The sequence below is a fragment of the Paracoccus stylophorae genome (assembly GCF_028553765.1).
GTDB lineage: Bacteria > Pseudomonadota > Alphaproteobacteria > Rhodobacterales > Rhodobacteraceae > Paracoccus > Paracoccus stylophorae.
Map to the genome: position 1 here is coordinate 3,588,627 of NZ_CP067134.1, position 46,134 is coordinate 3,634,760.

Annotated in this window: 36 protein-coding genes and 1 pseudogene (1 of these 37 cut by a window edge); 13 read left to right on the plus strand and 24 right to left on the minus strand. The window is 67.4% G+C overall.

What is annotated here, in order from left to right; genetic code table 11:
- A protein-coding gene (locus JHW45_RS17680) for a superoxide dismutase family protein (protein WP_272858900.1) crosses the window boundary here: on the plus strand, positions 1–596 show its 3' portion. Its footprint begins 34 nt before the window's first position; 596 of the gene's 630 nt are visible here — the last part of the coding sequence; the start codon falls outside the window, past its left edge; its stop codon occupies positions 594–596.
- 598 nt (positions 597–1,194) lie between these two features.
- Here the strand turns inward: JHW45_RS17680 and JHW45_RS17685 are convergent.
- Genes JHW45_RS17685 through JHW45_RS17730 form a run of 10 tightly spaced genes read right to left on the minus strand, consistent with a single transcriptional unit; the run spans position 1,195 to position 10,941 of the window.
- Complete coding sequence (locus JHW45_RS17685) at positions 1,195–1,467, minus strand: hypothetical protein (RefSeq protein WP_272858901.1); 273 nt, start codon at positions 1,465–1,467, stop codon at positions 1,195–1,197.
- Between the two features lie 23 nt (positions 1,468–1,490).
- On the minus strand, positions 1,491–2,234 hold the full coding sequence (locus tag JHW45_RS17690) for a TIGR04290 family methyltransferase (RefSeq protein ID WP_272858902.1): 744 nt from the start codon (positions 2,232–2,234) through the stop codon (positions 1,491–1,493).
- Positions 2,234–3,250 (minus strand): UDP-glucuronic acid decarboxylase family protein, encoded by a 1,017-nt coding sequence (locus JHW45_RS17695; protein WP_272858903.1) that lies wholly within the window; start codon positions 3,248–3,250, stop codon positions 2,234–2,236. The genes JHW45_RS17690 and JHW45_RS17695 overlap by 1 nt, the downstream gene beginning before the upstream one ends.
- Positions 3,251–3,268: 18 nt before the next feature.
- A complete protein-coding gene (locus JHW45_RS17700) occupies positions 3,269–4,360 on the minus strand; it encodes a CgeB family protein (protein ID WP_272858904.1) in 1,092 nt (363 codons plus the stop codon).
- A complete protein-coding gene (locus JHW45_RS17705) occupies positions 4,357–5,448 on the minus strand; it encodes a CgeB family protein (protein ID WP_272858905.1) in 1,092 nt (363 codons plus the stop codon). Before JHW45_RS17705 ends, JHW45_RS17700 begins: the two co-directional genes overlap by 4 nt.
- On the minus strand, positions 5,445–6,554 hold the full coding sequence (locus JHW45_RS17710) for a CgeB family protein (protein WP_272858906.1): 1,110 nt from the start codon (positions 6,552–6,554) through the stop codon (positions 5,445–5,447). The genes JHW45_RS17705 and JHW45_RS17710 overlap by 4 nt, the downstream gene beginning before the upstream one ends.
- 1 nt (position 6,555) lies before the next feature.
- Positions 6,556–7,644: a glycosyltransferase family 4 protein gene (locus tag JHW45_RS17715; RefSeq protein WP_272858907.1), complete on the minus strand. Its 1,089-nt coding sequence runs from the start codon at positions 7,642–7,644 to the stop codon at positions 6,556–6,558.
- Positions 7,641–9,647, minus strand: a complete 2,007-nt coding sequence (locus JHW45_RS17720; protein WP_272858908.1) for an SDR family NAD(P)-dependent oxidoreductase — start codon at positions 9,645–9,647, stop codon at positions 7,641–7,643. The genes JHW45_RS17715 and JHW45_RS17720 overlap by 4 nt, the downstream gene beginning before the upstream one ends.
- Positions 9,644–10,747 (minus strand): NAD-dependent epimerase/dehydratase family protein, encoded by a 1,104-nt coding sequence (locus JHW45_RS17725; protein WP_272858909.1) that lies wholly within the window; start codon positions 10,745–10,747, stop codon positions 9,644–9,646. Before JHW45_RS17725 ends, JHW45_RS17720 begins: the two co-directional genes overlap by 4 nt.
- Positions 10,744–10,941, minus strand: a complete 198-nt coding sequence (locus JHW45_RS17730) for a hypothetical protein (RefSeq protein ID WP_272858910.1) — start codon at positions 10,939–10,941, stop codon at positions 10,744–10,746. Before JHW45_RS17730 ends, JHW45_RS17725 begins: the two co-directional genes overlap by 4 nt.
- Here JHW45_RS17730 and JHW45_RS17735 point away from each other — a divergent pair.
- Genes JHW45_RS17735 through JHW45_RS17745 form a run of 3 tightly spaced genes read left to right on the plus strand, consistent with a single transcriptional unit; the run spans position 10,940 to position 13,724 of the window.
- Positions 10,940–11,941 carry an MDR/zinc-dependent alcohol dehydrogenase-like family protein gene (locus JHW45_RS17735; protein ID WP_272858911.1) on the plus strand — a complete coding sequence of 334 codons (1,002 nt, stop codon included), beginning with the start codon at positions 10,940–10,942 and terminating at the stop codon, positions 11,939–11,941. The genes JHW45_RS17730 and JHW45_RS17735 overlap by 2 nt on opposite strands.
- Positions 11,932–12,960, plus strand: a complete 1,029-nt coding sequence (locus JHW45_RS17740; RefSeq protein ID WP_272858912.1) for a Gfo/Idh/MocA family protein — start codon at positions 11,932–11,934, stop codon at positions 12,958–12,960. Before JHW45_RS17735 ends, JHW45_RS17740 begins: the two co-directional genes overlap by 10 nt.
- On the plus strand, positions 12,951–13,724 hold the full coding sequence (locus JHW45_RS17745; RefSeq protein WP_272858913.1) for a hypothetical protein: 774 nt from the start codon (positions 12,951–12,953) through the stop codon (positions 13,722–13,724). The genes JHW45_RS17740 and JHW45_RS17745 overlap by 10 nt, the downstream gene beginning before the upstream one ends.
- 161 nt (positions 13,725–13,885) lie before the next feature.
- Here JHW45_RS17745 and treS read toward each other — a convergent pair whose 3' ends face one another.
- The 3 genes and pseudogenes from treS to treY form a co-directional block, all read right to left on the minus strand.
- Entirely contained in the window at positions 13,886–15,994 is a 2,109-nt protein-coding gene (treS, locus tag JHW45_RS17750; RefSeq protein WP_272858914.1) for a maltose alpha-D-glucosyltransferase, read from the minus strand.
- Positions 15,995–16,119: 125 nt separating this feature from the next.
- Positions 16,120–17,343, minus strand: a pseudogene (locus JHW45_RS17755) (sugar phosphate nucleotidyltransferase); the annotation flags it as partial.
- Between the two features lie 127 nt (positions 17,344–17,470).
- Positions 17,471–19,822 carry a malto-oligosyltrehalose synthase gene (gene treY / locus JHW45_RS17760; RefSeq protein ID WP_272858916.1) on the minus strand — a complete coding sequence of 784 codons (2,352 nt, stop codon included), beginning with the start codon at positions 19,820–19,822 and terminating at the stop codon, positions 17,471–17,473.
- Between the two features lie 122 nt (positions 19,823–19,944).
- Here treY and glgA point away from each other — a divergent pair, with 122 nt between their 5' ends.
- Positions 19,945–21,453 (plus strand): glycogen synthase GlgA, encoded by a 1,509-nt coding sequence (gene glgA / locus JHW45_RS17765; protein WP_272858917.1) that lies wholly within the window; start codon positions 19,945–19,947, stop codon positions 21,451–21,453.
- Here the strand turns inward: glgA and malQ are convergent.
- From malQ to JHW45_RS17810, 9 genes are all read right to left on the minus strand, one after another.
- Positions 21,381–23,222: a 4-alpha-glucanotransferase gene (malQ, locus tag JHW45_RS17770; RefSeq protein ID WP_272858918.1), complete on the minus strand. Its 1,842-nt coding sequence runs from the start codon at positions 23,220–23,222 to the stop codon at positions 21,381–21,383. The genes glgA and malQ overlap by 73 nt on opposite strands.
- Positions 23,219–24,997: a malto-oligosyltrehalose trehalohydrolase gene (treZ, locus tag JHW45_RS17775; protein WP_272858919.1), complete on the minus strand. Its 1,779-nt coding sequence runs from the start codon at positions 24,995–24,997 to the stop codon at positions 23,219–23,221. Before treZ ends, malQ begins: the two co-directional genes overlap by 4 nt.
- Positions 24,994–27,078: a glycogen debranching protein GlgX gene (glgX, locus tag JHW45_RS17780; protein ID WP_272858920.1), complete on the minus strand. Its 2,085-nt coding sequence runs from the start codon at positions 27,076–27,078 to the stop codon at positions 24,994–24,996. Before glgX ends, treZ begins: the two co-directional genes overlap by 4 nt.
- Position 27,079: 1 nt before the next feature.
- Positions 27,080–29,290 carry a 1,4-alpha-glucan branching protein GlgB gene (glgB, locus tag JHW45_RS17785; RefSeq protein ID WP_272858921.1) on the minus strand — a complete coding sequence of 737 codons (2,211 nt, stop codon included), beginning with the start codon at positions 29,288–29,290 and terminating at the stop codon, positions 27,080–27,082.
- A complete protein-coding gene (locus JHW45_RS17790; RefSeq protein WP_272858922.1) occupies positions 29,287–30,792 on the minus strand; it encodes a maltokinase N-terminal cap-like domain-containing protein in 1,506 nt (501 codons plus the stop codon). Before JHW45_RS17790 ends, glgB begins: the two co-directional genes overlap by 4 nt.
- A complete protein-coding gene (locus JHW45_RS17795) occupies positions 30,789–32,798 on the minus strand; it encodes an alpha-1,4-glucan--maltose-1-phosphate maltosyltransferase (RefSeq protein ID WP_419181818.1) in 2,010 nt (669 codons plus the stop codon). Before JHW45_RS17795 ends, JHW45_RS17790 begins: the two co-directional genes overlap by 4 nt.
- Positions 32,799–32,960: 162 nt before the next feature.
- Positions 32,961–34,202 carry a glycosyltransferase gene (locus JHW45_RS17800; protein WP_272858924.1) on the minus strand — a complete coding sequence of 414 codons (1,242 nt, stop codon included), beginning with the start codon at positions 34,200–34,202 and terminating at the stop codon, positions 32,961–32,963.
- 198 nt (positions 34,203–34,400) lie between these two features.
- Positions 34,401–35,672 carry a PQQ-dependent sugar dehydrogenase gene (locus tag JHW45_RS17805; protein WP_272858925.1) on the minus strand — a complete coding sequence of 424 codons (1,272 nt, stop codon included), beginning with the start codon at positions 35,670–35,672 and terminating at the stop codon, positions 34,401–34,403.
- Between the two features lie 188 nt (positions 35,673–35,860).
- Complete coding sequence (locus JHW45_RS17810; protein WP_272858926.1) at positions 35,861–36,226, minus strand: c-type cytochrome; 366 nt, start codon at positions 36,224–36,226, stop codon at positions 35,861–35,863.
- Between the two features lie 556 nt (positions 36,227–36,782).
- On the opposite strand from JHW45_RS17810, the gene JHW45_RS17815 reads away from it, so the two are divergent.
- The 5 genes from JHW45_RS17815 (at position 36,783) to JHW45_RS17835 (ending at position 41,039) form a co-directional block, all read left to right on the plus strand.
- A complete protein-coding gene (locus JHW45_RS17815; RefSeq protein WP_272858927.1) occupies positions 36,783–37,484 on the plus strand; it encodes a response regulator transcription factor in 702 nt (233 codons plus the stop codon).
- Positions 37,484–38,671, plus strand: a complete 1,188-nt coding sequence (locus JHW45_RS17820) for an FIST N-terminal domain-containing protein (RefSeq protein ID WP_272858928.1) — start codon at positions 37,484–37,486, stop codon at positions 38,669–38,671. The genes JHW45_RS17815 and JHW45_RS17820 overlap by 1 nt, the downstream gene beginning before the upstream one ends.
- Positions 38,661–39,986: an ATP-binding response regulator gene (locus JHW45_RS17825; RefSeq protein ID WP_272858929.1), complete on the plus strand. Its 1,326-nt coding sequence runs from the start codon at positions 38,661–38,663 to the stop codon at positions 39,984–39,986. Before JHW45_RS17820 ends, JHW45_RS17825 begins: the two co-directional genes overlap by 11 nt.
- 94 nt (positions 39,987–40,080) lie before the next feature.
- Positions 40,081–40,701, plus strand: a complete 621-nt coding sequence (locus JHW45_RS17830) for a hypothetical protein (RefSeq protein ID WP_272858930.1) — start codon at positions 40,081–40,083, stop codon at positions 40,699–40,701.
- On the plus strand, positions 40,698–41,039 hold the full coding sequence (locus tag JHW45_RS17835; protein WP_272858931.1) for a hypothetical protein: 342 nt from the start codon (positions 40,698–40,700) through the stop codon (positions 41,037–41,039). The genes JHW45_RS17830 and JHW45_RS17835 overlap by 4 nt, the downstream gene beginning before the upstream one ends.
- A gap of 37 nt (positions 41,040–41,076) precedes the next feature.
- Here JHW45_RS17835 and ubiB read toward each other — a convergent pair whose 3' ends face one another.
- Positions 41,077–42,609, minus strand: coding sequence for a 2-polyprenylphenol 6-hydroxylase (gene ubiB, locus JHW45_RS17840; protein ID WP_272858932.1), 1,533 nt, complete (start codon positions 42,607–42,609; stop codon positions 41,077–41,079).
- A 3-nt stretch (positions 42,610–42,612) separates the two neighbouring features.
- Positions 42,613–43,359 carry a bifunctional demethylmenaquinone methyltransferase/2-methoxy-6-polyprenyl-1,4-benzoquinol methylase UbiE gene (ubiE, locus tag JHW45_RS17845; protein ID WP_272858933.1) on the minus strand — a complete coding sequence of 249 codons (747 nt, stop codon included), beginning with the start codon at positions 43,357–43,359 and terminating at the stop codon, positions 42,613–42,615.
- 101 nt (positions 43,360–43,460) lie between these two features.
- Between ubiE and mutM the strand changes: the two genes are divergently transcribed.
- The 3 genes from mutM to rpsT all read left to right on the plus strand — a co-directional run bounded on the left by mutM (position 43,461) and on the right by rpsT (position 45,585).
- The gene (gene mutM, locus JHW45_RS17850) at positions 43,461–44,306 is read left to right on the plus strand and encodes a bifunctional DNA-formamidopyrimidine glycosylase/DNA-(apurinic or apyrimidinic site) lyase (RefSeq protein ID WP_272858934.1); all 846 of its coding nucleotides are present in this window, start codon (positions 43,461–43,463) and stop codon (positions 44,304–44,306) included.
- Between the two features lie 77 nt (positions 44,307–44,383).
- Positions 44,384–45,160 carry an enoyl-CoA hydratase gene (locus JHW45_RS17855; protein WP_272858935.1) on the plus strand — a complete coding sequence of 259 codons (777 nt, stop codon included), beginning with the start codon at positions 44,384–44,386 and terminating at the stop codon, positions 45,158–45,160.
- A 155-nt stretch (positions 45,161–45,315) separates the two neighbouring features.
- Positions 45,316–45,585: a 30S ribosomal protein S20 gene (gene rpsT, locus JHW45_RS17860; protein ID WP_272858936.1), complete on the plus strand. Its 270-nt coding sequence runs from the start codon at positions 45,316–45,318 to the stop codon at positions 45,583–45,585.
- The last annotated feature ends 549 nt before the right edge of the window (positions 45,586–46,134 follow it).

The window sequence follows — 46,134 nt, forward strand, 5'->3', positions numbered from 1 at the left end:
TGTTCAACCGCATGGCCCCGGCAGTGATGGCTGCCGCATTCGCCCTGGCCCTGGCCCCCGCCGCCGTTCATTCCCAAGCCGCGTCGGACGCGGATGATGCTGCTACCTCGGCTCCGGCAGGCAACGCCGACGACCAGGCGACTGCCGAAATGCAGCCGGATGCGACGGCCCGAATGGTGCTGTCTGACGGCACGGACGCCGGTATGGTGAACCTGATGGAGACGCCGTCAGGCATCGTCCTTGTCCAGGCGGAACTGAAGGGCCTCCCCCCGGGCGGAGAGCACGCAATTCATATCCACGAGACCGGCACATGCGAGGGTCCCGACTTCGAAAGCGCAGGCGGTCATTTCACCGGCGGCAAGGAGCACGGTGTTCTGACTGCGGGCGGCCCTCACCCGGGCGACTTGCCGAATTTCACCGTCGGCGCAGATGGCACGGCGAAGATCGACCACTTCGTGGCGGACTTCAAGATGGCCGACCTGATGGACGATGATGGTTCGGCCATCGTCATTCATGCCGGCACGGATGACTATAAATCCCAGCCCTCTGGCGACGCCGGTGACCGCCTTTCCTGCGGTGTCGTCGAAGCGAACTGACGGTTCGACGGTTACGTTCTTCAAACTGATCAGAGGATGCAACGGCCGCCTGAGCGGCCGTTTCCGCCATATCTGGTCCGCAATTCGATAACCCTCCCTGATCTTTCGGTCTCGGACAGGCGTCAGAGCTCACCGGCAAAGCGTTCGACATTGGCATCCAGCGTCACGTCCAGTCACACGGCGGACTCCAGATCGGATGCCACCCGTTTCGCTATGATAGTTTCGATCCACGCCCCCGCATGGGGGGCAACTCGGGTTCTTTTGCTTCCAGCGTCTCCCACTCGGACGGCGGCAAGCCTTCCACGGAATGTGCATACATCGTCGGACCTCAATGCGTGTCGAGGACAGGATCGGTCAAGTTTCTGAACGAAATTCGTTCAAGAACGGTTAATGCAGCCCGGTCGGCCGGGCGCCGGGATTAGAAGGGATTTCAGCGCAAACCGCGCTGCCCGCCGCCAGGACGGCGTTGACTTCAAGGCTGAGCCTGCGCCCCTGGCGGCCTGACCGCCACCTGCCCTCCCCCGGCGCAGCACAGGTTCACGCCCATGATTCGGCCCGCCACGCAAGCTGCGAGAGCTTCCTCTCCAGCGCACAGCGCTCAGGCATTCTTGCGGTCCACCAGCTTGTTGAAACGGCTGGTGGAGCCATCCTCCAGCGTCTCCTGATACAGGAACGCCAGATCGTTTTCCTCGAAGATGCGGAAGAACTCGTCCCACGAGATTTCTTCCAGCCGCTCCTCGGGTTCGTTGAAATCGATGCGCAGCAGGCCGCCGTTGTCGCCGGTGTCCTTGACGCGGGCGGGGTGGCCGTTGCGGGCCTCGGCCCATTTGCGGATGGTGTCGTGGTCGGTGGTGGTCTGGGATGTGGTCATCTGTGTCTCCTTGGGGTTCTGCCTTACGCGATGCGGGGCGGAGGCTCGGTCGCGGCGGGGCGGTCGGTGCGGCGGCAAAGATAGACCTCGGGCTCGGGATGGGCCTCGATGGCAAAGCCGGAACTGCGCAGCATGGCTTCGGTCGCGGCGCGGTTGGGGACGAACCAGTTGGTCGGATCGCCGGCAAAGCGGTGCTCGACGAAATGCAGGCGCGGGGCGGCGTCCTGACGGAACGGCGTGTCGTCGTTGAAATCGTAATCCTGATCCAGCGCCGCGACGTCCTGCGCCCCGCGCTGCATGCACTGAAACAGCATCTGATCGCCCACGACATGCTCGTGCAGCAGGTCCAGCGCCAGCAGCGGGTGGCGCAGGTGATAAAGCACGCCCATGAAGATCACCAGATCGAAGCGCCGCCCGAGGCGACCGACATCATAGACCGACATCTGGTGAAACGCGATGTCGGCGCCGGCCTGTTCGGCGGCGAAACGCGCCTGTCGCAGGTAATGCGGGTCGGAATCCACCGCCACCACCTCGGACGCGCCGCGCCGCGCCATTTCCAGCGCATAGAAGCCGGCATTGCAGCCGATATCCAGCACGCTGCGGCCGCTCAGATCCTCGGGCAGCACATGGCGGAAGCCCTGCCATTTGAAGCTGGGATAGTCGCCCAGAAAATGGTCGGGCGCAGTCTGGATGCCGCCGATGCGCAGATTGTGGAACCACGGGCCCAGCGCCTTAATCTGGCGGGAAAGGTCGTCGCGCCCGTCCATCAGCCCGGCACCTGCGACAGCGGCGCATCGGCGCCCTGGGGGGTGCGACCGGCGCCCACCGCCGCCGCGAACCAAGTGGCGGTCTGCGGCAGGCCCTGATTCAACGAGACCCTGGGCGCCCAGCCCAGCAATTCGCGCGCCCGCGAGATGTCCGGGCAGCGCCGCTTTGGGTCGTCCGTGGGCAGCGGGCGGAACACCAGTTGCGCTTCGCCGGGCACCAGCACCTGCACCTGCTGCGCCAGTTCCAGAATGGTGAACTCTTCCGGATTGCCCAGATTGATCGCGGTCTTGGGCGCAGTCGGCACCTCCATCAGCGCGATCAGGCCGGCCACCAGGTCCGAGACATAGCAGAAGGACCGCGTCTGCCGCCCCTTGCCATAGATGGTGATGTCTTGCCCGCGCAGCGCTTGGACAAGGAAATTCGACACCACGCGCCCGTCATCGGGGCGCATGCGCGGCCCGTAGGTGTTGAAGATCCGCGCCACCCGCACATCCAGTCCGGCGCGCGCATGATCGAAACACAAAGCCTCGGCGGCGCGCTTGCCCTCGTCATAGCAGGCGCGCGGGCCGGTGCAGTTGACGCGGCCGGGATAATCCTCGGGCTGGGGGTGGATCTGGGGGTCGCCATAGACCTCGCTGGTCGAAGCCTGCAGGAAACGCGCGCCGTGATCGCGCGCCAGATCCAGCAGATGCGCGGTGCCCTGCACATTGGTCAGCATCGTGTGGATGGGGTCGGCCTGGTAATGCGGCGGCGAGGCCGGGCTGGCGAGGTTATAGACCCGGTCCACCCGTTCGCGAAGCACCAGCCTTGTGCGCACATCGCCGCGCACTATGCGGAAATCGTCATAGCTGCACAGCGGCAGGATGTTGTCCTCTCGCCCGGTGGCGAAGCTGTCAAGGCACAGCACGCGGTGCCCCTGTTCCAGCAGCGCCTCGCACAGATGCGAGCCGACGAAACCGGCGCCGCCGGCGACAAGGATGGTGTTCTTCGCGGGTGTTTCGGGTCTGATATTCATCGCCCCTCTCCTGTTTGGTTACGTCCGCTCCATTCTGTCTGCGCGCGCGCCGTGCAGCACGCGCGCCAGTTCACGCGCCCGCGCCCGGCCGGTATGTTCGGCCAGCACGCGGCGGCGCGCATTCTCTCCCAACGCCCGGCGGGCGGGATCGCTCAGCCCGGTCAGCGCCGCCACCACGTCCTGCGTATCCTGCGCGATGACGATGGCCTCGCCATCGGGAAACAGCTCGTTCAGCCCGCGCCAGTCGTCGCTGATGATCGGCGTGGCGCAGGCGCCGGCCTCGAACAGGCGCACGCTGGGGGACCAACCCATGCGGCGCATCGCGGCGCGGGTGACGTTCAGGGTAAAAGCCTGCCCGTTGTAGAACTCGACATGGCGCGCCGGCGGCAGATGCTCGATCCGCTCGACATTTTCGGGCCAGTCGATGTCGTCGGGATATTGCGGCCCGGCGACGACAAAGCGGCGGTCCGGCAGCAGGCGGGCGGGTTCCAGCAGCAGCGCCTCAAGCGTCGGCTGCCGGTCGGGGCTGTAGGTGCCGAGATAGCCCAGATCCCATCTCTGCTTCACGTCCATCGGACCATAGCGATCCGCGTCGACGGCGCAATACAGCGCCTCGGCCCGGCGCGCGCCGCGCTGCTTTTCCAGATGCTCCAGCACCGCGCCGCCGGAGAACGAGAAATAGATGTCGAAGAGGCCGACCTGACGCGCGGCCAGATATTCCTCGTCGCCCTGGTCCAGCCGGTCCAGCGTCACCGGCGTGTCGATGTCGTAAAAGCACAGAAGCTGCGGGTTCAGCGCGTGCAGCGCGTCGATGATCTGCACCCCGTCCGGCACATACGATCCGACCATCACCGCATCGGCCCGGGTCAGCCGGTCGCGATGGCGGTCCAGCATCGCGGCCGGATCGTCGTAAAGCTGCAATTCGCAGAAATCGGGGGCGGGCAGGTCGCGGTGGGGCGCGTACCACGGCACGTCGCGTTCCAGAAACAGCACCTTGTGGCCTTCTTCTGCCAGCCCGCGCAGCAGGGCGCGATAGGTGGTGGCATGGCCATTGCCCCAGGACGAGCTGAGCGAGAGGCCCAGGATCACGATGTCCAGCGGCGCGCTCATGCGGTTTCCCTCGCCGCAGCCAGCCGGGCGCGGAACAGATCGTCGGCCAGCGCCGCGCGGTGGGTATAGGTGTGCTCGTTCAGAACCCGTTGCAGCGCCGCCTCTCCGATCCGCGCGGCCCGTTGGGGCGAAACGCTTCGGACAAGGTCGGCCACGTCCTGCCCGTCGCGGGCCACGAGAATTTCCTCGCCCGGCGCAAGAAACATCTCGACCCCTTCCCAGGCGTCGGTGACGATGCAGGCCCCGGCCCCGGCGGCCTCGAAGACGCGGGTGGCGGGGGAAAACCCCGTTTCCGCCATGCTGTCGCGGGCGATGTTCAGCACCATGCGCGCGCTGGCATTCAGCGCGTTATGATCGCGCGTCGGCACATGGCCGAGCGCGCGGACATTGTCCGGCATCCCGTGCCCCTGCCAGCCCGATCCACCCAGCAGGAAGCGCGCCTCGGGGCAGGCGGCGGCGGGGGCAAAGAACCACGCCGCGACCCGCGCCTCGCGGTCGGGCAGGCGGTTGCCCAGAAACGCCATGTCGCAGGCGAAGCGCGGCTCGGGCGGCACCGGATGGTGGGTGTCGGGGTCAAGCGCGTTATAGACCGGCACACAGTCGCGCGCGCCAAGGGCGCGATAGGCGTCGATGACCGGCTGTCCGCCGCCATAGGTCAGCACCAGATCGAGGTCGGGCAGCGCCGTGCGCAGCGGGTGTTCGGAGGCGGCGCGCAGTTCGGCCAGCGTGGCGGGGGCGTCCACGTCCCAGAAGATGCGCAGGGCGTCGGGCCGGGCGGCCCCCATCACCTCGGTCAGCAGCAGATCGTCCTGAAAGCCGACGCCGCTGGCCTTGACCACGATATCGGCCGTCGCGGCCTTGGCGGCCGCGTCGCGCAAGGCGGGAATGGTGCCGTCATAGACCACGACGCGGGCCCAGTCGGGCGGGTCGATGTCGCGGTTCTGCTGCCGGTCGTGGACGTCGGGTTCGTAGAATGTGATGTCATAGCCGCGCGCCGCCAGCGCCCGCAGGATGCCGCGATAATAGGTCGCCGCCCCGTTCCAATAGGCCGACAGCAGGCTGGAGCCGTAAAAGGCGATCTTGGTCATGCGATATTCTCCGTCTGCGCAGATGTCCCAAGCCGGGCCAGGATTGACAGCAGCTCTTCGGCGCGGTGGCGGCAGGTGTGGCGGGCGCGGATCGTCTCCAGCCCGGCGGCGGCGATCTCGCGGCGCTTCGCTGGATCGTGGATCAGCGAGGACAGATGGTCGCGCATCTCGGGGCCGTTGCGGGCGCGCAGATGGTCGGTGCCGGGGCGGAACAGCCCTTCGCAATCGTCCCACGGCGCGCTGACCAGCGGGATGCCGCAGGCGAGCGCCTCGAACATGCGGATGGTGGGGATGCCGGGCAGCGCCTGCACATAGGGGGCGCGCGGCACATGCACGGTGACGCGGTGGCGGGCGAATTCGCGCGGCACATCGGCATTGGCGATCCAGCCGCCATAGGCGATCCCGGCCTGATGCAGCCGCGCCAGCGCCTCATCGGGATAGCGAACGCCGCGAATGTTGGCCGACAGGCCCAGTGCTGCCACCGGCTCGATCAGGAACTCGGCCAGTTCGGCACTGCGTTCGCCGTCGCCCCAATTGCCGATCCAGACCAGATCGGCCTGCGGCTCCTGATCCAGCGGATGGAACAGCGCCACGTCCGCCGCCTCGTGCCAAGTGAACACCTGCCGCCCCCAGCCCGCGCGCAGATAGCGTTCGCGCAGCGTCTCGCCAAACGCGAGAATGCCGTCGTAATTCGAGAGATCGAGCGCGCCGATCTCGCCCTCGGCGCTGACGGCGCGGTGATGGGTGTCGTGAAACAGCAGCGTGAACCGCGCCCCGCCCCGGCGCAGCGCGCCCAGTTCCGCAATCAGCGCCGGGTCGGTCCATTCATGCACCACCACCACATCGGCACCGTCCAGCAGGTCCTGATGCCGGGTGTCGGCGTCATAGCGGCGGGTGTGCAGCATCGGAAAGGCGTGGTGAAAGGCCTCGATGGCGCCCTCGCCCTGCTCGGCGATCAGGTTGTCGCGCGACCAGGACTGCTCGGGCTCAAGCGCCTGCGCCTGATGGCCCAGATGCTGCAATTCGCGCATCACGCCGCGCAGGAAATGCGCGTTGCCGTGGTTCCAGTCCGAGATCAGGGAATGAGTGTAGAAGACAAAGCGCATGTCAGTGAACCTCTGCCCCGGCGGCGTGTTGCGCACGCAGCCGGTCGTGAATTGCGGCCATGGCCTGAACCTGCGCGGCCAGCGAATAGCGCGCCGCCCAGTCCTGCGCCGCCTGCCCCATGCGGGCGCGCAGGGCGGGGTCGTCGATCAGCCGGTTGACCGCCGCCGCCAGCGCCGCCGCGTCGCGGGGCGCAAAGAACAGCGCCGCCCCGTCCCAAAGCTCGCGATAGGTGGGGATGTCGCTGAGGACCAGCGGCACGGCGGCGCGCGCCGCCTCGGCCACGGCAAGCCCGAAGGGTTCGTAGATCGAGGGCGACACGAAGATGCCCGCGCCCTGCACCAGCGCCAGCGTGTCCGCATGCGGCAGCGACCCCAGCGTCGTGGCGTGGCGCAGCGCGACCTGCGCGCCGTTATCGCCGCGCGTCGGGCCGGCCATGTGGACCGGCCAGCGGGTCTCGGCCGCGGCAAGGTCCAGCGTCGCCGCGTCCTTGCCCTCATCCCACCAGCGCCCGGCGGCGGCCACGATGGGGCGCTGCGGCAGGCGGATGGCGGGCGCGGCGCTGGCGTTATGCACCACCTGCAGCCGGTCGATGGGTCCGTAACACGCGGTCAACGCATCGGCATGGGCGCGCGAGGGCGCGATGACCGCATCGGCGGCGTCGAAACCGGCCTGCGCCAGCCGCGCCTGCCATGCCCAGTCCGGCGGCAGCGCGCTGCCCCGGACCGCGCGAAACCACGTCGCGACGCAGGAATGAGAGACGGCGACGATGGGCAGGTCCAGATCCAGCCCCGCCGCCTGTCCCGGCAGGTTCAGATGCAGCAATTCCGCGCGGTGCCGCCGGGCCATGTCCGCGATCTCGCGCGGCACATCGGCCAATCCTGCGGCGTCGGGGACCATCCATTCCAGCGGCGCGCGGCCCCAGTCGAGCACGCCGACCGCCTCGGCCTCGGCCCGCTGCGCCGGGCTGGGGGCGGGGCCGAAGCCTGCGAACACCACCTCATCGCCCCGCTCGCGCAGCCCACGGCCCAGATCCAGCGCATAGCGCCACACCCCGCCCACCGCATCGAGTGTCATCAGCACCCGTGTCATGAGGCCATCACCCGCCGCTGCGCGGGCGTTTTCGCGGGAAAGCTGCGGTTCTGGCGCAGCCAGTCGGCCAGCTGACCCAACCCCTCTTGCCAGCCGATGCGCGGCTGCCAGCCGGTGCGGGTTTGCAGCAGGCCGGTATCGGCCACGAACCAGAACTGATCGCCCTGCCGCCAGTCGTGCCGGCTGACCTCGCAGGGTTCTCCGGTCAGGCGCGCGATCTGATCCAGCACCGCGTTCAGGCTGACCGCGTTGCGCGGCCCGCCGCCAAGGTTGAAGGCCATGCCGCTGAGCGCGTCGATATTGTCCAGCACACCGCGATAGGCGGCCACGCAATCATCGACATGCAGCACGTCGCGCACCTGCTTGCCGTCGCCATAGATCGAGATTTCGCGGCCCTCCAGCGCGCGGATCAGGAAATGCGCGACCCAGCCCTGATCCTCGGTCCCGAACTGGCGCGGGCCATAGATGCAGCTCATCCGCAGCACTGCCGCCGGGATGTCATAGGATGTCGCGTAATCCAGCACATACTGGTCGGCCACCCCTTTCGAGCAGCCATAGGGCGTGCAGAAATCCAGCGGGCGACCCTCGCCGATGCCGTTGTCGCGCAGGTCGCGGTCCTCGGGCAGATGGCGGTCGTCATGTTCGGCCATCGCTACGTCTTCCAGCGCGCCATAGACCTTGTTGGTGCTGGCAAACAGCACCGGGACGCGACGGCCGGTGGCGCGCACGGCCTCCAGCAGGTTCAGCGTGCCGCGGGCATTGATCTCGAAATCCTGCATCGGGTCGGTCAGGCTGGTCGTCACCGCCGTCTGCGCGGCCAGATGCACGACGCTGTCGGCATCGCGCACCGCCGCCCGCAGCGAGGTCATGTCGGCCAGATCGGCCGGCACCGGATGCAGCCGCGCGCCGTGACGCTCGGCCAGCCAATGCAGGTTCTGTTCCACACCGGGCCGCGAGAGGTTGTCATAGACGATCACCTCGCGCCCCTCGGCCAGCAGGTTGTCGGCCAGATTGCTGCCGATAAAGCCGCTGCCGCCGGTGATGACCACGGGCTTGACCGCGCCGGACAGCCCCGGCGCGGCAAGCCGCGTCACCTCGCGCACCCGGTCCACCCCGCCCGAGGTCAGCAGCCGGGCCAGCAGTTTCGGTCGGCCGCGCGCATCGACCGCGCCCATGTGATAATGGCGCGGGTCGAACCACAGCCCTTCCTGCACCGCGATATCGCCCGGCAGATCGGCCCAGCCATACCAGTACATCCGGTCCGCCCCGGCATCGAGCGCGTCGACGAAACGGCGCATCTGCGCGGCCTCGTCCCCCCGCCAGGTTGAATAGCCGGTCTCGGTCAGCCAGATTTCGGCCTGCGGGTTATAGCGGTTCAGGATCGCGCGCGTCTCCTCCAGCAGCGCATCCCAGCCGCGCCACGATCCCTCCTCGCTGTCCCAGGTGCCGGGAAAGCCATGCAGACCCACCGCCGCCATCTCGGCCAGCAGCCCGCGCTGACCCATCAGGTCCAGCCACAGCGGATCGAAAGGGCACGGCCCGCCCAGAACCGCCTTCCAGCCACGTTCGTTGATCCAGTGGGCCGCGCCGCCGGCCATCTCGCAGAACAGCAGATGGTCGCTGTCGTAGCGCCAGTCCCAGTCCAGCAGGTTGTTGGGCTCGTTCCACAATTCGACATGGGTGAAATGCTGTCCGTGGCGGGTCAGCACGCGGTCGATGAAATCGGCGTATGATTTCAGATCGTGCGGCGGCCCTGACGACTTTCCCGTGCGCGACAGCGATGGCGGCGTGTAATGCACGCAAGGCAGCAGGTCGATGTCACGCCCCAGATGGGGCAGCAGCCAGTCATACCATTCCTCGCCGCCCGGCGCGTGGTATTCCGCCCAGGACAGGTGCGTGCGCAGATAGGTCGCCCCGGCGGCGCGCATGTCCGCCAGCGCACGTTCGACGCGCGCATGTTCGCCCGGGCGGAACCACTCGGCAAAGCCGAACCGCTCGGTCATGATACCAGCCTCCGCGCCTCGAGCTGGCGGCGCATCTCGGCGCCGCGGTCGATGACGGTCTGGCCGCGCACCCATTCCACGAAATCGTCCAGCGATTCCTCAAGCCGGCGCTCCGGCGCAAAGCCCAGCCGCTCGCGCGCCTTGGAAATGTCGGCGAAACAGTTGCGGATGTCGCCGGCGCGCGAACGGCCAAGGATCTCCGGTTCCAGATCGGGCCGGTCCATCTCGGCCGCCAGCAATTCGGCGACGCGGGCGATGCTGTAGGCTTGACCCGAGCCGATATTGAAGACCTCGCCGCCGATGCCGGGCGTTTCCAGCGCCAGGCGGAAGGCGCGGGCGACATCCTCGACATGGACGAAGTCGCGCTGCTGTTCGCCGTCCTCGAAGATCGTCGGCCGCTCGCCGCTGGCCAGACGCGATGCGAAATTCGCCAGCACGCCGGTATAGGGGTTCGACAGCGCCTGCCCCGCACCGAAGACGTTGAACAGCCGCAGCGCCACCGCCTCGGGCGGATAGGTGTCGCCGAAGATCAGCACCTGGCGTTCCTGCGCGTATTTCGTCAGCGCATAGATCGAGGCAAGATCGACGGGTTTCGTCTCATCCGTCGGCACCGCCTGCAGGGGCTGGCCGTCCGGCCCCGGAATGTTCCAGCGCCCGCCGCGCACCGCCTCGGCATCGCGTCGGGCGGTATCGACCGTCTCGCCCGAGGCGGTGGCATAGCGCCCCTCGCCATAGACGCTCATCGACGAGGCGACGACGATGCGTTCGACCGGGTGATCCAGCAGCGCCTCCAGCAGGACCGCCGTGCCCAGATCGTTCGCGCCGACATAGCGCGCGATCTCGTACATGGACTGGCCGACGCCGACCTCGGCCGCCAGATGCAGCACCGCATCGCAGCCCTTCAGCGCGCCGCGCAGGCTGTCGGCGTCGCGCATGTCGCCACGGATGAAATCTACATCGTCGGGAAGCGCGGCGGCACCTTCATGGACCTGTTCGATCAGCGCGTCATAAACGCGCACCTCGTGGCCGTGCTGCTGCAATTCCTGGGCCACATGCCGGCCGATGAAGCCGCAGCCGCCCGTTATCAGAACCCTTGTCACTGCTCCCCCTTCTGCCCGTCGGGCGTCACCGATATTTTCAGTGCAACAGCGGAAAGCGAGGAATGGTTCCGCAACCTCAGGCGCTTGGCGCTTTTTGCTGGAACCCGAGCCGCCATCGTTGGTTGGATGTGCGGAAGAAGCTGCTCATGCTTCTTCGGGTCACGACGCCGCAGGATCGGAGGAGCCTTCTGCATGCACGACACCTCGCCACAACTCTGCACATCCGCCGCCGACACGATGCCGGCCGCGCGGCTGACCGGGAAGGGACAGTTCGATCTGGTCGAACACCCGATCCCCCGTCCCGGCCCCGGACAGGTGCGCATCGCGCTGGAAGGCTGCGGGGTATGCGCCTCGAATCTGGGGCCATGGGCGGGGCCGGACTGGATGGTCTTTCCCACGGAACCCGGCGCGCCCGGACATGAGGGCTGGGGCCATGTCGATGCCCTGGGGGCCGGAGTGACGGGGCTGCGCACGGGCGACCGGGTCGCGTTTCTGGGTCAGCGCAGCTATGCCGCCTTCGATCTGGCCGCCGCCGATCAGGTGGTGGCGCTGCCGCCGGAACTGGACGGCCGCCCCTTTCCCGGCGAGGCGTTGGGGTGCGCCATGAACATCCTCGCGCGCAGCCGCATCGAGCCGGGCATGCGGGTCGCCATCGTCGGGATCGGCTTTCTGGGTGCCGCGCTGACCCGGCTGGCGGCGAATTTGGGGGCCGAGGTGATCGCCATTTCGCGCCGGCCAGAATCGCTGGCGCTGGCGCGGCGGATGGGGGCGGCACGCACCATCGCGATGCACGATCACTGGGCCATCATCGACGAGGTGCGCGCGCTGACCGACGGCGCGATGTGCGAGGTGGCGATCGAGGCGGTGGGGCTGCAATGGCCGCTGGATCTGGCCGCAGAGCTGGTGGGCACGCATGGGCGGCTGGTGATCGCGGGCTATCACCAGGACGGACCCCGGCAGGTGAACATGCAAAGCTGGAACTGGCGCGGCATCGACGTGATCAACGCCCATGAACGCGACCCCGCCACCTGCGTCGCGGGGATGGAACGTGCGGTCCAGGCGGTGATGGCGGGACGGCTGGATATCGAGCCGCTTCTGACCCATCGCTTTGCACTGGAGGATCTGGGCGCGGCGCTGGACGCCACCCGCGACAAGCCCGACGGTTTCGTCAAGGCATGGGTGACATGCCGCTAGAAACCTCTGTGACCACCCGCCCGCGGCTGGGCTTTCTGGGGCTGGGCTGGATCGGGCGGCTGCGGATGCGCGCGCTGGCCGACACCGGGCTGGCCGAGATCGTGGCCTTGGCCGATCCGGTGGCGGACTGCCTGGCCGAGGCGGGCGCGCTGGCCCCCGGCGCGGCGCGGGGCAGCACCCTTGCCGACGTTCTGGATAGGGGGTGCGACGGGGTGGTGATCGCCACCCCCAGCGCGCTGCACGCCGAGCAGACGATTGCCGCCCTGAACAGCGGCGTGGCGGTGTTCTGCCAGAAACCCCTGGGGCGCGACGCCGATGAGGCCGCGCGCGCCGTCGCCGCCGCGGAACGCGCCGACCGCCTGCTTGGGCTCGATCTCTGCTATCGCCACACGGCGGCAATGCAGGCCATTCGCGAGATCGTGCAAGGCGGCGACATCGGCGAGGTCTTTGCGGCCGATCTGGTGTTTCACAACGCCTATGGCCCCGACAAGCCCTGGTTCTACGATGCCGCCCAGTCGGGCGGCGGTTGCGTCATGGATCTGGGGGTGCATCTGGTGGATCTGGCGCTTTGGGTGCTGGCTTTTCCGCCCGTCACCAACGTCTCGGCGCAGCTTTTCGCCGGCGGCCGCCCGCTGACCGCGCGCGATCAGGTCGAGGATTACGCCACCGTCACCCTGCAACTGGGTTCTGGCGCGGTGGTGCGGATCGCGTGTTCGTGGAACCTCTCGGCGGGGCGGGATGCGGTGATCGAAGCCAGTTTCCACGGCACGCAAGGCGGCGCCGCCATGCATAACCGCGACGGCTCGTTCTTCGATTTCGCGGCGTATCATCATACCGGCACCGCGCGCCGCCTGCTGGCCGAACCGCCCGACGACTGGGGCGGCCGCGCGCTGGCAGAGTGGGCACGGCGCCTGGGGCAGGCAGAAGGCCACGATCCGGCGGCCGAAAATTTCGTGCAGCTTTCACGGATCATCGACCGCATCTATGCTGCGGCCCTTGAAGGTGACAGATGCCGCTGATCGGACTTCTTGGCTTGATCTGCCTGATGATCGTCATGGCCGACTTCCTGATGACGACGGTGGGGACGAACGACACCAGCCCCATCGCCATGCGCATCGGAAAGCTTGCGTTCAGACTGGTCAGGCGCCTGCCGGAAACCGACCTCAAGCACAAGGTGATCGGACCCCTGGTCGTCGCAACCGCAGCCACGTGGTGGATCCTTGGCGTCAATCTGTCATGGGCGATGATCTTCATGGGTGTGCCGGATTCCCTGGTCGAGCAGAACGCGGGGCGCACCGCCGATGCCGTGGGATATATTTCCCATGTCGGGCACCTGCTTTCCACCGTCGGCGGCGGCCCCACATCGCCGGCCTCGACCGGCATCGCGCTGTTGGGCGTGGTGGTGGCGGTGAACGGGATGATCGTCCTGACCCTCGCCGTCAGCTTCGTGATGTCGACGACGCAAACGGTGGTCGAGGGGCGCAGGCTTCTTCTGTATCTGGGCGCCAGCAGGACGGGCGACGCGGATGTGCTGAAGGATCTGGCGGGGCTGACCGCGCAGCTGAACACGGCGCCATTCGCGCTTTTCTTCAGCCATCAGGACGCCGGGCTGAGGATCCCCGAGCAGTTGTCGCACATCTTCACGCGGCGACTGGACGATACCGATGTCGAATGGTCGCGCCTGATCCGCGCCCTTCCCTATTTCCAGCAATATTCCGACGCGGGAATGGCGACCGGTCTGGAGCGATGGCTTTCCGCCTTTTCGGCGCGCCGCTCGGATTAGCGCCTTCGGGATGCCCATCGCCGAACGCTCGCGGCGCGCCGGAGACGCCGGCCTGAAGGTTCCGTTTGCGTTTCAGCCCCGGTGGGAAGTCCTCTACACGAAAAGAAAGCTTTCGCGCCCGGGCCACCGCCGCCGACACCGCGCACCACCGCTGCGCCTGTTCAGATCGGCAGCGGATAGGCGATGCGCAGGGACCGCCCCTGCAGCGGGTCGAGTTGCAGGTGCAGGCGTCCGTCGTCGCCGACCTCGCCCTCGACCGTCTCGGCGATCATGTCCAGAACCGGTCCGGACCTCGGCACGTCCAGCGTCAGGACTTCGTCCACCGGCTCGCGCCCGAAATTCAGCGCCGTGATCTGCCGCCCGCGCCGGTCGGGCAGTTCGTGCATCATCACCAGCAGGCCCGGCGTCTGCACGTCGGGAATGGCAATCTGTTCGCTGGCCGCGATCCCGTGCGCCTCGCGCACGGCAAGCAGACGTTTCAGCCGGCTGGCGAAACTGTCCGGGTCGTCAAGCTGTTCGGTGATCGGCCCATACAGCGTGCGCGCCCGCGGCAGCCCGTCGGCCGAATGGCTGGCATCGGGCACCGCGCCCGTCAGGTCATAGGCGCCGCGCGCGATCCAGCGCGTGTCGCCATCCGACATCAGATGCGCCACCTGATCGGGGTCCAGCGGCAGCGCGCCGACCAGATCCCAGCCCGACAGCGCGAACACCCCCGGCTGGAACGCGTTATACATCACCAGCAGCAGATGCGCGCGCCGGATTTCCTCGATCTGGCCGGCGTCCAGCGCGTCCAGATCCTCGTGCCCCAGCGCCGCCGCGATCAGGCTGACCGTGGTGCAGGCGACGCCGTTGGTGACGAAACGCAGGTTATAGGGCGCGCGCGGGCCGCTGATCGCCTCGTACATGGTCTCGCGGATATGGTCGCGCAGCGTGCGTCCCTGCCACGACTGCCCGCCCAGATCGAACATGTCGTTGGCGTGCAGGGTCCAGAAATGCACCAGTTCCAGCGTCAGTTCATCGTGGTTCTGCATGGCGTGGATCAGCGAGGCGGGATCGATGCCGTAATCATGCACCATCCGCAGCATCATCCGCAGGAATTCGGTGTCGCCCGTCACCAGCGCGTGATGATAGGCGGGACGGGTGATGAAATCATAGGACAGATCGGCGCCGTGCCCGGACATGGCGGCGATGTCGTCCACCGTCAGGTTCAGTTCCTGAAAGGTGAACCCGCCGGCCTTTCGCACCATGCCGCCCAGCAGGCTGTTGCCCACCACCGACAGCGGATGGCTTTCCGACCAGACCGTGCCGTTCTCGCGCTTTTCGATGCCCAGAAAGCCGTTCGCGTCCAGACGCAGACCGCGCGCGCCCAGCTGGTCCAGCGAATGCAGCGCATCGCCCATGATCATCGTCTGGGCGGCGAATGACGGGTCAAGCCAGTTGAGGCTGGGCTGCCCCTCCTTGAAGTAATGCAGATAGACCCAGCGGCGCATCTTTCCGTCAACGCCCTTGATCGGGGCCGTCACGCTCCAGTCGGTTTCCTTGACGCCCGGCTCGAAAAAGATGACGCGATGAAGCTGCCCGGCGATATAGTCGCGCTCGGCCAGCAGATCGACGGTGTCCGGCGACAGGTTGGCGGATTGGCGGCCGGCGGGCACCTCGGGCAGAAGATCCCAGTCGTCCGGTGCGATCTCGATCATGTGATAAAGCCCCGGATAATCCGCGTGCCGCATGCAGGCCAGGTGAAAATCCGGTCCCTTTCCGGTATGCGACGGAATCACATCGTCGATCACCACGGCGTTGTGCGCCGCCGCGATGGCGCTGAGCGTGACGTATTCGTCGCGTGTGCCGAAGCCCGGATCGACATCGAAACCGATCCGGTCGAAATTGCCGTCGATCGTCGGCGTATAGCGCCCGTCGAGATAGCCGCCCGATCGCTTTGTCGGGCCGGTATGAATCGCGCGGATGCCGATGGACGACAGGGCGCGCCACAGCGTCTGATCGCCCAGCGACGCCAGCACGGAAGAGCCTTCGGGCGTGATGACGGATGCCGGATAGGTCGTGATCCAGACAGGTGCGACCGCGCTTGCCTTGCGGGGCTGGGCCACGGCGTAGGGCCTGCGCCACATCCGCGCCGAGCCGCCATAGGCGCGCGCCGCCTGCCGCGCCTGGTGCAGCATCGACATCCGTTCCAGTTCCGCGACGCGATGATCGGACGCCTCGGGCCCGGGGCCTGCTGTCCTGTCCTTATCCGAACGTGCATTCTTCTCCATCCTTCACCTTTCCAGCGTTCCCGCCGCAATCAGACGTCGCAGGCTGCTTCTGCCAGATCGCAGCCGTCCTTGGGCGCGATGCCGGCCGATCCGCGCGCGGCAGGATGCAGCCCGGCCACCTGCCCGGCCTGGCTGCGCGCCAGAAGCATCCGGGGCGTTACCAGAACGGTCCCGCGCTCGGTGCGCCGGAACCAGCGCGCATCTTCCTGCGCATCCTCGCCGATCACCATGTCCGGCTCGATCACCGATCCCGGCGCAAGGATGCAGCCCGAAATCCGCGCGCCCCGTCCGATGACGGCGCCCTGCATCACGGCGGACCCTGTCACGCGCGCGTCCTTGCCGATCACGCTGTGCGAGGCGACGAACGACTCCACCACGTCCTGCGGTGCCAGTTCGCCACCGGGCGCGGCGCTGGCCAGTCCCGAGTTTCCGCCAGCCACGGCAGGCAGCACCGGCCATCTTCGATCCAGCAGCGCAAGATCGCGCTGCTGGTGGACCAAGTCCAGATGCGCATCGAGATAGGCGTCCAGCGTGCCGACATCGCGCCAGTAAGCCTGTGCCCCCGGCACCGGCGCTTGCAGCGCATGACCAATGGCCCGCCCTGCCCGGACGAATGACGGCACGATGTCGAAGCCGAAATCGTGCCGCGACCCGTCCCTGCTCCGGTCGTTCAACAGGGCTTTCCGCAGCGCCGTCCACCGGAAGATATATATCCCCATGCTGGCCAAGGCGCGGGCAGGATCGTCTCTCATGGCGGGCGGGTTTGCCGGTTCTTCCAGAAATTCGGTGATCCTGCCGTCCTCGTCCGCGTCGATGATGCCAAAGCCGTGCGCGGTATCCAGCGGAACGGCGGCCGCGGCGATGGTAAGATCGGCCCCGCTGTCACGATGCCTTTGCAGCATGGCGCGGTAATCCATACGATAGACATGATCCGCCGCCAGGATCAGCACGTCGCGCGTCGGCAGCGCATCGAGGCGGTCCATATTCTCGGTGACGGCCGCGGCGGTCCCGACATAGCCTTCGGCATGACCCGTGACCTCGGGACCATGCCGCACGTCGATGAACCCGCCTCGGGCCTCAAAGATCGGCCCCCAAAGCTGGGTCAGCCGTCGATGCAGGGTTTCCGGCCGATACTGGGTGGCGGCGATGACGTGACGGACACCCGAATTGCGCGCGTTCCCCAGGCTGAAATCCATGATCCTGCCGTGATCGCCGAATCGCAGCGCGGGCTTGCATTGCCGGTCCGACAGTTCATGCAGCCGCGTCCCCCGTCCTCCGGCCAGCAGGACGACCGGACAATCGGACATCGCGTCGTCCTGCGCCCTGAAGGCGTGTGTCATGATCTGCATGGCACCTTATCCCTGACCTGACAAGCAACGCGGGCCTGTTCCCGATTATCTGAAAACGAAAACTTTCCCTGCCGTCCTCCGGTTCCACAACCGCAGGATTTATCGCCAGCGGCGTCCTCCGATCGCGTTATCGGCCATCGTCTTCCGCCCTGGCAGACCGGAACAGGGCGACGGCACATTCTGACATCGCGTGATCGGCGGGTGGCCAGATGCGCACCTCGCCCGCACGCGCCGCCACCGCCTGCGCATCGAGGGGCGCTGGCGCCGACACCAGCACCCGCAATATGCTGTTGCCGTGAACGCGCCGGAATCCGACCGTGCCGGCGGGCGCCTGATCGTCGGGAAGATATTCGCCTGCCGCGAACAGGACCGGTTCGTCGCGCCGCAGCCCAAGAAGCCGGCGCGTCAGGTCCAGCTTCTCGCGGTCCTCCTTGCGCAAAAGCGTCGCCGGGTCGTCCAGCGCGGCATCGAGGCGGGCGAAATCCACCGGCGCGCGGTTGTCCGGATCGGTCAGGCGATAATTGCCGATCTCGCAGTCCTGATAGATGTCGGGAATCCCCGGCAAGGTCAGCTTCAGCGCCACCTGCGCAAGCGAAAGCCGCGACGCGGTGCGCGCGGCATCCTGCGTGGCGGCCGGAAGCGGATCAAGCGCGCGGGCCAGCGATCTGACGAAGGCCAGTCCGGCGGCTTCGAAAGCCTCGTTCGGGTCCTGCCATGACGTGCCTTCCTTGGCTTCGCGCATCGCCTTGGTCGCGTGATCGCAAAGCCGCGTGGCCAGATCGTCGCGACCGTCGCAGCCGGGCATCATCGCCCACAGCGATTGCACCAGATACCACCGCAGGTTCGGATCGACAGCATCGGCACCGTCCACCGCCGAGGCCGCCGCGAACAGGGCTTCGGCCGCGTCGGGATGGTGGCTCAGCGCGGCAAGACGCGCGCGCGCATCCTCGGACCGCTTGGTGTCGTGGCTGGAGGTCAGGCTGAGGCCCTGGGGCATATCGCGCATGCGCGCGTGCATGCGGGCGTGGAAGGTGGCCGCGTCGATGGCGGGGCGGTCCGGCTCGGCGCCGACCTCGTTCGCGCCGATCAGCGCGTTGTAACGATAAAAGGCCGTGTCCTCCTGCCCCTTGGCCATGACCGCGCCCGAGACCTGTTGAAACCGCAGGCGCAGCGCCGTGGCCTTCCCGTCCGGGTCCAGCAGGCAGCGCAGAAGAAAATCCACCGCATGCCGCTCTGCATCCTCTGCCGCCCGCGATGCCGCATCTTCCAGCGCCGCCACGTCCTCCGGGCGCGGGTCACTGTCGTCCAGATAGGGGCGATACCGGTCCAGATGCGCGATCAGCTCGACGATGGCCCGGCGCCAGGTCTCGGGCCCGTATTCCGCCGCGACCGGATCGTCTGCCGCGGCCCGCATGACCATCGCATGAAGCTGCCACAGTTCGGCGGCAAGCTCGGTTTCCAGAACCTGGCGCTTGGCGGATGCGACCACGTCGCCGAAATCGGCCGTCCGTCCGGTGATGCCGCGATAGAAATCGTCGATCCGTCGCGCGCCGCCCGTATCGGTCAGGACCTGCGCGATGTCGCGGGCAAGCACATATCCCGTCGTGCCCGCAATCGGCCAGTCGGGAAGGGTCTCATCGGGGGCGATGATCTTTTCCACCCACAGCGGCGTATCGGGCAGACGATCCCGCAGCCGTTCCAGATAGGCGGCGGGATCGGCCAGCCCGTCGATGTGATCGATCCGCAGCCCCGCGACCGTCCCCGATTTGCACAATTCGATGATCAGGCGATGCGTGTCCTCGAACACCCGGGCATCCTCAACCCGGACACCGATCAGGCCGCTGATGCTGAAGAACCGGCGATGCGTGATCGCGTCCCGCTCGGCCCGCCAGTGGCACAGCCGCCAGAACTGCCGGTCGTGCAGCGCGCGGATCGCGGCGCGGTCATCCGGACCCGGCAAGGTGTCGGGCATGGTGCGCGCGTCCAGCGGCACCCGCAGCGGCCCGTGAACCAGCACCGGTCCCCCCTCATCGTCCTCGACGGCAAAACCACCATCCTGCAACACATCCTCGAACGGCGCCGGCAGCATCGGCAGCACCAGCCGCCGGTCCGGCGCGATGTCGAAATGGGCGCGGTATCGGCTGGCGTCGCCCTTGGCCAGCAGGTCGCGCAGCCAGGGATTGTCCAGCGTGAACGCCATGTGGTTCGGCACGATGTCCAGCACGATCCCGATGCCGCGCGCCCGTGCGGCAACAGCCAGCCGATCGAATCCCGCTCGCCCGCCAAGCGCCGCGTCGATCACCGTCGGGTCGATCACGTCATAGCCGTGGGACGAGCCGGGTTGCGCGGCAAAGATCGGCGACAGGTAAAGATGCGTGATCCCCAGCCGCTCAAGATAGCCAAGCACCCGCTCGGCCCGGTCGAAATCCATGCCGCCGCGCAGTTGCAGCCGATAGCACGACGCAGGCAGATGTCGCATGTTTGCTCCCGCATTTCGGAATGACTGTCCTTGCGCCAATCATGTGTGGCGGCAGTTTCGGAACGTCCGGCCCGCCGGCTGGTTCCCGGTGCGGAACCGCCGCCAGTTTCGCCGGTTGGCAGATGCAGCGCACCGACCTGCGCGAAGGAGACGCCATGAAGGTGCTGTCGATCACGTCCGAGATGTATCCGCTGGTCAAAACCGGCGGGCTTGCGGATGTCTGCGGCGCGCTGCCCGCGGCGCTGTCGCAGCAGGGGGTCGAGATGCGCGTGCTGCTGCCGGGTTACCCGTCCGTTCTTGCGGCGGCAAGGCATTGCGGCGGGCCGACCCCCCTCGATCTGCCGCTCGGTCCGGCGGCGCTGCGGCGCTGCACGGTTGCGGGCGCGACGGTCTGGATACTGGACGCGCCCGAGCTGTATGACCGGCCCGGCGGGCCTTACCAGGCGGCCGACGGGCGCGATCATGGCGACAACTGGAAACGCTTCGGGCTGCTGGCGCAGGCGGCGGCACGGATCGCGGCCAAGGGCGCGGAAGGATGGCGGCCTGACATCGTGCATGCCCATGACTGGCAGGCCGGTCTGGTCCCGGCCTATTTAAGCGCGAATGCGATTCCCGCCCCGTCCGTGCAGACGATCCACAACATCGCCTTTCCCGGTCGTTTTCCGGCGGGGATTTTCGGCAGTCTCGGCCTGCCATCCGGCTTTTTCGACATGTACGGCGTGGAATTTCACGGCGATGTCAGCTTTCTCAAGGCCGGTCTCTATTTCGCCGACGCGATCACCACGGTCAGCCCCACCTATGCCGAGGAACTGACGCGGCCCGGCTTTGCGCACGGGTTCGACGGGCTGATCCGGGACCGGGCGGCCGATGTGACGGGCATCCTGAACGGGATCGACACGGCCGAATGGGACCCCGCCGCCGACAGGCTGATCGGGCGGCGTTTTACCCCGCGCAGTCCTGGACGGCGGACGGAGAATCGCCGCGCGCTCGGTTCCGCATTTGCGCTTGCCGAAGACAGCCCGCTGGTTTCGGTCATCAGCCGTCTTACCCACCAGAAAGGGATCGACCTGATCTTCGAGGCGGCAGACGACATCGTCGCGCGGGGGTTCAACCTGATCGTGCTGGGCACCGGCGACCCGGCGCTGGAGACGGCGGCCCATGCCGTGGCGACGCGTCATCCGGGGCGGGTCGGGGTGCATATCGGCCATGACGAGGCTCTGGCCCACCGTATCCAGGCCGGCACCGACGCGCTGCTGGTGCCGTCGCGGTTCGAGCCGTGCGGGCTGACCCAGCTTTGCGCGCTGCGCTATGGCGCGCTGCCGGTGGTCGCGCCGACCGGCGGGCTGATCGATTCGGTGATCGACGCGACCCCGGCATCGCTGGCCGCGGGCGTCGCGACCGGCATCCATCTGCGCGAGCTGTCGGCGCGCGGGATCGGCGCGGCGCTGGACCGCCTGTCCGCGATCATGGCCGATCCGGACTGCCATGCGCGCATGATCCGCAACGCGATGTGCGCCGATGTGTCGTGGTCGGCCAGCGCCGCACGCTATGCCGCGCTTTATGCCGGGCTGGTCGCGGGGCGCGGGCGCAGCCGCGACAGCCTCTCGCTCAGCGCGGCAAAAAGGGGATGATCCTCCAGTTCCTCGATCGGGGTCGGGCTTCGCTTGCGCCAGTTCGGGTATTCATCGCTGGTGCCCGGCACATTGGTCGGCTCGCGCGGCCCGGCGATGTCTGCCAGTCGCACGGCCATCAGCAGCGCGGGCGTGCGCGCGACATATTCATGCGCCGCCAGCAGGACGGCATCGGGCAATGCCCCCGCCGCGGCCGCCCGATCCCCTGCACCCTCAAGCGCATCCATGTCGCGCAGCGCGGCCAGAAGATCGCGCCGCTCGGACTTCCGTTCAACGCGATGCCGGGCCGAAATGTCGGCGTCGACCAGTCCGAACCGCTCGCGGTCATCGATGTCGCGCCCTTCCCACCAGTCGGCCAGCGTCGGCAGGTCATGGGTCGACAGACATGCCAGCGCCTCGGCCGGATAGCGGTGCGGCGGCGTGAAACCCGTCGCATTCCGCTCGAAGTAAAGCAGCCGGTAGGAGAGGATATTGGCCTGCTGCATCACGCGGCGGAACCCGCGCGGAACCGAGCCCAGATCCTCGCCCACGATGACCGCACCGGCGGCCCGCGATTCGGCGGCAAGAACCTTCAGCATCTGGGGCATCGGATAGCGCAGATATCCGCCTTGCGCCGCGCTGGTGTCCTCGGGGATCAGGAACAGTTGCCACAGCGCCATCGCGTGATCGATCCGCAGTGCGCCGGCATGGGACAGCTGCGCGCGGATCATGTCGCGGAAGGGGGCGAAATCCTGCGCCTCCAGGGCCTCGGGCGAGGGTGCGGCCAGGCCCCAGTTCTGCCCCTGCGTCTGGAACAGGTCGGGCGGCGCGCCGATCTGCAGCCCGCGCAGCATCGTGTCCCCGCCCCAGCCGGCCGAGCCGTCGGGCGCCTCGCCCACCGCGAGGTCCAGATAAAGGCCCAGGCGCATCCCCGCCCCGCGCGCCCGGCGCTGCACGGCAGCCAGCTGCCGGTCGGCCACCCATTGCAGCCAGACGTGAAACGCGATGTCGTTCCGGTGGGCGCGCGCAAAATCGCGCACCGCCGCGCTGTCCGGCCGCCTGAAGGCGTCAGACCAGCTTTGCCATCCCGCCCCGAACCCGTCGGCGACCATCTGCGCCGACAACGCCTCGAACGTCGCGTGATGCGCCAGCGCCGCGCCGCGCGCCGCGGCGAATGCCTCGTGATCGGCGCGCGCGGCGTCGTCAGCGAAGGGCGCACGGTCGAAGATGTCGCGCAGCGCCGCAAGCTTCAGCCCGGCGACGCGCGTGTAGTCCACCTGATCCGCGCCGCGCAGCCCGTGCAGCGCGGGCGCAGGGGGGGCCGCCCCCGGCACGTCATCGACGGCGATGTAAAGCGGGTTCAGGAACGCGCGATTGGACGGCGCGAACGGGCTGCATCGTTCGGGGTCGGCCAGAAACAGCGCGTGCAGCGGGTTGATCCCGACGAAATCGGCCCCTGCCCGCGCCGCGATTTCGGCAAGATCGCCCAGATCGCGGAAATCGCCGATGCCCCAGTTCCGCGCCGAGCGCAGTTCGTAAAGCTGGCAGAACAGACCCCAGGCCGGCGCCCGCCGCAAACCCGGCGGAACGAAGCAGCGCGCATCGGGCGGCGCGAACATGCGCCGGTCGCGTGGCGGGCCGCCCGGCACCCCGGCCTCGGGGTCGACGCCAAGCGCGCGCAGCATCGTGCGGCGGGTGGCGGCGGGCACCCTGCGCCGCGTGCCATGGGCGTCCGTATAGGCCGGCGGGATGCCATAATCCCGGCCAAGCCTTTCCAGATCGCGCGTCATGCGCCGTCCTCAAGCTTGGTGAACCGCACCTGCCAGGCCCCAAGCGACGACCCCCCACCGACCGGCCCCGAGATGACCCGCCCCGGCGCGGCGGGAACCGTGGCCTGACCGTCGCCAAGATGGGCGCGCAAGGACAATGTCGCCCCGCGCAGCTGCCAGTCGACGGCGATCACGTCGCCCTCGGCCGCGACGATGCGTCCCGCGTGCCCGTCGACACCGGCAAGATGGGGCACCACCTCGCGCCGGCGCACGCGCAGCAATCGGCGCGTCTCTTCCAGCCGGTCCTGTCCGGCCCCGTCGCGCTGCGCCCAGTCGATGCGCGAGGCGGCGAAGGTCTCGGCGGCATTGGGATCGGGGATGGCCGAGACGGCGCCATCCGCGAACGCGGCAAACCCCGCGAACTCGCGTCGCCGCCCCTGCCGCACCGCGTCGGCCAGATCGCCGTGGAAATCGGTGAAGAACAGGAAGGGCCGCGTCTCACCATATTCCTCGCCCATGAACATCAGCGGGATATGCGGCGACAACAGCAGGATCGTGCGCAGCGCCCGCACCACCGGCTGCGGCGCCAGCGCGTCGATCCGTTCGCCAAAGGCGCGGTTGCCGATCTGATCGTGGTTTTGCAGGAAATCGACGAAGGCCGCGGGCGGCAGATGCGCGCTTGGCGCGCCGCGCGGGCGACCGGTCTGCGGCGATGTCTGCCCCTGATAGGCAAACCCCTCGGCCAGCGCCCGCGCCAGATGCGCGTGCGGCGTGTCGGCGAAATCGGCGTAATAGCCCTCGCCCTCGCCGGTGGCGATGACATGGGCGGCGTTGTGCCAGTCGTCGTTCCATTCGGCGGTGTAAAGCGGCACCCGCCCGTCCTCGCGCGCGTGAAGATGCGTCACGTTGCGGTTATCCTCGGTCGTCAGATGGATCGCGTCGTCGGGAAAGGCGCGCCGCACCTGCTGCGCGATCTCGACCAGGATTTCGGGGTCGGATCTGTCCTGCACATGGTCGATGGCATCCAGCCGCAGCCCGTCCAGCCGGAAATCGCGCAGCCAGTAAAGCGCGTTCTCCACGAAGAACCGCCGCACCGGCCCGCGATCATAGGCGATGGCCGCGCCCCATGGTGTCTGGCGCGATGCGTCGAAGAAATCGGGGGCGTAGAGGTTCAGGTAATTCCCCTCGGGGCCGAAATGGTTATAGACCACGTCAAGCAGCACCATCAGCCCGGCGCCATGCGCGGCATCGACCAGCGTGCGCAGGTCGTCCGGGGTGCCATAGGCAGGATGCACGGCATAGGGCAGCACCCCGTCATAGCCCCAGCCGCGGTTTCCCGCGAACTGCGCGACCGGCATGATCTCGACCGCCGTGACGCCCAGATCGGCCAGATCGCCCATGCGCGTGGCGGCGGCGGCAAACGTGCCGTCGGGGGTAAAGGTGCCGATATGCAGCTCATAGATCACCGCCTCTTCCCAGGGGCGGCCGGGCCGGTCGTGCCGCCATCGGTAATCGGCCGCGTCGATCAGCCTGGATAGGCCATGCACATCGTCCATCTGTGCGCGGGCGGCCGGATCGGGCACAACGGTGCCATCGTCCAGCACGAAGGAATAGGCTTCGCCCGTCTCGGCCCGCGGCAGGGTGCAGTGAAACCAGCCATCGCCCTGCCGCGCCATGTCCAGATCGCGGCCGCCATTGCGCAGCTTCAGCCGGGTCTGCGCCGGTGCCCACAGGGCAAAGCGCACGGTGTCGGCGTCGATGACCGGACCCCAGTGCTGCCGCCGGCCCGCCGTCATGGCGTCGCGCCCTCGAACAGCAGGATTGACCGCTCCGGGATCTCGACGGCCGGGCCGAGCGTGCGTTCCTCGCCCTCGACCGTCGCCGTCCCGGATGCCGTGTCGATCAGCAGCCGCCACGAACCGCACAGCGCATCGGGCAGATCGAACTGCACCGGCGACGCGGCGGCGTTCAGGAAGACCATCAGCCCGCCGCCCCGCCCCGACAGATGCAGGCACAGCATGCGGTTCTCGGGATCGTCCCAGTCCTGCGGCGTCATCTCTGCACCGTCCGGACGCAACCAGCGCGCCCTGACATCGAACCGGTCGCGCGGGTCGGCATGAATGAACTTTTCCGCCCGCAGCAGGCTGCGGCTGCGCCGGATGGCGATCAGGTTCCTGACGAACGCCTCGAAGTCGCGGTCGCCCGGCCCGTCCGGGTCCCAATCCAGCCAGCTGAACTCGACATCCTGGCAATAGGCGTTGTTGTTGCCGTGCTGGCTGCGCCCGCGTTCGTCGCCCATCAGGATCATCGGCAACCCCTGCGAGATCACCACCGTCGTCATCAGGTTGCGCCTCTGCCGGTCGCGCAGCGCAAGGATCTGCGGGTCGTCCGTCGGCCCCTCGACCCCGCAATTCCACGACAGGTTGTGATCGTGACCGTCGTTATTGTCCTCGCCATTGGCCTCGTTGTGCTTGTCGTCATAGCTGACGAGATCGTCCAGCGTGAAGCCGTCATGGGCGGTGACGAAATTGACGCTGGCCCAGGGTCGCCGGCCTTCGTGTTCGAACAGTTGCGACGATCCCAGCAGGCCATCGGCCAGCGTCGCGGCAACGCCCGGATCGCCGCGCCAGAAGGCGCGCGCGGTGTCGCGCCAGCGGTCATTCCACTCGGCCCAGCCGGGCGGAAAACTGCCCAGCTGATACCCTTCGGGGCCGGTATCCCACGGCTCGGCGATCAGCTTCACCCGGCTCAGCACCGGGTCCTGCCGTGTCGCCTCCAGAAAGACCGCGTGCATGTCGAACGCCTCGCGCTCGCGCCCCAAGGTCGTGGCCAGGTCGAAGCGGAACCCGTCGACGTGACATTCCTCGACCCAGTAACGCAGCGAATCCATCACCATCTGAAGCGTCCTGGTGTGGCGCATGTCCAGCGCGTTGCCGCAGCCGGTGGTGTCGTAGTAATGCCGCGGTTCGTCGGCCAGGATGTAGTAGCTGGCATTGTCGATCCCGCGGAACGACAGCGTCGGCCCCATCTCGTTGCCTTCGGCGGTATGGTTGTAGACCACGTCCATGATGACCTCGATCCCCGCCTCGTGCAGGCGGCGCACCATCAGCTTGAACTCGTTGATGGCGCCATCGCGGGTCAGGTATCGCGGGGCGGGTGCGAAAAACCCGATCGTGTTATAGCCCCAGTAATTCGTCAGCCCCCGTTCGACCAGATGCCGGTCGTCGAAGAACGCCTGCACCGGCAGCAACTCGACCGCCGTGACGCCAAGATCGACGAGGTGATCGATCGTCGAGCGCGTGGCCAGCCCCTCGAACGTGCCGCGAACCCGCTCGGGCAGCGCGGTGTTGCGGGCGGTCATGCCCTTGACATGCGCCTCGTAGATGATCGTGTCCTGCCAGGCGCGGTTCGGCGGGACGTCGCCGCCCCAGGTATGGGACGGATCGACCACCACGCATTTGGGCATCACGAAGGCGCTGTCGCGCTTGTCAAAGCTCAGATCGCCCCTCTTGTGGCCGATGCGATAGCCGAACAGCGCGTCGTGCCACCTCAGCTGTCCGCTCAGCCCCCGCGCATAGGGGTCGATCAGCAGCTTGTTGGGGTTGAACCTGTGCCCCGCCTCGGGCGCGTAGGGACCATAGACGCGATAGCCGTAAAGCTGGCCGGGCCGGATCCAGGGAAGGTATCCGTGCCACACCTGATGCGTGTTCTCGGGCAGTTCGATCCGGTCCGTCTCGCGCCGGCCGGCCGGGTCGAACAGGCACAACTCGACCCGCGTCGCATTGGCCGAAAACAGGGCGAAGTTGACACCCGATCCGTCCCATGTCGCCCCCAGAGGCCAGTCGGACCCCTCCAGCGGCAGTTGTTTCACGACCATTTCAGCCCTCCGGCACCAGCACCAACACGCCAAGCGGCGGCAGCGTCATCGTGGCAGCGGCGGGGCGGCCATGCGCGCCCGGTGCCGTGGCGATGACATGGCCGCCATTGCCCGCGCCCGATCCGCCATATTCGGCGGCATCGGTGTTCATCACCTCGCGCCAGCGTCCTTCGCAAGGCAGCCCGATGCGAAACCCCTCGCGCAGAACCGGCGCCATGTTGGCGATCACGGCTACCGGCGGCGTGCCGTCGTCGCCCTTGCGCAGATAGCTGAAGACGTTGTTCTCGCTGTCGCCGCCATCGATCCATTCGAACCCCTCGGGCGCGCAGTCGCGAAGATGCAGGGCCGGCGTCTCGCGATAAAGCCGGTTCAGGTCGCGCACCAGGTTTTGCACCCCCGCATGGGCCGGATCGTCCAGCAGGTGCCAGTCAAGGCTGCGGTCGTGGTTCCATTCGCGTTCTTGTCCGAACTCGCCGCCCATGAACAGCAGCTTCTTGCCCGGATGGGTCCACATGAACCCGAAATAGGCGCGCAGATTGGCGAATTTCTGCCAGCGGTCGCCCGGCATCTTGCCCAGAAGTGAGCCCTTGCCGTGCACCACCTCGTCATGGCTCAGCGGCAGGATGAAGTTTTCCGAGAACGCATAATGTAGGCCGAAGGTCATCCTGTCGTGGTGATATTTCCGGTGGATCGGGTCCTGCGCCATGTATTCCAGCGTGTCGTGCATCCAGCCCATGTTCCACTTGAAATCGAACCCCAGCCCGTCTTCGCCGACGGGCCGGCTGACGCCGGGCCAGGCGGTGGATTCCTCGGCGATGGTCAGCGTGCCGGGGGCGCGCTCGGACACGGTCACGTTGGTGCGCCGCAGGAAATCGACCGCGTCCAGGTTTTCGCGCCCGCCAAAGCGATTGGGCAGCCATTCGCCCGGCTCGCGCGAATAGTCGAGATACAGCATCGAGGCCACGGCATCCACGCGCAGCGCATCGACGTGAAACTCTCGCAGCCAGTAAAGCGCGCTGGCGCGCAGGAAATTGGCGACCTCGACCCGGCCGAAATTATAGATCAGCGTGTTCCAGTCGCGGTGAAATCCCAGCCGCGGATCCTCGTGTTCGTAAAGCGCCGTGCCGTCGAACCGCACCAGACCATGCGCGTCCGACGGAAAATGCGCCGGCACCCAGTCCACGATCACCCCCAGACCCGCGCGGTGCAGCTGATCCACCAGCCGGGCGAAATCCGCCGGTGTGCCGTGACGCGCGGTCGGCGCGAACATCCCGATCGGCTGATACCCCCACGACCCGGTGAACGGGTGTTCGGACACGGGCAGCAGTTCGACATGGGTGAATCCCATGTCGGTCGCGTAATCGGCCAGCGCCTCGGCCAGTTCGTCATAGGACAGGATGCGGTCGCCCTCGCCGCGCCGCCAGGACCCCAGATGCGCCTCGTAAACCGAAATCGGGGCTTCGACGGGGACGGCGTCGGTCAGGGCCTGCATCCAGTCCGCATCCTGCCACGCATGTTCCGGCAGCCCGGCAATGACCGAGGCGGTTGCGGGCGGAGGCTCGGCGGCGAAGGCCACCGGATCGGCTTTCAGGGGCAGCACCGCGCCGTGCACGCCCAGGATCTCGTATTTGTAAAGCGCGCCTTTGCGCAGGCCGGGGATGAACAGCTCCCACACGCCCGCCGCGTGGCGGCGGCGCATCGGATGGCGGCGCCCGTCCCAGGCGTTGAAATCGCCGACGACACTGACGCGCCGCGCGTTCGGGGCCCAGACGGCAAAGGCGGTGCCGGCGACGCCCTCATGCGTGACCGGATGCGCGCCCAGCTTGCGATACAGCTCCTCGTGCCGGCCCTCGGCCAGCAGGTGTTCGTCGAACTCGCCCAGCAGCGGACCGAAGGAATAGGGATCGTCAAGTTCCCACTCGGCATCCCCGGCCCGCATCCGAAGACGATAGGGAAAGGCCCGGCTGCGGCGTCCCGCCGCGCCGCTGAAGAACCCTTCGGCGTCGATCCGGTCCAGGGTCGCGACGGGCTGTCCGGTCTTGCGGTCGATCACCGCCACCTCGCCCGCCTCGGGGGCGAACACGCGCACGACCGGCCCGCCCCGGTCGCGTTCATGCATCCCCAGAATGGCGAAAGGATCGGCGTGGCGACCCCGCAGGATCGCCTCCACCTCGGTCGGATCGGGCCGGTGATCGGGTGTCGCGCGGCTCATGACGTGCCTCCGGCGTTTGCCAGATTCAGCAGACCGGCCATCGGCACGACGGCCCAGTCCGGCCGGTTCGACAACTCATAGGCGACCTCATAGGCAGCTTTCTGCACAAGGAAAAGATCCAGCAGCGCGGCAGCCAGCGGCGCGTCGGGATCGGCGTCGCTGCGCGCCATTTCGGAGCGATACCCGGCCAGAAACCCCTGCGCGGCGGCGGCGTGCCATGCGTCGGCAACCGGCGCGGCGGCCTTCGGGTCGTCCGCGCGCAGCACCGCCGCCCGCGCCGCATAGTCCAGCGACCGCAGCATCCCCGCCACATCGCGCAGCGGCGCCATCTTGGCGCGGCGCGCGGCCAGATCGCGCCGTGGCTCGCCTTCGAAATCGATGATCGCCAGATCGCCCCCCTCGGTGACCAGAACCTGCCCCAGATGATAATCGCCATGGATGCGCGTGCGCCAGCCCGACGGCGCCAGCCGTGCCACGCGCGCGATCTTCGCGTCCAGCGCGGGTCTTGCCGCGACCAGATCGCCCGCCAGATCCGCCAGCGCGCCTGACCCCGCCGCCGCCTGCGCGATCATGCGCCAGGTTTCCTCGACATCCGCCGCGGCCTCGGCGACCCATGACTTCAGGTCGTCCTGCGTGACCGCGACAGGGGCAAAGGCCGGATCGTCGGTCGTTTTCGCCAATGCCTGATGCAGCCCGCCGGTCCGCACGCCCAGCAGACGGCACAGCGCGGCATCGTCGGCCATGTCCGCCGGGCCGGCATCGCCCGCGATCGCGGCATCCAGACGCCGGGCGAAATGGCTCCACGCATCGCCGCGATTGGCGACAAAGGCGAATGCGGCCGCCAGCGTCGTCGGCTCCTGCCCGGCCCCGGTCAGCGTCGCGCTGCCCAGCCAGGCGGGCGCATGGGCAAACCCGGCCGCACAGGTCAGATGGCGCGAGATTTCGACATCGGGCTGCGGCCCGGCGCGCAACCGGCGATAGATCTTCAGGATCACGTCCCGCCCGAAGGCGATGGAGACGTTGCTTTGCTCGGCGGCCAACGGCCGGGGCGTCTCGGTGTCCGGCGGAATGCCCGCCCCCTCGAACCGGACAGCGCCGCCGTCGCCTTCCAGCAACGCGCCATCGCGCATCGCGTGCAGAATATCGCCGGCCAGCGCCATGTCGGTCCCTCCGTCGCACAAGGCCGCGCCATCCGGCAGATGTCCGATAATGTCCGCGCCCTCGGCATCGCGCCCCGCGGTCAGCGGCAGGAAATACCGCTGCACGCCGCCGGCCAGCGCCACATCGGCCACGCACAACGCCGCCCGCCCCCTTTGCATGGCGGCGGCACAGGTCAGATCCACGCCCTCGATGCGCGATTCCTTGGCGCCGAACCAGCGGCGCGTCGCCAGATACGCCTGCAGCGCGTCACGGACCAACTCGCGTCCGGCCTCGCCGTTCAGCGTGGCGCAAAGATCGTCGCCCGCCGTCGCCGCAGCATCGGTTCCCGCTGGCGTGGTCATGCGCGCGCCGCCCCCGGTGGGAACAGGCGCCAGATCGCATAGGGCCGCGTATCCGGGTCCAGCGTAAGGGTGTGATCCTTGCCGTGCCAGGTAAAGCGGTTGCCCTGCAACAGATCCTGCACCTCGATCGAGGCGCTGTCGGGCAGCCCGAATTCCCACAGCGGCACTTCGAAGCCGAATTCGCGCGGCGCGCGGGGATCGAGATTGACGTGGAAAAGCAGGAAACTGTCCGCGTCCTTGTCGAACCGGCCATAGTAAAGAACATCGTCGTCATGCGCCGGGAAAAAGCGCAGATTGGTGAAATCGCGCATCGCCGGGTGTTCGGCGCGGATGCGGTTGATCAGGCGGATATCGTCCTTGATATGGCCCGGCTGGCCGAAATCCCATTGCCGCAGCTGATATTTCTCGCTGTCGAGATATTCCTCCTTGCCGGGCACGGGGCGGCCCTCGCAGATCTCGAACCCGTTATAGATGCCGTAATTCCCGGCCAGCGTCGCGGCCAGCACCAGCCGCGTGCGGAAACCCGGCCGGCCGCTGGTCTGCAGGAAATACGGGTTGATATCGGGCGTATTGGCGAAAAAGTTCGGCCGCATATAGTGGCGGCATTCCTCGCGCGTCAGCTCGGTCAGGTATTCGGTCAGTTCCGCCTTGGAATGGCGCCAGGTGAAATAGCTGTATGATTGCGTGAACCCGATCTTCGCCAGCCGTTTCATCACCTTGGGCCGGGTAAATGCCTCGGCCAGAAAGATCGTGTCGGGGTGGCGCGCCTGCACCTCGGCGATCATCCATTCCCAGAACGGGAACGGCTTGGTGTGCGGATTGTCGACGCGAAAGATCTTCACCCCATGCGCGACCCAGAACAGCACGACATCGCGCAACTCCAGCCACAGCGAGGGCAGCGCGTCGCGGTAGAAATGGACGTTAACGATATCCTCGTATTTCTTGGGCGGGTTCTCGGCGAACTTGATGCTGCCGTCGGGGCGCCAGTCGAACCACTTGGGATGCTCCTTGATCCACGGGTGATCCGGCGAACACTGGATCGCGAAATCCAGCGCGATCTCCAGCCCATGATCCGCCGCAGCGGCGACCAGCCGGTCGAAATCCTCCAGCGTGCCAAGATCGGGGTGGATCGCTTTATGCCCCCCCTCCTGCGCCCCGATGGCATAGGGACTGCCGGGATCGTCCGGGCCTGCGGTCAGGCTGTTGTTCGGACCCTTGCGGTTGGTGCGCCCGATAGGATGGATGGGCGGGAAATACAGCACGTCGAAACCCAGATCGCGCACGTAATCCAGCCGGTCGATCACGTCGTCGAACGTGCCGTGGCTGCCATCCGCGCCCCAGGACCGCGGCATCATCTCGTACCAGGCGCTGAAACCGGCCGCATCGCGATCCGCGCGCAGGGGCAGGTCACGTCCATACTGCGACAGGTTGGTGCGCGGCCCGGTCTCGCGCATCAGGGTCCGTGTCTCGTCCGACATCAGCAGCGATTGCCGCCCCGCATCGTCCGCATCCTCCAGCCGCGCCAGCAACTGGGTCAGCGCCTTTTTCGGCCGCGCCTTCAGCGCCGCGCCGGCGTCCAGGGCCTCGGCGACAAGGCGCCGCCCCTCCTCCAGTTCCAGCGAGACGCGCTGACCGGCCGCGATCTTCTTGGCCGTGTCCTCGTGCCAGGTGGCGAAAAGATCGCGCCACGCGATCAGGGTCAGCCACCACAGCCCCGGTTCCGGCACCGAGATCTCGGCGGCCCAGCGGTCGTTGACCAGATGGCGCATCTCCGCCTCGGTCACCGGCCCGCCCCGGTCGGCACGCAGCTGCACCGCCGCGCGGATCCGGTCATGGCCATCCCCGAATACATCCGCCTCGAACGTGAAATCGCGCCCGGCGATCACCTTCGCGGCGAACCTGCCGCCGTCGATTTCGTGCGAGACACCCTCGAAAGCGATGCGGTTCCGGGCGATCGTCATCACGGCGTCGATCGCGTTTGCCTGACTTTTTCCGGCAGCTGCCATTCTTCGGTCTCCGACGGCGGTTCTCTGCTTTAAACCAGCCCTCTGCCGTTTGGTTCCCCAAGCCGTTGCAGCGCATGTCGTCCCGGCGGGGTGCGGCCCGGGGCAGTTCAGATAAGCTTTGTGCTTACGACCTGCCTGTCGGCACGAAATGCCTTCCTCGCATCAGCCTTCAGCCAAATGACGCCGGATGATGTTGCTTCGATGCCTGAAAACTGCCTCGTCCGTGAACGGAGCACCATCTGCCGCTGCTGCGAGCATAAGATTGGAAAGCTGCCGGCGATCAGCGTCCAGATCAGCCAGTTCCTTTGCCAGCGAAACCTTGTCTCCTCGGGGCACCAATATGCCCCCCCGGTGAGCGGCGATGAGGTCATCCGGATAGGCGCTTTCATAACCCACCAGCGGGCAGCCCGAAGCCAGCGCCTCGATAAGACAGCGCGGCGATTCAGGGGTCAGATGGCAGAACAGGAAAACATGCGCGTTGCGCAATTCCTCCAGAACCGCAGTTCGATCATCCACGAAACCGGGCATTTCCACGCGATCCTGAAGGCCCGCCTTGGCGATCTGCGCAATCATTCCGGCCCGCTCGGAACCGTCCCCCAACCAGCGCGCGCGGAAATCCACACCCATATCCGACAGGTGCTTCAGCACCTCGATCCAGTCGAACGGACCCTTCATCGGATCGGCCCGGCCCGTATAGATCAGGCGCAACGGGCCTTCGGATGCCCCGCCTGCCTTGGTTGCAAGACGTTCGGGGGCGATATGGTCACGCGGCCCAAGGTGGATGTCATGGACGACTTCGGCGGGTCCGCGAGAGAATGGCGCATACGCCTCATAGGTCTCGCGGCCGTGAAAGAGGCCGAGGGTTGCGCGCCGGATGACGGCACGCTCAAGCGCCGCCATCGGCCTGTGAGCCAGACGCCGCCGAAGTCTTGCTTTCCAGGGCCCGGTCCCTGCTTCCTGACGCACGATCTCGGATTCGACACGATCGGTCCAGACGGCAAAGGGCCGCTTCATCCGATACGCTGTGAAGCTGGCGACTGCGCCCCAATCGCCGAACAGGCCTCCGATCGCGAAGCTGAGCCACTGCGCCTCTGAGATGAGCTTCTGGATACGACGTCGCGTGGCAGGAAGATGGCGAAAAAACTGATCCGGCCGATAGGCCATCGGCAGCGGTTCGAATTGCACCCGGTCCAGTCTGGACGCAACATCAGATAATCGCTCCCATCCCCTCGGCGAAGAAGCGGGGTCGAGCGGCATCATGACCGTGACACGAGAAAAATTTTCAGCCCAGAGCCGAAGGCCGTTCACAGCCTGTCTTTCAACGAGGAGTTCGCCCTTTTCATCGCGATAGAGCGGCACGGGCGCATAGAGCAGGAGCGCGTCGTTCGTCGGAGACTCTTTCATGACCTGCGGTGCTCTCATAAACTCTTAACTAGGAAACAAGTCTCCAGGCGGTTCAGGACGTTCTCTCCGGTAAACCCGGCGCAGCCCATAGCAGACGACACATTCCTATTCAAATTGCCATGTCTCCACGCCGCACACCCCAAACCAGGTCGTGGCAGCGCCGCCCGTGCGGACGGCGCGCCCGTGTCGCTTTGGCTCTCAGGGGGTGAGCTTGTGGATCGCGCCCTCATCGACCGCCACATAAAGGCTGTCATCGGGTCCCAGCACCAGCGACCGGAAACGTCCGGCCTCCATCCCCTCGGGCAGGGTCATCTCGGTCACGTCATAAACTTCGGACCCGTCATCGGACAATTCGATCACATCGATCCTCTGCCCGATCGGCGTCCCGCCAAAGCCGATCCCCATCAGGCCGACAACCAGGTGGCCGTCCCAGGCACCCCACGCGTCGCCTTCCAGAAAGGCGGCCGAAGACATGCCCTGCGACCAGCCGTTGTTGTCCCACATCGGGGGCATGGCGTCCGGATAGGTGGCAAGATCGGTCATCGGCATGAAGGCCGCCCGCTCATACCGGTTCATCCCTTCCATCTGGTTCGGGCTATAGCCGCAGTAATCGTCCGGGCAATCGCCGCGGCCCGCCATGTTGGCGCGCGGGTCCCAGCCGCCGTTGCCGCCGTTCACCAGCAAGGTGATCTCGTCCGAATGCCACGGACCGTGCTCGGCGATGATGGCACTGCCGGTGCCCGGGTGGAACGCGATCCCCTGCACGTTGCGATGTCCGTAGGTATAGGTGCGCTTGTCGAACCCTTCCGGAGGAGCGTTACCTTCGGCCGCGTTGCCGTCAGTGTCCAGGCGCAGCACCTTGGACCCCATCTGCGTCGGGCTTTGGGGCAGCTCCTCGTTATGGTTGTCGCCGGTCGTCAGCCAGAGGTGACCCTCGGGCCCGAACCGGACACGGCCGCCGTTATGCGCGCCCACTTCACCGAACGGATGATCCGAAGCTTCCATCTTGTAGGGCACATCTTCGACGATATCCGTCCGCTCCGACACATCCGAAAAGTCCTCGTTCACCACCAGTCGCATCAGGCGGTTGGTATGCGGCGTCGCCATATTGGACGTCGAATACACATAAATCCTGCGATTTTCGGCAAAGTCGGGATCGACCGCGACGCCCATCATACCGGCCTGACCCTGGCAGAAAAGATCATCTGCCGTAGAGGCGTAACCTTCGACACCGCCCATGCCCAGAAGCGCCTTGACGTCGCCCGAGGGCATCCGAACCGAAAGGCCCTTGCATTTTTCGGTGAAAAACATCGTGCCATCGTCAAGGAACGCCATGTCCCATGGATTTTCAAGTCCCTCCAGCACGACGGTATGCTTGAGACTGGACGTATTCTGCGCAAGGGCCGGCAGCGCAAACATGGCTGCCCCTGCGACAAGCGGCAGTAACCCGTGGCGCGGTGCAAACGACATCGTCTCCTCCTTCGGTTAAGCGATTTCACGTCATCGACTTCGAAAACCTCTTCGATCCAGCAGTTTGTTCGACCTAGCCAATGAACCCTACAGTCGAAACGCATGTTAGACAAATTTCGCTCTGCCGACCCGGCCCGGATACCCCATCGGGGCCACGCCCGACACCTCCAGCCCCTGCCCGCCTGCCGTCATTCCGGCAGCGAGACGATGAAACCGGCCAGATTCGAGATGTCTTGATCCGACAGTTCTTTTGTCACTGCCGCCATCAATGGCGTGTTCGGCCCCAGCTTTTCGCCCGCACGATACTGCTCCAGCCGCTGGACGAGATGGTCGGCCGGATGGCCGACCAGCTTCGGAAAGCTGGACACGCCTTCTGCCTTTCGACCGTGGCAGGCTCTGCACTCGCGCATATATTGTTTTTCGCCAGCGACAATATCGGCGGCAATTTCCGACCCCGCGTCGACCGCATTCGGCTTGGCCTTCACCTCTGCGATTGCAGAACTGCCGCAAAACGCACTGGCAACAACCGCCGCGAGCAGAAATCCCCGTCCCATGATGTCACGATCCTTTCGCTACAATTCGTCAAGCGCACCAGCCAGACCGGCCGCACTCCAACCCGGGAATCGTCATCCTGAAGCCACTGAACCCGATCATTGCGTGTTCCCGGCCCGTGAACAAGTCAGCAGATTGGGCGATGTTTCCGCAAGGCGGCTTGACGCTGGAGCTGATCCAAGCCGGGACGACTCGCAGGCAGTGGCGTGCGAACAGCGATGACGGCATGGGCGACGGCGGCGGCAAAAGGTAACACCGCCGCCCGACCGGGCCCGTTGACGATCCGTTGAACAACCGCGCGCCACCTGTGTACGCCCTGTGCACGGACGGTGCCGCGCCGGTGCATCCCCCGTGCAGCGAAAAACCCTGCATTCGCTGCCCGAAACGGGGCCGCGTTGCGCAGCCGGACACCACGCAACGCACGCCCCCGTTGCGCCGCCGGCTGCGCCTCCGCCGCGCCGATGGACCCTTGCTTTGATGCACGCGCAGGCTACAATCGAGCAAGGATGTTGCGGCCAAGGCGCATGCCGCAACAGAAACGACAAGGGAGGAGCCGCCATGACAGCCGCAGCCATGCGGGCGCAGCCGACGCGCGCCCCGACCACCGATCAGGTGCGCGAAATCCTGATCGTGGACGACCACCCGCTGATGTGCGACGCGCTGGCGCTGACACTGAAAATCAGCTTCGGCCTGAAAAACGTGCGCACCGCCCGCAGCCTGGCCGCCGCCATCGACGACATCAGATCGCAGGGCCTGCCCGACGCGGTGATCCTGGATCTGAACCTGCCCGACGCGCGCGGCGCCGAGGGTATCGTGGCGCTGCAACGGCATCTGCCGAACGTGCCGATCACGATGATTTCCGCCGATCTGGACGGGCAGATGATCCGCGCCGCGATGGCCGCCGGCGCGCAGGGTTATGTCAGCAAATCCCTCAGCCGCGAGGCGCTGGTCGACAGCCTGCGCCGGATGTGGAACGGCGAATACGTCACGCCCGATGGCTATGAGCCCGGCACCGCCGATGCCGAGGACGAGGCCCGGGCCGAGCTTGCCCGCCGCTTTGCCACGCTGACGCCGCAGCAGATGCGGATCCTGCGGCTGATCTGTCTGGGCAAGGCCAACAAGGAAATCAGCTACGAACTGTCCATCGCCGAGGCGACGGTCAAGACCCATATCACCGCGATCATGTCCAAGATCAACGCCCGCCGCCGCACGCAGGCGGTGCTGCTGGCAAACTCGGTCCGGCTGTTCGAGGCGGGCTGATGACCCCCAGCCCGGCCGCCAAACCGGCCGCCACCGGGCCGGTGGCTGTGCAGGCCGACCGGGGCGCCGGAACGGTCCAGACCCTGCTGGACGGGCTGCGCGACGCCGATCCCGCGCTGGTGCTGGTCTTCGGCGCGCGCGGCGACGATCTTGCCGGTCTGAGCCGGGGTCTGCGCGAGGGGCTGGGGCCGGATTGCACCATCGCCGGCTGCTCGTCGGCGGGAGAGATCGGGCCGGCGGGATATGCCTCGGACAGCATCGTTGCCATCGGCTTTCCTGCGGCCGGGTTCCGGGCCGGGGCGGTCGTGCTGGACAATCTGGCGGGTCTGCCGGTGTCGGACTGGATGGCCGCGCTGCGCCGGCTGCACGAATCGTTCGCACCCGATCCGCGCCGGTCGCTGTTCGGGCTGCTGCTGGTCGATGGCATCGCCGGGCAGGAAGACGCGCTGGTGGCCACCATCGACGCCGCCCTGCCCTCGGTGCCGACGCTTGGCGGATCGGCCGGCGACGGGCTGGAATTTCGCCGCACCACGTTGCTGGCGGGCGATGCGGTGATGACGAACGCCGCGATCTTCCTGCTGGTGGAAACCGATCTGGCCGTCAGCGAGGTGACATTCGCCCATTTCAGCCCGACCGAAACGCGCGCCGTCGTCACCGCCGCCATCCCCGACAAGCGTCGCATCCTTGAACTGAACGCCGAACCCGCGGCCGCTGAATATGCGCGGATCGTCGGCGTGCCGGTGGACCGGCTGACGCCGACCGAATTTGCCCGCCACCCGCTGCTGCTGCGGATGGGCAAGCGGCACCATGTCCGCGCCATCAGCGCCGTGACCGAGGATCGCGGCCTGTCGCTGATGTCGGCCATCGACACCGGCACGGTGCTGACCGTGGGCCGGGCCGGCGATCTGACGCAGGGCTTTGCCGAGGCGCTGGAATCGCTGCCGCGCCCGCCCTTGATGGTGCTGGGCTTCGACTGCATCCTGCGGCGTCTGGCGCTGGAACGCGCGGGGCTGGTTCAGGCGATGTCCGATCTGTTCACCCGCTATCGCGTGGCAGGGTTCAACACCTATGGCGAACAGCACAGCGGCATGCATGTGAACCAGACCTTCGTGGGTCTGGCCTTCATGCCGGCGCAGGACGCGGCAGCCTCGCCGGTCGGCGAGACGGGCAATCCCGATGCTGCGTGACGACGACCCGCCCGAGCGGCGGATCGAAAAGCTGCGCCGGATCAACGATGTGCTGATCGGCCGGATCGACCGGCTGGAGGAATCGCGCGGCTCGGCCTGGTCGATGTTCCAGGCGGCCGTCGCGCTGGAACAGGAGGTGCTGACCCGCACGCGGCAGCTGGAAAAGGCGCTGGCCGATCTGTCGCAACGAAACCGCGAACTGGCCGTCGCCCGCGCCAGCGCCGAAGAGGCCAACCGGTCGAAGACCCGGTTTCTGCGCGCGGCCAGCCACGATCTGCTGCAACCCCTGTCGGCGGCGCGGCTGTTCCTGTCGGCGCTGTCGGACACGGGTATGGACGATCACCAGCAGGAACTGGCCGGCCGCCTGTCGGGCGCCTTCGAATCGGTCGAGGAGCTGATGCACGCGGTTCTGGACATCTCGCGGCTGGACAGCCAGCGGATCGAGTTTCACCGCCAACCCGTGCCCCTGGGCGATCTGTTCCGCCGGCTGGCGGCCGAATATGCGCCGCTGGCCGAGGCCAGGGGGCTGCGGCTGCGATTCGTGCCCACCGCCGCCGTGGTCGAAAGCGATCCGGTTTTTCTGCGCCGCATCGCCCAGAACCTGGTGTCGAACGCGATCAAGTATACGCAGCGCGGCGGCGTCGTCGTCGGCGTGCGGCGGCAGGGGCCGATCTGCTGGCTGTGCGTGCACGACAGCGGCGTCGGCATCCCGGCGGTGGATCGCAACCGGATTTTCGACGAGTTCCAGCGCCTCGGCAACGACAGCGGCGCGCCCGGCATGGGGCTGGGCCTGTCCATCGTGCGCCGCGCCTGCAACAAGCTGGGCCATCCGATCAGCATGACGTCCGAGGCGATGCGCGGCACGCTGTTCCGCGTAGGCCTGCCCGCCGTGACCGACGGCGCGGGCGCGGCGCGGGCCGATGCGCCGGGCGCGGCGGTCCGGTCGCTGCGCGGTCGTGTGGCGCTGGTGGTGGAAAACGACGCCGGCATGCGGCGCGGATACGAGCTGGTTCTGACCGACCGGCTGGGGATGGTGGCCCGCGCCACCGGCGGCACGGCCGAGGCGGTGGCCGCGATGGGCGAAGAGCCGCCCGACGTGATCCTGGCCGATTATCACCTGGAACAGGGCGATACCGGCGTGCATGCGATCCAGACTTTGCGCGCGCGTGCCGGCCGCCCTGTCCCCGCCGTCATGGTCACCGCCCATCGCGACCCCGACATCGCCCGCGCGTGCGCGACGCTTGGGGTCAGCCTGATGGAAAAGCCGGTGCGTCCGGACGAGCTGGCCGAGATTCTGGGCCGGATCCTTGCCTGATCCTGCGACCAAGGGGCCAGAGGCAGGGCGGCGGGGCTTGCCCTTGCCGGCGCGCGGCGCAACTGTTGTCACACCGACACGGGGAGGACGACCGATGACACGCGCCATCGCCATCGCGACGTGGCTGGGCCTTGCCGCGACAAGCGCGCCGGTCGCGCAGGCGGGCGAGGCCGGGGACGCGGTCTTTGCCGAACGCGCGCCCTGGGCGCTGGATGGCGACGGGCTGACATGGGATTTGCAGGTGCAGGGGCCGGCAGCGCCCGGTTTCGTGCCGGTCGAGGACGGGTCCGTGCGGCTGACCCGCACCATCGATCCGGCGGACGGGCAGCCGGTGTTGCAGGTCACGCGCGACACCGGCACGGACACGCGCCGCATCGGCGCGTTCCCGATCTCGGGCGGCGATCCGGTGCTGGTCCTGTTTCTGGAACAGACCGCGCGCGACATGGCGGCGCTGACCGGCGGCAGCCCGTTCTATATCCGCAACCGCATCAAGGACGCGGTGTTCCGGGGCGGGCGCATCGCGCGCAGGGACGGGCAGGCAATCGCCGTGTTCCACCCGTTCGCGGACGACCCCAACGCGGCACGGATGGGCGGCTTCGACACGCTGGCCCTGACCTTCGTGCTGGACGGGAACCCCAAGGCCCCGATCCGCCAGATGCTTGCCGCGACCGAGGGCGGCACCCCCGGCTATCTCAACCGTCTGGTGCTGGAATGAGGCGGGCGCTGATCCTGATGGCGGCGCTGTCGGTCCCGTCGGCTGCGGCGCGGGCGCAGGCCGTGAACGATTATCCGACCAATGCGCGGGCGGAATACGTGTTCACCTGCATGGCCACCAATGGCGAGACGCGCGAGATGCTGGACCGCTGTTCCTGCGCCATCGACCAGATCGCGTCCGTCCTTCCCTATGCGGATTACGTCAGCGCCGAGACGGTGTTGCGGATGCGTCAGGTGACCGGCGAACGGGCGTCGATGTTCAAGGGCATGGCGCAGATGACCGAGATGGTCGCCACTCTGCGCCGCGCCGAGGCCGAGGCGGAAATCCTCTGCTTCTGACCCTGCGGGCGGACGGCCCGAGCCGGACGCTGCCCGTTCAGCCCAGCCCCAGCCCAAGCGCGGCGCCGGCCACCAGTGACAGCAGCGCGACCAGCCACAGCGGCACGCGCGCCCGGGGCTGCGGTGGCGGGCGCACGCCGTCGGGATGGGCGCGGTCCCACAGCGCATGTTCGACGATCTGCGGCAGCAGCGGGCCATAGCGGCCCACCGTCTGGGCCACGCGCGCCATGTCGCGCGCCAGCGCCTTCGGCCCCAGATTCGAACGGATATAGTCGGAGACGACCGGGCGCGCGGCCTCCCAGATGTTCAGCTGCGGATCGACGGATCGCGCCACGCCCTCGACCACGACCATCGTGCGTTGCAGCAGGATCAGCTGCGTCTGCGTGCGCATCCCGAAGCGTTCGGTCACCTCGAACAGATAGGCCAGCAGGCTGGCCATCGAGATCTGCGAGGCATCGGCGCCGAAGATCGGCTCGCCCACGGCGCGCAGGGCGCGGGCGAACTGCGCCTCGTCGCGGTCGCGCGGGACATAGCCCGCCTCGAAATGCACCCGCGCCACGCGGCGATAGTCGCGCTTGATGAACCCCATCAGGATTTCGGCATAGATGCGGCGGGTATATTCGTCGATCTCGCCCATGATGCCGAAATCATAGGCGATCACGTCGCCGTTCGGCGCGACCTTGAGATTGCCGTGATGCATGTCGGCGTGAAAGAACCCGTCGCGCAGCGCGTGCTGCAGGAACAGCTGCACCACCCGCGTCGCGATATGGGTGACGTCGTGCCCGGCGGCGATCAGCGCATCGCGGTCGCCCATCGGCAGCCCTTCGGCCCAGTCCGAGGTCAGGATACGCCGCCCCGACAGCGGCCAGTGCGGGCGCGGCACCTGGAAGTTCGCGTCCCCGCGCGTGTTTTCGGCAAATTCCGACGCCGCCGCGGCCTCCAGCCGCATGTCCTGTTCGCCGGTCACGACGCTTTCGAAATGGCTGACTACGTCGCGCGGGCGCAGGCGGCGGCTGCCGGGTGACAGCGCCTCAATGATCGAGGCGGCGAAATGGAACGCGTCGATGTCGCGGCGGAAGGCCGCGCCGATCCCCGGTCGCAGCACCTTGACGGCGACCTCGCGGCCGCTGTCGCGCACGCGGGCGCGGTGGACCTGCGCGATCGAAGCGGCGGCGACGGGTTCGGAAAACTCGGAGAACAGCAGATCGACCGGCTGGCGCAGCTCGGCCGCGACGATCTGGCGGGCCTGATCGGTCGGAAAGGGCGGCAGACGATCCTGCAACATGCGCAGCTGCCCGGCCAGTTCGGTGCCGACCACGTCGGCGCGCGTCGACAGGATCTGGCCGAACTTGATATAGGCCGGGCCCAGTGCGGTGATCGCCCGCGTGACCGGCGGCAGGTTCGGATCGCCCTTGTAGCCCAGCCAGCGGAACGGCCAGCCCAGGACGCGCGCGGCGATCCGCAGACGCGGCGGCGCCTCAAGCGCGTCCAGCGCCACCCCCATCGCGCCGCTGCGTTCGAACGTGGCGCCGGTGCGGATCAGGCGCAGGATGTTGTGCGGGCCGCGCATGGGCTACAACTTCCAGCCGGAATGCAGCGCGGCGATGCCCATCGACAGGTTGCGATACTGGACCCGGTCGAACCCCGCCTCGCGGATCATGCGGGCGAAATCCTCCTGGTCGGGAAACTGGCGGATCGATTCGACCAGATACTGATAGCTGTCGCGATCCCCGGTCACCGCCTGCCCCATCGCCGGAATGACGTTGAAGCTGTAGCGGTCATAGGCCCACTGCATCGCCGGCACCGGAATCCGGCTGAATTCCAGCACCATCAGCCGGCCGCCGGGACGCAGGACGCGACAGGCCTGCGACAGGGCGTCCGCGATGCGGGTGACGTTGCGGATGCCGAAGCTGATCGTATAGCGGTCGAAGCTGTCATCGGCAAAGGGCAGCGCCATCGCGTCGCCGGTGACCCATGCCAGCCGGTCGGCCTTTTCGGCGGCTTCGGCCCGCTGGCGCCCCTCGACCAGCATCGCCTCGGTCATGTCGCAGACGGTGACGCGCGCGCCGGGCGCACGATCCAGAAACCGGAACGCGACATCGCCGGTGCCGCCGGCCACGTCCAGCAGATGCTGGCCGTCGCGCGGCGCCAGCCAGTCCATCATCGCGGTCTTCCAGGCGCGATGGATTCCCGCGCTCATCAAATCGTTCATCAGGTCATAGCGCGATGCGACGCTGGAAAAGACGCCGTGAACCATGCCGGCCTTGGCGTCCTCGTCCACGGTCTGAAAGCCGAAATGGGTCTGCTTCTTCTCGCTCATCACGCTTGCCGTCCGCCTGTTCAGTCGCCAGATAGTGCCGGCGCGCCGCGCGCACAATGACCGGGATGCGCCACAGGCGCAATGCAGCGAAGGGACCGCGATTGCCAGAACTGCCCGAAGTCGAAACCGTGCGCCGCGGCCTGTTGCCGCATCTCGAGGGGCAGCGGATCGTCCGTGCCGAGGCGCGGCGCCCCGATCTGCGCTGGCCGCTGCCGCCCGATCTGGTGCAGGTGCTGACCGGGGCCATGGTGACGACCCTGCGGCGGCGGTCGAAATATCTGCTGGCCGATCTGGACCGGGGCGGCACGCTGCTGATGCATCTGGGCATGTCGGGGCGGATGCTGGTCGAAGGCGCGGGGACGGCCGGGTTTCACCGCGACCCCGCGATCCTGCCGCGCCACGATCATGTCGTGCTGGAAACCGGGGCGGGCACCACCATCACCTTCAACGATGCGCGCCGTTTCGGCATGGTCGATCTGATCCGCGAGGGCGAGACGCATCCGCTGCTGGCCCGTCTTGGTCCCGAACCCTTCGACGACGCGTTTTCCCCGGCCTATCTGGCCGCGGCCTTTGCCGGGCGGCGGGTCCCCGTGAAACAGGCGCTGCTGGACCAGGGGATCGTCGCCGGTCTTGGCAACATCTATGTCAGCGAGGCGCTGTGGCGGGCGGGCATCGACCCGCGCCGGGCGGCGGGCCGGATCGGCGCGGCGCGGATCGCGGCACTGGTGGGCCATGTCCGCGACGTGCTGCGCGACGCCATCGCGGCGGGCGGGTCGTCGCTGCGCGACCACCGGCAGGCCACGGGCGAGCTGGGCTATTTCCAGCACAGCTTTCGCGTCTATGACCGCGTCGGCGCGCCGTGTCCGCGCCCGGGCTGCGCCGGCACGATCCGGCGCATCGTGCAGTCGGGCCGATCCAGTTTCTTCTGTCCGACCTGCCAGCGCTGAGCGGGGACACTTGGCTTTCGCATGTCCCTGCTGATAGGACTCTGGGCAACGCTTCTTTGCAACGAGGTCCAAGGCCCATGGCTTACGAAACCATCATCGTGGAGATCGAGGACGAGGTCGCCCTGGTCCGGCTGAACCGTCCCGAGGCGCTGAACGCGCTGAACGCCACGCTTCTGGACGAGCTGTCCGCCGCGCTGACCGAGGCGGACCGCAACGACAAGGTGCGCTGCATCGTCCTGACCGGCACCGAAAAAGCCTTTGCCGCCGGGGCCGATATCAAGGAGATGGCGGAAAAGAGCTTCGTCGATGTCTATGACGAGGATCTGTTCGGCCCCTCGATGGACGCGATCCAGCGCGTGCGCAAGCCGATCATCGCGGCGGTCAGCGGCTATGCCCTGGGCGGCGGCTGCGAACTGGCCATGGTGTGCGATTTCATCATCGCCGCCGAAAACGCCAAGTTCGGCCAGCCCGAGGTCAATCTGGGCGTGATCGCGGGAATCGGCGGCACGCAGCGCCTGACCCGTTTCGTCGGCAAGTCGAAGGCGATGGACATGAACCTGACCGGCCGTTTCATGGACGCGGCCGAGGCCGAACGCTCGGGGCTGGTCAGCCGTGTCGTGCCCACGCCCAAGCTGATCCCCGAGGCGATGTCGGCGGCCCGCAAGATCGCCGAGAAATCGCAGGTCAGCATCAAGGCGGCGAAGGAATCGGTCAACCGCGCCTATGAGACGACCCTGCGCGAGGGGCTGTTGTTCGAACGCCGCACCTTCCATTCGCTGTTTTCCACCGAAGACCAGAAGGAAGGCATGGCCGCGTTCCTGGAAAAGCGCGAGGCGCAGTTCCGCGACCGCTGATTTTCAGGGTTTTCTTTGCGCGCGGCCTCGCCTATATGCCCGCCTGACATGCGTGTGGGCCCGCTTTTGGCAAGAATCATGTCCGCCTTTGATCGGGGCGGATCTGTGGGTCTTGTGCGCAACAGTAACGTCAAGGACCCAGAGGAGCCAGAAACATGGCCAATACCGCCCAGTCGAAGAAACGCGCCCGCCAGATTGAGCGTCGCACCGATGTCAACAAGGCCCGCCGTTCGCGCATCCGCACCTTCCTGCGCAAGGTCGAAGAGGCGATCGCCTCTGGCGACGCCGAGGCCGCCCGCACCGCCTTGCAGAACGCCCAGCCCGAACTGATGCGCGGCGTCACCCGCGGCGTCGTTCACAAGAATACCGCAGCACGGAAAATGTCGCGCCTGTCGGCCCGCGTGAAGGCACTGTCGGCCGCCTGAGCCGCCTGGCCCCAGGGCCGGAAAATCGCGTGGATTCAGCCTCTGGAACCGGTCATTTCACGGCCGGGCGCAAGCCGCCGCTTGCGCCCGGTCTTTTCGTTCGCGCTTGGCGCGCCCGTTAAGAAATCGTTAAAATTCAACGGGTTTGAGTTTTTCACTTTCAAGTCAACGGTCTCGCAGATTCGATCCGGCAAAGCCTGTGTCAAGCGCATAGTTCAGTTGCGCGACGGCGGCCGGGGTTGCTAGGTTCACCATGCGATTCACGTCGCTTTGGGGGACGGGCCGGCGCCCCGGCGGTCTTTGGACTGCGGGACGCACGGCCGGGCGACGAAGCAGAGAATTCTCTCTTCTGCCCTCGGGTCCGATGACGGCCGGCTGCCACCGGCTGTCGCAGGACCCGTGTCTGTGATCCGGACGGGCTGACTGCCCACTCATGCGGCCATCCGGCCGCAGGGTGGCCCGATGCCGTGCGGTCGCCCAAGGGGACGCGAATCCTGTCTCGCCTGAACACGGGCGAGGGTCGGGGACAGGATGGACAGGGCAATGACG

Bases quoted from the DNA above. Each gene is read 5' to 3' on its own strand.
- JHW45_RS17830 (WP_272858930.1), top strand. From the start codon at position 40,081: ATGACACGCGCCATCGCCATCGCGACGTGGCTGGGCCTTGCCGCGACA.
- JHW45_RS17800 (WP_272858924.1), bottom strand. From the start codon at position 34,202: ATGAAAGAGTCTCCGACGAACGACGCGCTCCTGCTCTATGCGCCCGTG.
- ubiE (WP_272858933.1), bottom strand. From the start codon at position 43,359: ATGAGCGAGAAGAAGCAGACCCATTTCGGCTTTCAGACCGTGGACGAG.
- treS (WP_272858914.1), bottom strand. From the start codon at position 15,994: ATGGAGAAGAATGCACGTTCGGATAAGGACAGGACAGCAGGCCCCGGG.
- JHW45_RS17820 (WP_272858928.1), top strand. From the start codon at position 37,484: ATGACCCCCAGCCCGGCCGCCAAACCGGCCGCCACCGGGCCGGTGGCT.
- JHW45_RS17740 (WP_272858912.1), top strand. From the start codon at position 11,932: ATGCCGCTAGAAACCTCTGTGACCACCCGCCCGCGGCTGGGCTTTCTG.
- JHW45_RS17855 (WP_272858935.1), top strand. From the start codon at position 44,384: ATGGCTTACGAAACCATCATCGTGGAGATCGAGGACGAGGTCGCCCTG.
- JHW45_RS17790 (WP_272858922.1), bottom strand. From the start codon at position 30,792: ATGACCACGCCAGCGGGAACCGATGCTGCGGCGACGGCGGGCGACGAT.
- JHW45_RS17815 (WP_272858927.1), top strand. From the start codon at position 36,783: ATGACAGCCGCAGCCATGCGGGCGCAGCCGACGCGCGCCCCGACCACC.
- glgB (WP_272858921.1), bottom strand. From the start codon at position 29,290: ATGAGCCGCGCGACACCCGATCACCGGCCCGATCCGACCGAGGTGGAG.
- JHW45_RS17805 (WP_272858925.1), bottom strand. From the start codon at position 35,672: ATGTCGTTTGCACCGCGCCACGGGTTACTGCCGCTTGTCGCAGGGGCA.
- JHW45_RS17685 (WP_272858901.1), bottom strand. From the start codon at position 1,467: ATGACCACATCCCAGACCACCACCGACCACGACACCATCCGCAAATGG.
- glgA (WP_272858917.1), top strand. From the start codon at position 19,945: ATGCAGCGCACCGACCTGCGCGAAGGAGACGCCATGAAGGTGCTGTCG.
- JHW45_RS17715 (WP_272858907.1), bottom strand. From the start codon at position 7,644: ATGACACGGGTGCTGATGACACTCGATGCGGTGGGCGGGGTGTGGCGC.
- glgX (WP_272858920.1), bottom strand. From the start codon at position 27,078: ATGGTCGTGAAACAACTGCCGCTGGAGGGGTCCGACTGGCCTCTGGGG.
- JHW45_RS17835 (WP_272858931.1), top strand. From the start codon at position 40,698: ATGAGGCGGGCGCTGATCCTGATGGCGGCGCTGTCGGTCCCGTCGGCT.
- malQ (WP_272858918.1), bottom strand. From the start codon at position 23,222: ATGACGCGCGATCTGGAAAGGCTTGGCCGGGATTATGGCATCCCGCCG.
- JHW45_RS17720 (WP_272858908.1), bottom strand. From the start codon at position 9,647: ATGACCGAGCGGTTCGGCTTTGCCGAGTGGTTCCGCCCGGGCGAACAT.
- JHW45_RS17810 (WP_272858926.1), bottom strand. From the start codon at position 36,226: ATGGGACGGGGATTTCTGCTCGCGGCGGTTGTTGCCAGTGCGTTTTGC.
- JHW45_RS17700 (WP_272858904.1), bottom strand. From the start codon at position 4,360: ATGAGCGCGCCGCTGGACATCGTGATCCTGGGCCTCTCGCTCAGCTCG.
- JHW45_RS17745 (WP_272858913.1), top strand. From the start codon at position 12,951: ATGCCGCTGATCGGACTTCTTGGCTTGATCTGCCTGATGATCGTCATG.
- JHW45_RS17690 (WP_272858902.1), bottom strand. From the start codon at position 2,234: ATGGACGGGCGCGACGACCTTTCCCGCCAGATTAAGGCGCTGGGCCCG.
- ubiB (WP_272858932.1), bottom strand. From the start codon at position 42,609: ATGCGCGGCCCGCACAACATCCTGCGCCTGATCCGCACCGGCGCCACG.
- treY (WP_272858916.1), bottom strand. From the start codon at position 19,822: ATGCGACATCTGCCTGCGTCGTGCTATCGGCTGCAACTGCGCGGCGGC.
- JHW45_RS17695 (WP_272858903.1), bottom strand. From the start codon at position 3,250: ATGAATATCAGACCCGAAACACCCGCGAAGAACACCATCCTTGTCGCC.
- JHW45_RS17795 (WP_419181818.1), bottom strand. From the start codon at position 32,798: ATGGCAGCTGCCGGAAAAAGTCAGGCAAACGCGATCGACGCCGTGATG.
- JHW45_RS17705 (WP_272858905.1), bottom strand. From the start codon at position 5,448: ATGACCAAGATCGCCTTTTACGGCTCCAGCCTGCTGTCGGCCTATTGG.
- JHW45_RS17825 (WP_272858929.1), top strand. From the start codon at position 38,661: ATGCTGCGTGACGACGACCCGCCCGAGCGGCGGATCGAAAAGCTGCGC.
- rpsT (WP_272858936.1), top strand. From the start codon at position 45,316: ATGGCCAATACCGCCCAGTCGAAGAAACGCGCCCGCCAGATTGAGCGT.
- JHW45_RS17730 (WP_272858910.1), bottom strand. From the start codon at position 10,941: ATGCAGAAGGCTCCTCCGATCCTGCGGCGTCGTGACCCGAAGAAGCAT.
- treZ (WP_272858919.1), bottom strand. From the start codon at position 24,997: ATGACGGCGGGCCGGCGGCAGCACTGGGGTCCGGTCATCGACGCCGAC.
- JHW45_RS17735 (WP_272858911.1), top strand. From the start codon at position 10,940: ATGCACGACACCTCGCCACAACTCTGCACATCCGCCGCCGACACGATG.
- JHW45_RS17710 (WP_272858906.1), bottom strand. From the start codon at position 6,554: ATGCGCTTTGTCTTCTACACTCATTCCCTGATCTCGGACTGGAACCAC.